This window comes from Pseudoalteromonas sp. SG43-3 (assembly GCF_014164385.1).
GTDB classification, from domain to species: Bacteria; Pseudomonadota; Gammaproteobacteria; order Enterobacterales; family Alteromonadaceae; genus Pseudoalteromonas; species Pseudoalteromonas distincta.
Genome location: NZ_JACJFC010000022.1, coordinates 1 through 47,965, shown reverse-complemented (window position 1 = coordinate 47,965; position 47,965 = coordinate 1). Strand labels below are relative to the sequence as shown.

Annotated in this window: 41 protein-coding genes; 26 read left to right on the top strand and 15 right to left on the bottom strand. The window is 39.7% G+C overall.

All coding sequences use genetic code 11. From position 1 onward, the window contains the following. Positions 1-1,004 precede the first annotated feature (1,004 nt). The 6 genes from H5157_RS17375 (at position 1,005) to cyoE (ending at position 6,570) form a co-directional block, all read left to right on the top strand. Complete coding sequence (locus H5157_RS17375; protein ID WP_002958097.1) at positions 1,005-1,424, top strand: hypothetical protein; 420 nt, start codon at positions 1,005-1,007, stop codon at positions 1,422-1,424. A gap of 322 nt (positions 1,425-1,746) precedes the next feature. Beyond that, entirely contained in the window at positions 1,747-2,706 is a 960-nt protein-coding gene (gene cyoA / locus H5157_RS17370) for a ubiquinol oxidase subunit II (protein ID WP_165723814.1), read from the top strand. Between the two features lie 2 nt (positions 2,707-2,708). Next, positions 2,709-4,697 (top strand): cytochrome o ubiquinol oxidase subunit I, encoded by a 1,989-nt coding sequence (gene cyoB / locus H5157_RS17365; protein WP_024596558.1) that lies wholly within the window; start codon positions 2,709-2,711, stop codon positions 4,695-4,697. Next, positions 4,694-5,320: a cytochrome o ubiquinol oxidase subunit III gene (cyoC, locus tag H5157_RS17360; protein ID WP_002958100.1), complete on the top strand. Its 627-nt coding sequence runs from the start codon at positions 4,694-4,696 to the stop codon at positions 5,318-5,320. Before cyoB ends, cyoC begins: the two co-directional genes overlap by 4 nt. Then, positions 5,320-5,676: a cytochrome o ubiquinol oxidase subunit IV gene (gene cyoD, locus H5157_RS17355; RefSeq protein ID WP_182725160.1), complete on the top strand. Its 357-nt coding sequence runs from the start codon at positions 5,320-5,322 to the stop codon at positions 5,674-5,676. The genes cyoC and cyoD overlap by 1 nt, the downstream gene beginning before the upstream one ends. A 9-nt stretch (positions 5,677-5,685) precedes the next feature. Continuing rightward, a complete protein-coding gene (gene cyoE / locus H5157_RS17350; RefSeq protein ID WP_002958102.1) occupies positions 5,686-6,570 on the top strand; it encodes a heme o synthase in 885 nt (294 codons plus the stop codon). 61 nt (positions 6,571-6,631) lie between these two features. Here cyoE and H5157_RS17345 read toward each other — a convergent pair whose 3' ends face one another. Both H5157_RS17345 and H5157_RS17340 read right to left on the bottom strand, forming a co-directional pair. Continuing rightward, entirely contained in the window at positions 6,632-7,219 is a 588-nt protein-coding gene (locus H5157_RS17345) for an FMN-binding negative transcriptional regulator (RefSeq protein ID WP_182695053.1), read from the bottom strand. Continuing rightward, positions 7,219-7,794: a GNAT family N-acetyltransferase gene (locus H5157_RS17340; protein WP_182725159.1), complete on the bottom strand. Its 576-nt coding sequence runs from the start codon at positions 7,792-7,794 to the stop codon at positions 7,219-7,221. Before H5157_RS17340 ends, H5157_RS17345 begins: the two co-directional genes overlap by 1 nt. A 106-nt stretch (positions 7,795-7,900) precedes the next feature. Here H5157_RS17340 and H5157_RS17335 point away from each other — a divergent pair, with 106 nt between their 5' ends. Beyond that, positions 7,901-9,358, top strand: a complete 1,458-nt coding sequence (locus H5157_RS17335) for a PLP-dependent aminotransferase family protein (RefSeq protein ID WP_182725158.1) — start codon at positions 7,901-7,903, stop codon at positions 9,356-9,358. Between the two features lie 14 nt (positions 9,359-9,372). On the opposite strand, the gene H5157_RS17330 is transcribed toward H5157_RS17335, so the two are convergent. The 3 genes from H5157_RS17330 to H5157_RS17320 form a co-directional block, all read right to left on the bottom strand. Further along, positions 9,373-10,038: a hypothetical protein gene (locus tag H5157_RS17330; protein WP_170072017.1), complete on the bottom strand. Its 666-nt coding sequence runs from the start codon at positions 10,036-10,038 to the stop codon at positions 9,373-9,375. A gap of 149 nt (positions 10,039-10,187) precedes the next feature. After that, positions 10,188-12,146 (bottom strand): phytase, encoded by a 1,959-nt coding sequence (locus H5157_RS17325; RefSeq protein ID WP_182725157.1) that lies wholly within the window; start codon positions 12,144-12,146, stop codon positions 10,188-10,190. A gap of 78 nt (positions 12,147-12,224) precedes the next feature. After that, positions 12,225-14,528 (bottom strand): TonB-dependent siderophore receptor, encoded by a 2,304-nt coding sequence (locus H5157_RS17320; protein WP_182725156.1) that lies wholly within the window; start codon positions 14,526-14,528, stop codon positions 12,225-12,227. Between the two features lie 297 nt (positions 14,529-14,825). Between H5157_RS17320 and H5157_RS17315 the strand changes: the two genes are divergently transcribed. Further along, positions 14,826-15,746, top strand: coding sequence for a GGDEF domain-containing protein (locus H5157_RS17315; protein ID WP_182725155.1), 921 nt, complete (start codon positions 14,826-14,828; stop codon positions 15,744-15,746). Next, a complete protein-coding gene (locus H5157_RS17310) occupies positions 15,730-16,731 on the top strand; it encodes an AraC family transcriptional regulator (protein ID WP_024596553.1) in 1,002 nt (333 codons plus the stop codon). Before H5157_RS17315 ends, H5157_RS17310 begins: the two co-directional genes overlap by 17 nt. 1 nt (position 16,732) lies before the next feature. Here H5157_RS17310 and H5157_RS17305 read toward each other — a convergent pair whose 3' ends face one another. The 4 genes from H5157_RS17305 to ettA form a co-directional block, all read right to left on the bottom strand. Then, the gene (locus H5157_RS17305; RefSeq protein WP_024596552.1) at positions 16,733-17,236 is read right to left on the bottom strand and encodes a TlpA disulfide reductase family protein; all 504 of its coding nucleotides are present in this window, start codon (positions 17,234-17,236) and stop codon (positions 16,733-16,735) included. Between the two features lie 62 nt (positions 17,237-17,298). Further along, a complete protein-coding gene (locus H5157_RS17300) occupies positions 17,299-18,207 on the bottom strand; it encodes a histone deacetylase (RefSeq protein ID WP_182725154.1) in 909 nt (302 codons plus the stop codon). A 53-nt stretch (positions 18,208-18,260) separates the two neighbouring features. Next, positions 18,261-18,626, bottom strand: coding sequence for a PilZ domain-containing protein (locus H5157_RS17295; protein ID WP_002958114.1), 366 nt, complete (start codon positions 18,624-18,626; stop codon positions 18,261-18,263). Between the two features lie 154 nt (positions 18,627-18,780). Further along, complete coding sequence (gene ettA / locus H5157_RS17290) at positions 18,781-20,454, bottom strand: energy-dependent translational throttle protein EttA (protein ID WP_024605363.1); 1,674 nt, start codon at positions 20,452-20,454, stop codon at positions 18,781-18,783. A 333-nt stretch (positions 20,455-20,787) separates the two neighbouring features. Here ettA and H5157_RS17285 point away from each other — a divergent pair, with 333 nt between their 5' ends. The 4 genes from H5157_RS17285 to metH all read left to right on the top strand — a co-directional run bounded on the left by H5157_RS17285 (position 20,788) and on the right by metH (position 26,296). Further along, the gene (locus H5157_RS17285; RefSeq protein WP_024596549.1) at positions 20,788-21,435 is read left to right on the top strand and encodes a porin family protein; all 648 of its coding nucleotides are present in this window, start codon (positions 20,788-20,790) and stop codon (positions 21,433-21,435) included. A gap of 210 nt (positions 21,436-21,645) precedes the next feature. Then, a complete protein-coding gene (gene metA, locus H5157_RS17280) occupies positions 21,646-22,593 on the top strand; it encodes a homoserine O-succinyltransferase (RefSeq protein WP_002958117.1) in 948 nt (315 codons plus the stop codon). After that, positions 22,583-23,656, top strand: a complete 1,074-nt coding sequence (locus H5157_RS17275) for a homocysteine S-methyltransferase family protein (protein ID WP_024605362.1) — start codon at positions 22,583-22,585, stop codon at positions 23,654-23,656. Before metA ends, H5157_RS17275 begins: the two co-directional genes overlap by 11 nt. A 9-nt stretch (positions 23,657-23,665) precedes the next feature. Further along, complete coding sequence (gene metH, locus H5157_RS17270; protein WP_002958120.1) at positions 23,666-26,296, top strand: methionine synthase; 2,631 nt, start codon at positions 23,666-23,668, stop codon at positions 26,294-26,296. A gap of 105 nt (positions 26,297-26,401) precedes the next feature. Here metH and H5157_RS17265 read toward each other — a convergent pair whose 3' ends face one another. Together H5157_RS17265 and H5157_RS17260 are read right to left on the bottom strand one after the other, a co-directional pair. After that, positions 26,402-26,956, bottom strand: coding sequence for a hypothetical protein (locus H5157_RS17265; RefSeq protein WP_139015404.1), 555 nt, complete (start codon positions 26,954-26,956; stop codon positions 26,402-26,404). A gap of 14 nt (positions 26,957-26,970) precedes the next feature. Beyond that, positions 26,971-27,882: a hypothetical protein gene (locus H5157_RS17260; RefSeq protein ID WP_024596762.1), complete on the bottom strand. Its 912-nt coding sequence runs from the start codon at positions 27,880-27,882 to the stop codon at positions 26,971-26,973. A 179-nt stretch (positions 27,883-28,061) separates the two neighbouring features. Here H5157_RS17260 and H5157_RS17255 point away from each other — a divergent pair, with 179 nt between their 5' ends. The 3 genes from H5157_RS17255 (at position 28,062) to H5157_RS17245 (ending at position 31,747) form a co-directional block, all read left to right on the top strand. Beyond that, positions 28,062-28,817 (top strand): hypothetical protein, encoded by a 756-nt coding sequence (locus H5157_RS17255; protein ID WP_182725153.1) that lies wholly within the window; start codon positions 28,062-28,064, stop codon positions 28,815-28,817. Between the two features lie 174 nt (positions 28,818-28,991). Further along, positions 28,992-29,489 (top strand): (2Fe-2S)-binding protein, encoded by a 498-nt coding sequence (locus H5157_RS17250; RefSeq protein WP_024598265.1) that lies wholly within the window; start codon positions 28,992-28,994, stop codon positions 29,487-29,489. Next, entirely contained in the window at positions 29,486-31,747 is a 2,262-nt protein-coding gene (locus H5157_RS17245; protein WP_182725152.1) for a xanthine dehydrogenase family protein molybdopterin-binding subunit, read from the top strand. The genes H5157_RS17250 and H5157_RS17245 overlap by 4 nt, the downstream gene beginning before the upstream one ends. A 63-nt stretch (positions 31,748-31,810) precedes the next feature. On the opposite strand, the gene H5157_RS17240 is transcribed toward H5157_RS17245, so the two are convergent. Continuing rightward, the gene (locus H5157_RS17240) at positions 31,811-32,008 is read right to left on the bottom strand and encodes a CsbD family protein (RefSeq protein WP_002958133.1); all 198 of its coding nucleotides are present in this window, start codon (positions 32,006-32,008) and stop codon (positions 31,811-31,813) included. Positions 32,009-32,293: 285 nt separating this feature from the next. On the opposite strand from H5157_RS17240, the gene hrpB reads away from it, so the two are divergent. The 4 genes from hrpB (at position 32,294) to H5157_RS17220 (ending at position 36,058) form a co-directional block, all read left to right on the top strand. Beyond that, positions 32,294-34,720, top strand: coding sequence for an ATP-dependent helicase HrpB (hrpB, locus tag H5157_RS17235; RefSeq protein ID WP_182725151.1), 2,427 nt, complete (start codon positions 32,294-32,296; stop codon positions 34,718-34,720). Positions 34,721-34,793: 73 nt separating this feature from the next. Beyond that, positions 34,794-35,222: a hypothetical protein gene (locus H5157_RS17230; protein WP_182725150.1), complete on the top strand. Its 429-nt coding sequence runs from the start codon at positions 34,794-34,796 to the stop codon at positions 35,220-35,222. 216 nt (positions 35,223-35,438) lie between these two features. Beyond that, positions 35,439-35,687 carry a hypothetical protein gene (locus H5157_RS20965; protein WP_259399119.1) on the top strand — a complete coding sequence of 83 codons (249 nt, stop codon included), beginning with the start codon at positions 35,439-35,441 and terminating at the stop codon, positions 35,685-35,687. Positions 35,688-35,713: 26 nt separating this feature from the next. Next, positions 35,714-36,058 (top strand): hypothetical protein, encoded by a 345-nt coding sequence (locus tag H5157_RS17220; RefSeq protein WP_182712553.1) that lies wholly within the window; start codon positions 35,714-35,716, stop codon positions 36,056-36,058. Positions 36,059-36,156: 98 nt separating this feature from the next. Here H5157_RS17220 and H5157_RS17215 read toward each other — a convergent pair whose 3' ends face one another. Then, a complete protein-coding gene (locus H5157_RS17215; protein ID WP_170072030.1) occupies positions 36,157-36,981 on the bottom strand; it encodes an alpha/beta hydrolase in 825 nt (274 codons plus the stop codon). 32 nt (positions 36,982-37,013) lie between these two features. Then, on the bottom strand, positions 37,014-37,229 hold the full coding sequence (locus H5157_RS17210) for a hypothetical protein (protein WP_010555169.1): 216 nt from the start codon (positions 37,227-37,229) through the stop codon (positions 37,014-37,016). A gap of 170 nt (positions 37,230-37,399) precedes the next feature. Between H5157_RS17210 and H5157_RS17205 the strand changes: the two genes are divergently transcribed. The 4 genes from H5157_RS17205 (at position 37,400) to H5157_RS17190 (ending at position 42,667) form a co-directional block, all read left to right on the top strand. Continuing rightward, on the top strand, positions 37,400-39,307 hold the full coding sequence (locus H5157_RS17205) for a DUF1800 family protein (protein WP_182725149.1): 1,908 nt from the start codon (positions 37,400-37,402) through the stop codon (positions 39,305-39,307). Positions 39,308-39,316: 9 nt separating this feature from the next. Continuing rightward, positions 39,317-40,657 (top strand): DUF1501 domain-containing protein, encoded by a 1,341-nt coding sequence (locus tag H5157_RS17200; protein ID WP_182725148.1) that lies wholly within the window; start codon positions 39,317-39,319, stop codon positions 40,655-40,657. A 107-nt stretch (positions 40,658-40,764) separates the two neighbouring features. Next, on the top strand, positions 40,765-41,478 hold the full coding sequence (locus tag H5157_RS17195) for a DUF1499 domain-containing protein (protein ID WP_076925126.1): 714 nt from the start codon (positions 40,765-40,767) through the stop codon (positions 41,476-41,478). A gap of 142 nt (positions 41,479-41,620) precedes the next feature. Next, positions 41,621-42,667, top strand: a complete 1,047-nt coding sequence (locus H5157_RS17190; RefSeq protein ID WP_182725147.1) for an NAD(P)-dependent alcohol dehydrogenase — start codon at positions 41,621-41,623, stop codon at positions 42,665-42,667. A 75-nt stretch (positions 42,668-42,742) separates the two neighbouring features. Here H5157_RS17190 and H5157_RS17185 read toward each other — a convergent pair whose 3' ends face one another. Further along, positions 42,743-43,948, bottom strand: coding sequence for an MFS transporter (locus H5157_RS17185; RefSeq protein WP_024598262.1), 1,206 nt, complete (start codon positions 43,946-43,948; stop codon positions 42,743-42,745). 361 nt (positions 43,949-44,309) lie between these two features. On the opposite strand from H5157_RS17185, the gene H5157_RS17180 reads away from it, so the two are divergent. Both H5157_RS17180 and H5157_RS17175 read left to right on the top strand, forming a co-directional pair. Further along, positions 44,310-45,608 (top strand): PAS domain-containing methyl-accepting chemotaxis protein, encoded by a 1,299-nt coding sequence (locus H5157_RS17180; protein ID WP_182725146.1) that lies wholly within the window; start codon positions 44,310-44,312, stop codon positions 45,606-45,608. 133 nt (positions 45,609-45,741) lie between these two features. Beyond that, a complete protein-coding gene (locus tag H5157_RS17175) occupies positions 45,742-47,877 on the top strand; it encodes a TonB-dependent siderophore receptor (protein ID WP_182725145.1) in 2,136 nt (711 codons plus the stop codon). Positions 47,878-47,965: the final 88 nt, after the last annotated feature.

The following is a 47,965-nucleotide window of genomic DNA, read 5'->3' as shown; positions in this document are numbered from 1 at the left end:
GCAACTCAAGTTTGGTGGTGACTGAGTTTGAGTTGTTTTTATTCCCTACAATTGCCACGCAGTGTAAGCCAAGAATCTTTATATTGTGTGTGAAGATGTTGTCAGTGTGAAAGGCAACTCAAGTTTGGTGGTGACTGAGTTTGAGTTGTTTTTATTCCCTACAATTGCCACGCAGTGTAAGCCAAGAATCTTTATATTGTGTGTGAAGATGTTGTCAGTGTGAAAGGCAACTCAAGTTCAGTGGTGACTGAGTTTGAGTTGTTTTTATTCCCTACAATTGCCACGCAGTGTAAACCAAAAATCTTTATATTGTGTGTGAAGATGTTGTCAGTGTGAAAGGCAACTCAAGTTCGGTGGATTCACTTCCATAAAGAACGAGTTTGAGTTGTTTTTATTCCCTACAATTGCCACGTAATGTAAACCAAAAATCTTTATATTGTGTGTGAAGATGTTGTCAGTGTGAAAGGCAGCTCAAGTTCGGTGGTGACTTAGCTTGAGTTGTTTTTATTCCCTACAATTGCCACGTAATGTAAACCAAGAATCTTTATATTGTGTGTGAAGATGTTGTCAGTGTGAAAGGCGGCTCAAGTTCGGTGGTGACTGAATTTGGGCTGTTTTTATTTGTGCCACACAATTATTACTCCCTCCTAAAAACCTATAATCCTATTAAATATTTCTCTTTAAATCGTTTTTTATTTTAGCTAACCGAATGTTTTTTATCGTGTTATTTTTTATTAACAAAATAGCTTCGAAAGCTTAACTCAAATTAATTGATTTTTAGTTGAACAGAAAATTCTCTTTGTTATACTCACGTTCGAACTTTCAGTAAGTTTTGAAAGTTTGGTTGATACGGATCAATTTTCGCTAGGTAAATATGTGCTAGCTGGATTTGATTGTATTTAGCACCTGGTTTTAGGGTTTACAACAGCAATGTTTTTTAAATTTTTCCATTGCAAACTGTATTACTCTAATTTTGTTATAGTCATTTTAGTAGGTTAATGTCTTTGAACACACTTTCTTTGCATCATACAGCTACGGAACTTGCCTCTGGCGAGCCGCAGACGTGTGAACGCTTGAATAAAGCAGGCAAGGGCGTGTGTGTAGCTATAACTTTATTAGTGTTTAATACTGTAATGTTGCTAAGCGGTGCACTAGAGGATGCCTTCAAGCTTGAAGCGCTATTAAGTGATGGGTTTATTGTAGAGCCACTGTTACTTAATCTTGCGCAATTTTTAGCTCATCCGATCATATCAAGTCAGTTACTTATTGGCCTTTGTTGGTTATTGTTCCATATTTGTCCAGCGCGTCGTGCTGGCATAATCCTCCGTAAAGCAGCCTTTGCTTTTAGCGAGGCTAAAGTTCTTCAGCCTGTGATCTCTTCACATGGTTGTCGTGCTCCACCTAGCTTTACAGGTTGCCTGTAACGCTGCATCTTGTTGCTGGTTTTAATTATTTGTTCTTGCTGTAAATAATTAAGGTTAGCTAAAACAAAGTAGCTTCGTGTTTCTTTAAACACATTTCAGCCAACCACCACTCACCCAAGTTAACTTTTATTACGTTATATAAATGCGTTTAGAAAGCTGGGTTTGTTGCTAGGTCATTAATGGCATGAGCTTTAGGTTTTTTTGAATAGCCCCCTTATTTTTATAATTTAATTCTAGTTAACTTGGGTTTTTATTGAAAAATCGTTGCTTTGGTTTTTATTTTAAGCAGCAAATTGAAACTCTAGGTTTGTAGGATACTCCCTTGTTAATTCGTAACCTTTGTAATATTGCTTTAGCTAGTACAGTGCTGGCGTTGTCAGGCTGTAAAGGCGGGATACTCGATCCAAAAGGGCAAATAGGCATTGATGAGAAAAATTTAATCATCATCGCAACCGTGCTTATGTTGCTTGTAGTCGTTCCCGTTATTGTGATGACTTTGTATTTCGCTTGGAAATATAGAGACACTCAAAACCAAGAAATTTATGCTCCAAAATGGGCTCATTCAAATAAAATTGAAGCCGTTGTTTGGGCTGTTCCTATTGTTATTGTAATCATTTTAGGTGTTATTACCTGGCAGTCTACCCAAGACTTAGACCCCTATAAACCCATTGAAGGTAAAGGTGAACATCTTACTGTTGAAGTGGTTTCACTAAACTGGAAGTGGCTATTTATATATCCTGAGCAAGGTATTGCTACGGTTAATGAATTAGTGTTCCCAGCAAATGTACCTGTTGAATATAAAATCACCTCAGAGAGCACAATGAATTCATTTTTTATTCCGCAATTGGGTAGTCAAATATACTCAATGGCTGGGATGGAAACCAAGCTTCACTTAATTGCAAATGAGCCAGGTACGTTTAAAGGCTTTTCAGCAAATTACAGCGGCGCAGGTTTCACTGGCATGAAATTTAATGCCATTGCTACACCTACTCAAGCAGACTTTGATAAGTGGGTGAGTGATGTGAAAGCGAATTCAAGCGCTAATAACCTGACTCATGCAAATTATGTTGAGCTTGCAAAAGCAAGTGAAAATAACCCAGTAGCATATTACGGAAAAGTTGATGACGGCTTATTTCATACCATTGTTATGAAGTATATGCAGGCGCATGGCGATATGAACAAAAAACACCATGCATTGGGCGAACATGGGCAAATGAGTAAAAAGCATCATGAAATGAGTGAGCACTCAATGCCTTCATCTCACAGCCAAGGCGAGGAATAATAATGTCGTTATTAGGTAATCTTTCACTCGACGCAATTCCGTTTCATGAGCCAATTCTTGTGTTCACGATGTCGGTTATTGCGATAGCTGGGCTTATTATTGCCGGGCTTATTACAAAGTATAAAAAATGGGGCGTGCTTTGGCGCGACTGGATCACGTCTGTTGATCACAAACGCTTAGGCGTAATGTATATTCTTTTAGCACTAATAATGCTGTTTCGTGGTTTTTCTGATGCAATAATGATGCGTGCGCAGTTGGCACTTGCTACCAGTGGTGCGCCAGGTTATTTACCACCAGAACACTACGACCAAATATTTACTGCCCACGGCGTAATCATGATCATATTTATGGCAATGCCATTTATGATTGGTCTAATGAACATTGTATTACCACTTCAAATTGGTGCTCGCGATGTTGCTTTTCCATTTTTAAATAATTTAAGTTTTTGGTTTACAGCCAGTGGTGCAATTTTAATTAACTTATCACTTGTATTTGGTGAATTTGCAAAAACAGGTTGGGTGGCATATCCGCCGCTTTCGGAGCTGACCTTTAGCCCTGGGGTGGGGGTCGATTATTATATTTGGGCCTTGCAAATATCCGGGCTCGGTACACTTCTAACAGCCGTAAACTTTTTAGCAACCGTGTTTAAAATGCGTGCACCAGGTATGACCCTAATGAAAATGCCAATTTTTACATGGGCATGTACATGGGCAAACATCTTAATTGCAGCATCATTCCCAATTTTAACTGCTGTACTTGCAATGCTAACGCTTGACCGTTATCTAGACTTCCACTTCTTTACCAATGAATTGGGCGGTAACGCCATGATGTACATCAACCTGTTTTGGGCATGGGGTCACCCTGAGGTATACATATTAGTATTACCAGCGTTTGGTATTTTTTCTGAAATTATTTCGACCTTTGCCGGTAAACGTTTGTTTGGTTACAAATCGATGGTTTATGCCAGCGGTGCAATCTCAATTTTAGGCTTTATTGTTTGGTTACATCACTTCTTTACTATGGGCTCAAGTGCTAACGTTAACGCGTTCTTTGGGGTAATGACTATGGTTATTGCCGTACCAACTGGGGTTAAGTTGTTTAATTGGTTATTTACTATTTACCGAGGTCGTTTACGTATAAGTGTACCGGTACTTTGGACTCTTGGCTTTATGGTTACCTTTACCGTAGGCGGTATGACCGGTGTATTACTTGCCATTCCTGGCGCCGATTATGTACTGCATAACAGCTTATTCTTAATTGCACATTTCCATAACACAATTATTGGTGGTGCTGTATTTGGTTACCTGGCCGGTTTTGTATTTTGGTTCCCTAAAGCAATGGGCTTTAAACTTAATGAAAAATGGGGCAAAGCATCATTTTGGTGTTGGATTATTGGTTTCTTCGTAGCATTTATGCCGCTGTACGTACTTGGTTTCTTAGGTATGACACGTCGCTTAAACCACACTAACAACCCAGATTGGAACATGTGGTTATACATTGCCGCAGGCGGTGCTGTAATTATTATGTTTGGTATTATCAGCCAAGTAATTCAATTATATGTGAGCTTTAGAGACCGTGAAGCGCTTGACGATACAACAGGCGATCCGTGGAACGGCCACACACTTGAGTGGGCTACAAGTTCACCTCCGCAAATTTATAACTTTGCAACAATTCCACATATTGATGATATTGATGCATGGACCGATATGAAAGAAAAAGGTCAAGCATATCAAGATAAAGCAAACTACAGCCCTATTCATATGCCTAAAAACACATCAGCTGGCGTGTTAATGGCAGCAAGTTTAACAGTATTTTGTTTTGCAATGATTTGGCATATTTGGTGGTTAGCTGTTGTTGGACTAGTAGGCGGAATTGCCATATTTATCAAACGTTGTTACACCAGCGATGTAGATTACTATATACAACCTGATGAAATTGCACGCATTGAAGCTGCATATAATTCAAGTGGCGTTAAGGAGTTAAAAGCGTGAGTACACTTTCTGCAAATTTAGACTCTGTATCACACGATGATCATGCCCACGCGCATGATCACCACGATACTTCGGGTGATACCGTATTTGGTTTTTGGTTATACCTAATGACCGATTGCCTACTGTTTGCCTCGTTTTTTGCCACTTACGCTGTGTTATTTATGAACACAGCCGGTGGCGTATCGGGTAAAGATATTTTTGAACTCGACTTTGTAGCAGTAGAAACTGCAGCACTACTGATTAGTAGTATTACTTTTGGTTTTGCCATGATTGCCGCTCAAGGGCAAAAAAAGGCACTAACACTGACTTGGTTATTTGTTACGTTTTGTTTAGGTGCTGTGTTTATTGGTATGGAAGTATACGAATTTCATCACCTAATTGTGCATGGCAATGGTCCACAACAAAGTGCCTTTTTAACATCGTTTTTCTCATTAGTTGGCTTACATGGTTTACATGTAACAGCGGGTCTAATTTGGATGACCATAATGATGATTGAAGTTGCTAAACGCGGCTTAGGTAAAGCAACCGTAACGCGTTTAAGCTGCTTAAGCCTATTTTGGCACTTCTTAGACATTGTCTGGATTTGTGTATTTACCGTTGTTTATTTAATGGGAGCAATGTAATGAGCCACAGCGAAACGCATACGTTAAAGCAAACGCAAAGTGATCATCATGATGAATCTCATGGCAGTGTTAAAACTTACTTAATTGGCTTTGTGCTATCGGTAATTTTAACTGCTATACCGTTTTACATGGTAATGGAAGGTGACTTCTCAAAAGCAACAACGCTTTGGAGCATTGTTACTTTAGCAATCGTACAAATTTGGGTGCATTTAAAATACTTTTTACACCTTAATTTTACCACCGAAGATGGCCGTGCAAGTACTTTTTCATTCCTATTCAGTGCTCTGATCATCGTAATGGTTGTTGGGTTATCTGTTTGGATCATTTATGAATCTAACGCAATGATGATGTACTAGGAGTTGAAGATGTTTCGTCGTTATTTATCAGTGACAAAGCCGGGTATTATTATGGGCAATTTGATCAGCGTAGCGGGCGGGTTTTTACTTGCCTCGCGCGGTGATATAGACCCATGGTTAATGATTGCCACATTAATTGGTTTGTCGCTAGTGGTTGCATCAGGTTGCGCTATCAATAATGTTATAGATAGAGACATAGATGTGGCCATGGCGCGTACTCGTACGCGGGTTACAGTAACGGGCGAAATGTCGGCCTTTGCTGCACTTAGTCACGGTATTTTATTGGGTGTTGTGGGCTTTGGTTTACTTATCGCCTACACCACTCAAGCCGCGGTATTTTTTGCAGCCTTTGGCTACGTAATTTATGTAGGGGTTTATAGCCTCTACATGAAACGCAACTCAGTATATGGCACTTTTGTAGGTAGTCTCTCTGGCGCTGTACCGCCAGTAGTTGGTTACTGCGCCGTAACAGGGCAGTTCGATATGGGCGCATTAATACTGCTAGTCATGTTTAGCTTGTGGCAAATGCCGCATTCATATGCCATTGCTATTTTTCGCTTTAAAGATTACCAAGCTGCAGGTATTCCTGTATTACCTGTAGCGCAAGGAATTGATAAAGCAAAGCGCCATATCGTACTTTACATTGCTGTATATGCATTGGTGGTGATGTTGCTACCAATTACTGGCTACACAGGTGCTGCCTTTATGGCTGTTGCTTGTATTACCAGCTTTTGGTGGTTGCTAATGGCGCTGCGCGGTTATCGTCGTAATATTGATATGAGTAGCTGGGCACGTAAAGTGTTCGCATTTTCAATTATTAATATTACAGCGTTAAGTATTGCTATGGCTGTTGATTATCATAGTGTTGCTCCACAGCTATTAACGCTTACCTAATTTAAAAATTTTTAACTATTCCAAAGTTAATCCAAAGGCTCGAAAGGGCCTTTTTTTATGCCTAAAATAGTTTTGCAATAGAGCGCTTATTGGCAAGTTCTAGGCTTTGTTTTATTCGTGCTCTTACCTCTGGTGATTTATTTTGGCTTAGCTTAAAGTTTCCACTCCAATGAGTGGGAGTGAATTCTATAAAGCTTAATTGTTGATACATTGCTTGGCGATTGCTTTTGGGCACGTCAGTAATCTTCCAAATTGGCGTAAAGCCTTGCTCAAAATGGCTCGTTAGTTGCCGCATTATTTTGTCTTTCTCATTATCGCTTTCAATAATATTCACATTTGCAGTTACTTGTACTGATGAATAAAGCCAGCTCGGCAGTGTTTTATTATTACTATACGAGGGAGATAGATAACAGTTATCGCCACTAAATAGTAATTTTACTGACTGTTTATCACATTGCGCTAGCGGGTTATGTTTTGCTACGTGTGCAATAAATACATTACGTGAGGGCTCATATAATACAGGCACTTGGCATATATTATTTAAGTCACTTTGCGAGCAAGGCATTAAAATACTCGCTAGAGGGAATTGCTCAACTAATGCTTGCAAACGTTCAATATTATGTTCTTGAAAATGTGTGGGTGGGTACATTAAAGCTTCTCCTCTAACTGCAACTTAATGCTCTGCCAATGTTCGTCAATAATGCTAAATTTTGCAGTGCTTCTGTAACTTCCATCACTTAGCAATCTATCTTTATGGGCTATACCTTCAAATTGGGCGCCTAGTCGAGTAATTGCATTTCGAGATTTTTGATTTTTTTCGTGGGTATTAAATGTTATTCGCACTAAATTCAACGCGTCAAAAGCGTAGCTAAGCAGTAAATATTTAGTGTGAGTATTAATATAAGTTTGCTGCCAGTGATGGCTTATAAATGTATGACCAATTTCAGCACTTAAGTTATGCGTATCTAATCTAAATAGTCGTGTAGTGCCTACAACCTCTTTGCTGGCTATGTCTACTATGGCAAATACAATTTGTTCTTTGTTATTAAATTGTGCACTGGTGGTAAACCATTCCTTTAACTGTTCGGGTGTTTTTGTATAGTTGCTTAATACCCATTCCCATATTTTTGGATGTTGCCCAGCTTTATATAAGCTTTTTAAATGCTCATAATTTAATGGCTCTAAAATTACCTTATTTGTTTTATGTATCTGTTGAGTAAACATGTTGCCTCTATGCTTTGCTATTTACGAGCAACAAATGTACGCTAATTTGGTTTGGTAAAAACAACCAGAATTGGCTTTTTAGCTATACCAGTTATAAAAGGATAACATGCAACCGCTTAATATTGAATTTAATGACTCAAACAAAGCTAAGTACATACAAGTTGCAGATGCTTTGCGTGGTTCTATCGTAAAGGGAGATATTGCACCTGGTATAAAACTCAGTTCTGCTCGAGTTATGGCGCAAACGTATCAGTTAAATCGCCATACAATAATGAACGCATTGCAGTTATTAGTAGCCGAAGGATGGCTAGAATCCCATGAACGCTCTGGGTATAGCGTCACTCAAACACTACCAATTCAAAGCAGTGCTAACTGTGATCACACGCCAGTTTTAACACCAAAACCTTATAAATTTGCTACAGAGTTAGCCGTGCCTATTCCGGCAATGAATTTAAAAGACTACGTATATAATTTCGCAGGTGGACTTCCTGATTTAAATAGCTTTCCCTATAAAGAATTTAAACGCTCTATGAGCCATGTATTTAATCATTTAGATATCAGTAAACTTCATTATGGTGATATAGGTGGAGTGAGTGAGCTAAAAACTCAGATAAGTGATTACTTACATAAAACTAGAAGTTTAAAAGTATCAGACTTACTTGTATGTAATGGCTCACAAGAAGCTTTGTTTTTAATTTCAAAGGCCTTTATAAGTAAAGATGACTTCTTAGCCGTTGAGACTTTAGGCTACCCACCAGCACGCAAAGCCTTTGCTGCTTGTGGCGCGCAATTAATAGATATAAAACAAGATGAATATGGTTTATGTGTTGAGGACTTAAAAGCGCAACTTAGACGATATCCAATAAAAATGCTGTACTTAACCCCGCTGCATCAATACCCAACTACCGTTACGCTTTCGCCCACACGGCGCATGCAAATTTATCAATTATGTTATGAGTATGGCGTAATGATTATTGAAGATGATTACGATCACGAGTTTCATTATCGCTGTCAGCCATTGCAACCTATGGCTGGGGACGATCCCGCTGGGATTATTATTTACTTATCTACATTTTCTAAAATCATGTTCTCAGGCGCTAGAATTGGCTACATTTGTGCAGCTCCTGAAGTATTAGCACAGTTAACCGCATGGAAGCAGTTAATGAATCATAAAAATGATGTGGTTATGCAGCTAGCCGTTGCGCACTTTATGCAAGAAGGTGGATTTGAGCGCCACTTGAAACGCATGACTAAACACTATAAACAACGTTATGAAGCAATGGACAACACGTTAGCGTTGCTGCAATCACAGGGGCTACCAATAGAGTATAAAAAGCCAGACGGCGGTATGGCAATGTGGGTTAACTTAAATAAAAATACGAGTAATATAAAACAAGCAATGCAAAGTAAAAGCGTATATTTACAAGCGGAATCTGAATTTTACTTTGCTGACTCAGTGAGGAGTTTAATGCCCAAGCAATATAGTTATGTTCGCTTAGGCTTTGCAGGGCAATCAACCGAGGCAATGAAGCAAGGGCTCAAACTAATCACTGAATATAAGTAACTAGATACCGTTAATTATTTCTTAAAATCATCCGCATTGTAATAAAGTGGTTTAAGCGTACCGCAATTAATAAATTTATAGGTAAGCTCATTTTCAGGTGGTACACGTTTAGATGTCCGAAACTTTTGCATACAGGCGTTAACTAAATCGACAAAAATAAGATGGTTATAGCTCGGCGCTTTTTGAATTTTATGAATATAAATACGCTCAGTACCGTTTAGTGTGATCATGTCGTAGTCTTGCCATTGTGATGATTCACTCAACTCTTTAAGCTCTCTAGCATATAATTGCTTATCCAAGACCAGTTCTTTTTTTGAATAAATTAAACTGCCACCTTGTTGATAATCACCCTCGTAAATATCGGCAGTAATTGTAATTTCCTCACCACGCATTAAATGCTGAATATTAAACGCTAGTGGCTTTACGGTGATTAGTTCTGCATTTCTAACAAAGCCTAAAAATGCAACATCGGGGTTCCCTATTTTATAAACTACTTGCACATTATTGGGTGAATTATAAGCAGGTAAATTCATTGCTATAATAGACGAACCTTGATTAACCAACACCATAGGGTGCTCAGCATTGTAAGCGGGGTCTACCGGTGGAAGTTCTGCTTTTTCTTCTTCAGCTGCGGCAAAGCCACTTAAAGTGATTAGTAATAAAGTAAGTAGTAGGCGCATTATAATCTCAATTAATTTATGAGCTTAAATTGTAGTATAAAAATATATATTACATTGAGCTAATTGTACTTAATATTCAAATGTTAGGCGTATTGTAAAAGGCTCAAATGAGCCTTTTACAATTGAGGGTAATCACAATTAAATAAACGTTACTTAATTGCTTTTTTCACTTCTCGCCAATCTATTATTTTAAAGTTTTGTGGTTGCTGCGGTAGTCGGTTATATCCATCTTGTACAACTAAAATACCTTCAGGATAACCCGGTAGCGCTTTCGATGTTACGGTTAACCCATCAGTTTCTGATGCGCCATCAATACCGTTAACCAAGTCACTTACTATATTAAACTTACCTGCAAACTCTAAACTGGGTGTTTTAACATCCTGAATATTATTACTTATTTTATACAGCACGTAGCTATCATCGCCTTGGCTAGAAACAACTAAGTAACGTGCGTTTGTGCCGTGGTAAATTTCCATACCCTCAACATCATCAACAAGTTGCTCATTTATGCCTTGTAGCATAACCGGTGTATTATCAGCTGTAGGCTCAGCGCCTATATACCAAATACCGGCGTCTTCCTCACCTGCAAAAAGTTCACCACGTGCATCATCTGCACTACAGCCTTCTGGTTGGCTAGGTAGATTAAATTCTCGAACTAATTTACCTGTTACTTTATCGCCACTTTCGTCGAGTTTATATTGCTGATAAAGACCTGACTTATCATTAACAAATACATAATTCCCTGTTGCTGATGAATACATACACATGCCGTATATTTCGCTGAGATTGGTTGCAATATCATTAAGGTGTTTTACCTCGTTATTATCAACTGTTAAAACACTTATGCTGTTATTTGTCCGATTACTCGCGGTTATTAAAGTATTCGTACTATTTTTAATACTAGGGTGTTGGCGAACATCTACATTATTTAAGCGACCAATCTCGATTGATTGTTCAAGCCAGCCTTGTAAGTTGTAAACCATTAAGCCTCGACGTTTATCTGTGCCTAAAATTAAGCTTTTTGCAGGGTTACTTGAGTTTACCCAAATAGCGGGATCATCTGCGGCATCACCAAATGCTTGTACAGGCGTTGTTTGTGCACTGGCATGTATATGTGTCAATTTTTTAACAGTGTTTTTACCCGCATTTTTAACTGGTGTTGCTGGTATTGTACTTTGTGTATATGCGCCTGTTTCATCGTTATATAACACCGCAATAGCCTTATTGTTTGCGGTGTATTTAACCGCAACAGACTCTAAAGCTAAATTGCCATTTAGTTGCCAATGATTAATGCTTTTAGTAACAGGGTTATAGGCATAAATTGTATTATCATGTGTACTTGTAAACCACAGCGTGCCGTCGGTTGATGTAAAAAGAGCGCCTATTTCGCTATTTAGTGAGCCAAAAGGAGCAACGAGTGCTATTGGTTTTTTATCAGCTTGCGACTCTGCATTGGCATTTATAGACCAAATACCCACTTCACCTTCACTTACAAAAAGTGTGTTGCTTTGCTCGCTCACAGCGCATCCTGCAGCTTCGCTTACTCCTGCAAATTCACGCATGCTTACATTTGTTGTTTCATTATTACTTGTGTCGTAAATAACAGTTTCGGTAATCAAACCTCGTACATCAGGCACAAATGCCGACACAGTATTATTGTTTTTATTATTAAATAAACACACCGTATCGGGCTGAGCTTGTGGTGGGCTAATACGAGTTAACTCTTTTATATTCCAGCTGCTATTGGCTTGCTGTAATTTAAAAATAACGACGTTATCTTGGTCATTATCAATGGTCGCTAATAAATAAGTGGAGTTATTAAGTGCACTTATAGAAAGCGCCTCAAAACTACCTTTAGCAATGTTTTTACTCTGCTGGTTTTGGCTGTTTACCATTACCAAGCCTTGGCTTTCGCTTGCTAGCAGCCAGTTGTTGTCATTAATCCATACGGCTTGCGAGCCTTGCATATTCTCGCTTGGGCCAAAAGCATTGCTCTCGATAGACTCAAATGCTTTTTTAGTTGATATGTTATAGCTACAAGCACTTAAGGTGCTTATTAGCAGGCTTGTAAGCACTAAACCTTTTACTTTATTTAATTTAAAATTCATTATAATTCCTTTGCTGATCAGAGCGTTTTGAGTAACGTATCGAAAGTCACTTCATTGTTACCACGCAAACACCATGATTTAAAATGCGTAACGCAGCATTAATTGATAAACCGGACCCGCTTCTTCAGATTCAATTTCGTACTCATCAAAGCTACGATCGAACTGATCTGATACGGTATCAAACTTATTAAAGGTTTCGTCTTTACTTGCATCAAGCAGGTTTGAGCCCACTAAACGCAGCGTTACGTTTTCCCAGCGTTTTTCTATAAACACTTCAAAATCGGCACTGTAAGATGTTGTTACTTCTTCACCTACAATACGCCCATAAGCATCACCTTGCTTACGGTAAGTTGCACCAAATGCAGCTTTGAGTTCGGGTAAGTCTTGAATAAACCCAACGTTATAAACGTAGTCTGATTGATCGTTAAATTTTCGAGACCCAAAAAAGTCGGTTACTTCACTATCAAGCCATGAGTAATTTAAAAATACTCCAGTATTAGGCATGCTAAATGCGCCAAGCGGAGTAGATAAATCAAGCTCAACTCCTTTTACATTGCCATCGCCTGTGTTACGAGGCTGCAATACAAATGTACCTTCTCCTTCAGAGCCTTCTTGTCCTGTATTTGCTATTTCTATTAGGTCGTTTACTTTGCGGTAAAATAAATTAATGCCTACAACGCCACTTTTACCTAAGCGGTATTCGTAGCCTAAATCCATACCCCAAGCTGATTCTGGTTTTAATTCTGGGTTACCTAGTTGGTCGTTATCGCCAAGTTCTTTTTCGATAAGTGCTGGTGTTAAAAAATCAAACTCGGGGCGTCGTAAACTACGCGCAACAGAGGCGCTAACGCGTCCATTCTCACTTACGTTATAACGAAAATGTGCAGAAGGTAGAACAAAGTCGTAATTGTTATCTTCGGTTACACCAATTGTTTTATCATTAATTTTTGAATCAGTAGACTCCCAGCGAATGCCCAATTCCCAGGCAAATAAATCATCTTGGTGTTTAATAAGGGCAAACACATCAAAGCGGTCTTCCTCTAGCGTGTTTACGCCACCAATAACCGGTTCAAATTCACTGGTAAATACAGCCAAAGATAAAGGTGTTCCCACATATTGATCCCAGCTTGTAAGTGCTAATTCAAGCTCGTCTTCGGCTTCAAAAATATTGCTATCGCGCTTTTTATTTTGTAAAAATGCACCAAACTGAATTTCTTTATTGTCACCCCAAGGTTGGCTATGTTGCCACTGCAGGGTCCATTCTTTATCGTCTATGTCACTTTGAGCTTGTTCTTCTTCAAATATTATTGGCAGCTCTGACGTATCAAGCTCTACTTCTTGCTCGTATACCGACTCGTCAAATTTGGCGATACCAAACTTTAATTTACTTGTGCCGTTTAGCAGTGGAAATTCATAGGCGGTATTGATGTTGTAATTAGTTTGGTCAATATATTTAACATTGGCATTATCGGTTTCTAGGTTTCCGCCATTTACAATATCATTGCTGGTTGCTGTGGTATCGTCGTACTCAAACGAACGTTCATCCTCAGTGCGCTCTGTATCAACCCACATGGCGCTAATATTAAATTGGCTATCGTTATCAAAAACAATTTCGTAACTGGCGTTTAGTGATGTGTCGTCGCCATCGCGAGTGTCAGATTGGTCTTCGCGGTTATCAAACTCTTCGGTTTGAAAATTTATATTGTTTTCAGGGCTATCGCCGTAGCGCAGGCTGGTTTTTTGTTTTGGGTTATATCTGCCTTGTAAATTTGCACCAAGTAATAATCGCCCTCCAGCAAATTCAGTACCGTACACTGCAGCCAAGCTTTCTTTAAACTCGCCATCATCATAAAGCAAGCCGCCAGCACGTAAGTAACCACCATCTAAGCTGTAACCATCGCGCAGTACAATATTTAATGTGCCCGCTATCGCATCGGCTGAGCGATTGGCACTTGATGAGCGAATAATTTCAACGCGTTCAATTAATTCAGCCGGAATTCGGTCAACAAAAAATGAACGGTCGGCACCTGCGCCAGGTACTTCTTCACCGTTTATAAGTACCTTTGTATAAGCAGGGCTCAAGCCCCGCATACGTGCACCATCCGATTCAAGCACATCCGATAAAAATGTAACACTGGGTACTCGTTTTAATGCATCGCCTGCGGTTAAAGGTTCAAAACGTTGAAAGTACTCTTGTGAGTATTCTAAGGTTGGCGCGAGTTCGTCAGAGCGATTTCTATAACCAATTTCACCGTATACAACAATTTTATCAGAAACTTCTATATCTTTTTTCGTGGTTTCTTTTGCATCATCTTCTGCATAAGCCGTTAAGTTACATAAAGCTAATGCGGCTACCAGTGCTTTTATTTTAAAGTGTTTCATTGTATTTGCTCTTGGTTATTACAGGGTTGTTTCTTGGTATGGCGAGCAAGCTAAAGATAATTGATTACGTAAATGTGACAGGGTTTATTTTAAATACATGTATTTAGAGGTACTTGAGCAATATGTAGAGCGTATTGAGCTTTTATCACTCCCTGTAAAGGCTGGTGTTATCTACTGTGCAGGGCTGTTTTTAAGGTATGTATCATCTAGTTGTCACATAGCTGAGCTAATATGACCCTGCTAACACAAGCTTGTATGAACTAACTTTAAAGCTCATTTATAAACGAGATACTGCACATGCGATTTAACCCTTTTATCAGCCACCGATTACTAATAAACGCTATTATTGCGATGTTTTTTAGCGCTGTGTTTTTAAGTAGTTATTTAGGAGTATTAAAAACTTACGCCAGTATTCAGTGGCTCGATATTATGGGAGAGGGTGGTATTGTATTAATGACACTTGTATGGATTATCGCGTTATTAATTTCAAGACCACCGAGTAAAGTAACCACTTACTTAGTGATAGGTGTTGGGCTATTTATGTTCTCGGCAACGCTCGATTTACTTGATGAATGGCTAATGCACCCCGCGCACCAATGGCTGAGTTGGATTGAATCTCTGCCCGCTCCGTTAGGCATGTTATTAACAAGTATAGGTTTGTATTATTGGCATCAAGAGCAGTATGTATTAAATCGTCAGCTACGCCGCCGTGAAGCGCATTTACGTGAGCACGATAAGGTGTGTTCAATAACGGGTCTTTATAAGGCGCAGTATCTAGATTCAGCAATTAATGAGCAACTTACGAGCAAACAACCACTCTGGCTTGGGGCTATTGATATTCGTGATTTTTCGCATTTTAATAGTGAGTTTGGCTTTAGTGAGGGCGACCGGTTACTGCGTGAAATTAGCGAGCTATTGTTAATGAATTGCCGACTAAGTGATGTAGTGTGCCGCTACGCAGGAGATTGCTTTATGGTATTGATGCCAGCCACCACAGAGCAGCAAGCTAAAGAGTTGATGGCACAAATTAAAGGAGCTCTAAAGCATTGTGCATTTAAAGTTGAAGCATCTAAAAAAGCAAAGTTTCAATATGTCACTACCGCCTTAATACAAGGTAATACGCATAGCAGTACAGGTAAACTAACAAGCCAACTGCATAGTCAATTACAACAAAAAAAGCATCAACTAAAAGTAGCGCACCGTGCACATGTTTGTTAGCCAAGACGACAAATATTTAAGCGCTCAAGGGCTTATTACGTCAGCTGTAGAGCTTGCTCAAAGCCGAAACATAAATTTACATAAGCTGCTACGCGGTACCGGTATTTTTGAACAAGACTTACTTAACTTTCAGCATACATTTAGTGTGTCTCAGCAGGTGCGTTTATTAGCTCAATTTAAGTTGTTGATGAAAAGTACTGACAGTGGTTTTTTACTCGGTAGCCAACTTATTAACGACACTCGAGCCGAAGCTCAGGCATTAAAATATAGCGATAATTTAGCTCAAGTATTAAAGCAATTATCACTTTTAAGAATGCAATTAGCGCCTTTGCTGTTTAGCCAAACGTATATTAAAAACGATAATGTTTATATTTATATTCAGCCAGCACATGGGTTTGATGAAAGCCTTTACCACTATGTGCTAGAGATATACAGCACTGCATTTTATAGTTTACTTAAACGAGTGAGCGAAAGTTACCCGCATTGTCAGTTCGACTTTGCTTTTAAACGCCCTCGGCATATTCAAGAATATGAGCAAAATTTAGGGCTAAAGGTAAGTTTTGATAAGCCATGTACTCGCTGGGTATTAAATAAAACCATGTTAAGGGCTAAAAACCCGCATGCGAGTCAATTACGATTTATGCAAGCGCAGTCGCAGCTACATAATAAAAGCGTAGTTAGCATGACTTTTATTGAAGCCGTCTGCAGATACTTATACTCTCACCCAAGTGCTAATTTAGAGTGCACCGCAAAGCACTTTGCTATGAGCTCAGCTACATTTAAGCGCAGACTCAAACTCAATGGGGTACGCTTTTCAGCGTTAATAGATGAGCAAAATAAGCACAAAGCTATTTACCTACTTACTCTGTGCGCTAAACATAACGAACAAGTCGCTGAACATTTAGCTTTTTACGATATACCTAACTTTCGGCGCGCCTTTAAACGCTGGACAGGCTTAACACCTAATCAGTTAAAAGCGCAATAAGTTACTCAGTTGCCATGTCTATGGAGTGCAACAATGTTCGTGCATTTAAATGAAGATTTGGATCTTCTGGGTTTGACGTATTAGTCAGCCAAATTACATTGCCTTCTTTATTTACAAATAATGTAGTAGGTGTGCCTCGTATACCTAATTGCTGTGCTATTGCATCGGCTTTTACAGCTGTTTTAAAAGTATAACCTCTTTCGCTAAGTGCTTTAGCGGGAGTAGCATCGTCATCTTCTTCAAAGCTCACGGCAATAACTTTTAATCCCATATCATCAATTTTTTGAAGTGCTGGCTGCAGCTTTTTACAGTACGGACACCATGTTGCCCAAAAGTGTAAAACGTAAGGTTGACCTAATAAATCTTGAGTATTGAGTGGCGACCCATCAGCCATTTGTAAATTTAATGTTGGCAATTTAGGATATGTTGCTTCTGAGCTTGTATCTTGTGCGTAAGCTGTAAAGCTTAATAAAATTAGCGTGATGGTAATAAATAGCTGTTTCATAATATGCTCTTTTTTATTTTACATATTAAACAAGAACGATAATTTAACATTTTTATTTCAAACTAAAAGCCAGCAGCTTGTTCAACAACAATAGCGTGGCGTTTAGCGAGGCGTAGGTGATCTCTATCGTAACCTCCACCTATCACAGTAGCTACAGGTGTATTGTGTTCAAGGCAGCGTTTTAGCACTAAATGGTCACGTTTAGCTATGCCATCCCAGCTAATATCTAACTTACCCAAGCCATCACCTTGCCAAATATCAACGCCAGCATCGTAAAGTACTAAGCTTGGGTTTAGCTCTTTAAGTAAATAACTTAGTGTTTCGTTAACTATGGCAAGGTATTCGTCGTCCTTCATATTATTTGCCAGGCCAATGTCTAAATCGCTAGCGGACTTTCTAAAGGGGAAGTTTTTTTCACAATGGATAGAGCAAGTATACGCATAGGGTTGATGCTTTAACATTGCAGCTGTGCCATCACCTTGGTGCACGTCTAAATCAAAAATAAGTACGTTAGTTACCTCACCCGATGTAATTAAAGTTTGCGTGGTAAAGGCCAAATCGTTAACCATACAAAAACCAGAACCAAAGTCATTATGTGCGTGATGTGTACCACCAGCAAGATGACACGCTATACCGTGTTTAAGTGCTAAGCGGGCTGTCTGTAGCGTTCCTTGAGGGGCTGTAAATGTACGTGCCATAAGCTCTTTTGACCAGGGTAGACCAATGCGACGCATGGCTTTTTCATCTAAGCGGTTGTGCCATAAATCTTGGATATAATTATCGCAATGCACAAGCTCAAGCGGCTCTGGCGTGCCTAATATTGGCTCAACTAGGTTACTGCCGATTAAACCAAGCTCTGCAACATGTTGATATAAATGTGCAAATTTACTCATTACAAAGCGATGTTTAGGATCAAAGCTAAACGAGTAGTTAGGATGGTATACCAAAGGCAAATGAGGATTTAAGCGCATATTTACAAGCTTTATAAAGTTTGCGCTATGGTAATCAACTTAAGAGAATGAGTCTATTGTGAGTCATTAATAAGTGACGCTAATTCGCGATGCAGTAGCTCATCATCGGCTAAGTTTAGCTCTATTAAACGCTTTAAATAAGTAATACTGTCTATATCAATGTGATGGCATTTTAAACCAATATGATCGGCTTCAATATGGCAAATCACTACTTCCATTTTTATTTCTATATCGCTTTGAGGTAATGTAAAACGCAGTATTGCTTGCGTATTGTGGCTGCCAATAAATGCATCACAATTAGTAACCAACGCGCCATGTAACGATAGATCGAGTAATTTACACGGATACTGTTGGCTATCAAAACATAACAGAGCGTTAGTTGAAAATAGCACACGAGAAAACTGTCGACGATTTTGCATAACCTAATTTAGCCTTACTGTTTTTATAATAAATTAAGCATAGCGGGTAATTCTCTACATGCTAGCAAGATGTGCTCCTGTAATGCTGGTGGCATAAAAAAGCCCTGCAAAGTGCAGGGCTTAAGTTATACAAACATAAAATTAACCAATATTTTTAGCCAATTTTTTTGTATTTAATACGTTTAGGTTGAGTTGCCTCAGCGCCTAGGGTCTTTTTAAGCCACTCTTCATATTCAGTGTAGTTACCATCAAAGAAGTTAATTTGACCTTCGTCGCGGTAATCTAAAATATGTGTAGCAATACGGTCAAGGAACCAACGGTCATGCGAGATACACATTACACAACCTGGGAACTCTAAAATAGCGTTCTCCAGTGCACGTAGTGTTTCAACGTCCAAGTCATTGGTTGGCTCATCGAGTAGTAACACATTGCCGCCAGCTTTTAATAACTTAGCAAGGTGTAAACGGTTACGCTCACCACCTGATAGGTCTTTAACAAACTTTTGCTGATCGTTACCTTTAAAGTTAAAGCGACTTACATATGCTCGGCTTGGGAACTCAAAGTTACCAATTTTCAGTACGTCTTGTCCGTCTGATATTTCTTGGAAAACAGTTTTGCTTTCGTCCATACCGTCGCGGAACTGATCAACAGTAGCTAGGTGTACTGTTTCGCCAACACTGATGCTACCGCTGTCTTGCGTTTGCTCACCGCTTATCATTTTAAACAGCGTTGATTTACCCGCGCCATTCGCGCCAATAATGCCCACAATGGCACCTTTTGGCATGCTAAAGCTTAAGTCATCAATTAAAACTCGATCGCCAAAACTCTTACGAAGATTAGTTACTTCAAGTACTTGGTCACCTAAACGCGGACCAGGTGGGATAAACATCTCGTTAGTTTCGTTACGTTTTTGGTAATCAGACTGCTGCATTTCAGTAAACTGAGCCATACGTGCTTTTGACTTAGCTTGACGACCTTTAGGGTTTGAACGAACCCATTCAAGTTCTTGCGCAATTGATTTTTGACGTGCTTTTTCAGATTTTTGTTCTTGCTGTAAGCGCGCATCTTTTTGTTCAAGCCAAGAAGAGTAGTTACCTTCCCATGGAATACCTTCACCACGGTCAAGCTCTAATATCCAACCAGCTACATTATCAAGGAAGTAACGGTCATGCGTTACAGCCACAACAGTGCCTTCGTAATCGTGCAAGAAGCGCTCTAACCATGCAACCGACTCAGCATCCAAGTGGTTAGTAGGTTCATCAAGGATAAGCATGTCTGGTTTTTCAAGTAATAATCGACATATAGCAACACGGCGACGCTCACCACCTGAAAGGTGCTCAATTTTAGCATCCCACTCTGGCAGGCGAAGTGCATCAGCTGCGCGTTCTAAAACGTTGTCGATGTTATGACCATCGTGCGCCTGAATAACAGCTTCAAGCTCGCCTTGCTCTTTTGCAAGTGCGTCAAAGTCAGCGTCTTCCATGGCGTATTCGTTATACACTTCGTCAAGACGTTTAAGTGCATGTTTAACTTCGCCAACAGCTTCTTCAACAGTTTCACGTACTGTTTTACTTTCGTCTAAAACAGGTTCTTGCGGTAAATAACCAATTTTAGTACCAGGCTGAGGATGTGCATCACCTTCAAAATCTTGGTCAACACCGGCCATAATACGCAGTAACGTAGATTTACCAGAACCGTTTAAACCAAGCACACCAATTTTAGCGCCAGGAAAAAAGTGCAACGAAATATCTTTTAAGATAGTGCGCTTAGGTGGCACAACCTTAGATACTCGACTCATCGAGAATATAAATTTATCAGGTAAAACCATGGAGGAAAGCCTTCAAATAATAATAAAAATTTCAATGTTGTATTGTAGTGGCTGACGGGTGAAACAGTCAACGAATGCTGTATAGAACAATACACTTACCTAAGCGGTACTTTGTTTTGATTGCTCGTTAAAAACACTACTATTACAGGATTTCTATTGTGTAAAATTCTGTAATCTATTGTTTTATATTGTTCAAATACATTTCATTTTTAACAAAAGTGGTACAGTATATTTACAAGCTGTAAAGTATAAGCAAGTTATATAGGCAGGCCACACTTAGTTTGTTGTTAAACATCACATTATTAAATATTACAAAGGTTTAAAGGAATGAACATGAAAATAGTTACAAGGTTAGGGGCATTACTTTTAGGTTTATACTCATTTTCGAGCCAAGCAGACATACTCCACGTAAATGGTTATTACCAAGGAATAGGGATAGGGTCTACGCAAATTGATGTATACGAGAGTGATAGCATACAGTTTACAACGCTTTACGGCCGGTTTGGATATCAGTTTTCGCGTTACTTTGCATTAGAAGGGCGTATAGGTTTTGGGTTAAATGATGAGTCAACGCCTCTAAACGGAATTGTTTACACTCAGAACCCACAGGACGGTTCGCTGAGTTCAGAATTCATTAAGAGCGAAATCGATTCAAGCCTTGATTTGCAAACAAGTATATTTGTAAAAGCTAATTATCCAATTTCATCTCGAGCTGATGTGTTTTTATTTGGTGGCTATGGTAGAAATAAATTAAGTTACAATGAAGGCGACTTAAAAAACCTTGCAGAATCAATAACTGGTACAGATACAAATTCTACGCTAATAACTGAGCAAAACTACGATGAAGGCGGCGTAACGTACGGAACCGGCATTGACTTTAGGCTAACTCAACGCTGGCAAGTAAGTGCTGAATACCAATATTTTGATACAAATGAAGGCGATATTTACGCTCTTAATTTATCTGTAAATTATCGTTTTTAATTATAATAGCGCTACTGATTTTAGTAGCGCTATTTCAATTCACTAAAACAAAGTACTTCAATATAAATGCATTCCCTCTCATCTATAACTTTTAGTAAATCTTAAAAAAATCATGAAAAAATTTCATTTGGACATCTATACATCTAGAGGTTGATATTTTTTACTTTCAGTTCATAATTAAGCCTCGGTTTTTATGAGCAGGAGTAAAGTATGCCAATTACAGTAAAAGACGAGTTGCCGGCAATTGCACGTTTACGTCAAGAAAACGTATTTGTAATGCCAAAAAGTCGTGCAAAAACGCAAGAAATACGCCCAATGCGTTTGGCTATTTTAAACTTAATGCCTAATAAAGTAGAAACCGAAGTTCAGTTTATTCGCTTACTTGCCAACTCACCTTTGCAAGTAAACGTAGAACTACTGCGCCTCGACACTCACCGCAGTAGCAGCAACTCAGAAGAGCACCTTGATACCTTTTACCGTTACTTTTCTGAGGTTAAAGACAACAATTACGATGCGTTAATAGTAACCGGTGCGCCACTTGCGCATTTAGAATACGACGATGTAGCGTATTGGGATGAGTTAAAGGTTATTATTGATTGGGCTGAGCAACACGTTACCTCTACGTTATTTTCGTGTTGGGCAGCGCATGCAGCGTTATATCACCGTTACAATTTAAAACGCGATTTAAAAGACGATAAACTGTGTGGCGTATTTACTCACCAGTGTTATTTTGATCACGGCGCACTGACTCGCGGATTCGACGATACCTTTTTGGTACCGCACTCACGCTACGGCCATATTGATATAAATAAAATAAACGCCTGTGAAGAACTCGTTGTACTGGCAGGTTCTGAGCGAGTAGGGGCTTACTTACTTAAAAATAAATCGGGTAGTCAAGTGTTTATAACCGGCCACCCAGAGTACGACGCCGACTCGCTAAAAGCAGAATACGAGCGCGATTGTAAAAAAAGCCCTAATGCACCAAAGCCCGAAAATTACTTTCCGGATGACGATGCAACCAAACAACCTTCAAAAACGTGGCAAAGCCATGCTTTTTTACTTTTTTCGAACTGGTTAAATTACTACGTGTACCAAACCACACCGTATGATATTAATTTAGTTAGCCAAGACGTGAGGACTAACAACTATGCCGAATAACGCGCCTACAAATAATAAGCAAGCCGAAATAAGTGCCGCATTAAAAGAACGCATTTTAATTTTAGATGGCGCAATGGGCACCATGATCCAAGATCATAAGCTAGAAGAAGAAGACTATCGCGGAGAGCGTTTTAAAGACTGGCATGTATTAATTAAAGGTAATAACGATTTATTAAGCCTAACCAAGCCCGACTTAATCACTGATATTCATCGTGGTTTTTTATCAGCGGGCGCCGATATTATCGAAACCAACACGTTTAACTCGACCACTATTTCGATGGAAGATTACGACATGGCAAACCTAAGCCGTGAAATAAACCTAGAGTCGGCTAAATTAGCACGCGCAATTTGCGATGAATTTACGGCTAAAACGCCAGAAAAACCGCGCTATGTAGCCGGTGTTTTAGGGCCGACATCTAAAACGTGTTCAATTTCGCCAGACGTAAACGATCCGGGTTACCGAAACGTTACTTTTGATAAGCTAGTTACTGCGTATGTAGAGTCTACCCTTGCATTAATGGAAGGCGGCGCCGATTTAATACTAATCGAAACTATATTCGACACGCTTAATGCAAAAGCCGCCTCGTTTGGTGTAGAAGAAGCCTTTGAACAAGCAGGGCGCACATTACCAGTTATGATCTCGGGCACTATTACTGACGCTTCTGGCCGTACGCTTTCAGGGCAAACAACCGAGGCATTTTATAACTCTATTCGCCATATTAAGCCTATTTCGATTGGTTTAAACTGCGCGCTTGGCCCTGATTTACTGCGCCAATATGTAGAAGAGCTTTCGCGCGTGTGCGAAACCTTTACATCGGTACACCCTAATGCGGGCTTGCCTAATGAGTTTGGTGAATACGACTTAGAAGCGCCTGAAATGGCAGCCGAAATTATCGATTGGGGTAAATCGGGCTTTATTAATATAGTAGGTGGATGTTGTGGCACCACGCCTGCGCATATTCGTGCTTTTGCAAAAGGTCTAGCGGGCGTTAAACCACGCCAATTGCCAGAGCTTGAAGTACGCATGCGTTTATCAGGCCTTGAAGCCTGTAACTTAAATTAAGGAGCCAACATGACCCAACAAATAGCAGTATTTACTAATGTCGGCGAACGTACCAATGTAACCGGTTCTGCCATGTTTAAACGTTTAATCATGGAAGAAGACTTTGAAGCCGCGCTAACAGTGGCCCGCGAACAAGTAGAAAATGGCGCACAGGTTATTGATATAAACATGGACGAAGCCATGTTGGACTCAAAAGCCGCGATGGTTAAGTTTTTAAACTTAATAGCCTCAGAGCCTGATATTTCACGCGTACCCATTATGGTCGACTCCTCTAAATGGGAAGTAATAGAAGCAGGCCTAAAGTGTATTCAAGGTAAGGCCATTGTTAACTCTATATCGCTAAAAGAGGGCGAAGAGCCGTTTATTCGCCAAGCTAAAATAATAAAACGTTTTGGTGCAGCTGCCGTTGTAATGGCGTTTGATACTGACGGGCAAGCTGATACAGCAGACCGCAAATATGAAATATGTGCCCGCAGCTACAAAATATTAGTAGAAGACATTGGTTTTCCACCAGAAGATATTATATTCGACCCTAATATATTTGCCGTAGCCACCGGTATAGAAGAGCACGACAACTACGCAGTAGAATTTATTGAAGGCACACGCCGCATTAAACAAAACTTACCGCACTGTAAAGTGTCGGGCGGGGTGTCAAATGTATCGTTTTCATTTAGGGGTAATAACCCAGTACGTGAAGCTATTCACTCGGTATTTTTATACCACGCCATAAAAGCGGGTATGGATATGGGCATTGTAAATGCAGGGCAACTCGCCGTTTACGACGACATCCCAGAAGAGCTTCGTAAAGCCGTTGAAGACGTAATACTTAACACAGACCCAGGTGCAGGCGAGCGTTTAGTAGAGCTTGCACCAAAATACTCTGGTATGGCACAAGCCGAGCGAGTAGAAGATTTAGAATGGCGCACATGGCCTGTTGAAAAACGCCTTGAGCACGCGCTTGTAAAAGGCATTACTACCTTTATAGATGAAGATACCGAAGAGTGCCGCGCTGCTGCCGATAAACCTATTCACGTAATTGAAGGGCCGTTAATGGATGGCATGAACGTAGTAGGGGATTTATTTGGCGCAGGTAAAATGTTTTTACCACAAGTGGTTAAATCGGCGCGCGTAATGAAACGAGCCGTAGCCTACTTAGACCCATTTATTGAAGCCGAAAAAGAAGAAGGTTCAACCAATGGTAAAATAGTGATGGCGACCGTAAAAGGCGACGTACACGACATAGGTAAAAACATTGTAGGCGTGGTACTACAGTGTAATAACTACGAAGTTATTGATTTAGGCGTAATGGTACCTGCCGATAAAATACTGCAAACCGCCATCGACGAAAAAGCCGATATTATTGGTTTATCGGGCTTAATTACCCCATCGCTTGACGAAATGGTACACGTAGCAAAAGAAATGAAACGCCGTGGTTTTGAACTGCCGCTACTCATTGGTGGTGCAACTACCTCTAAAGCGCACACCGCAGTAAAAATTGAGCCGCAATATGATAAAGGCGTTGTGTATGTAAATAACGCAAGCCGTGCAGTTGGTGTGGTTTCAAACTTATTATCAAAAGACATTAAACCTGACTTTTTAGCTAAAACTAAAGCTGAATATGTAAAAGTACGCGAGCAACAAGCGCGTAAAAAACCACGCTCTAAGCCTGTTACAATCCAGCGCGCACGCGATAACGCAGCAAAGCTTGATTGGGATAACTACACGCCACCAGTGCCTAAAAAGCTGGGCGTGACTGAATTTAAAAATGTATCAATTGCTACTTTGCGTAAATACATAGATTGGACGCCATACTTTATGACGTGGTCAATTGCCGGTAAATACCCGCGCATAATGGACGATGAAGTAGTAGGCGAGCAAGCGCAAAGCTTATTTAAAGACGCTAACGATATGTTAGACGACCTTGAAAAAGCAGGCAGTTTGCAACCACTTGGTGTAATTGGTTTATTCCCGGCTAACCGCGTGGGTGATGACATAGAAATATACACCGACGAAACACGCAAAGAAGTATTAACTACTTCATGCCATTTACGCCAGCAAACCGAAAAAACCGACTTTGCTAATTATTGCCTAGCCGACTACATAGCACCAAAAGGCACGCCTGATTACTTTGGCGCGTTTGCAGTAACGGGCGGCCTAGAAGAAGACGACTTAGCAAATGCGTTTGACGCACAGCAAGACGACTACAACAAAATAATGGTTAAAGCGGTTGCCGACAGGCTCGCCGAAGCGTTTGCAGAATACCTGCACGAAAAAGTACGTAAAGAGTATTGGGGTTTTGCACCAGACGAAAACCTAGCAAACGATGAGTTAATACGCGAAAACTACCAAGGTATTCGTCCAGCGCCAGGTTACCCTGCGTGCCCAGAGCACACTGAGAAAAAGAAAATTTGGCAGTTGCTCGACACCGAAAAACGCATTGGCATGCAGCTAACCAGCTCGTACGCCATGTGGCCAGGTGCTGCGGTTTCGGGCTGGTATTTCTCACACCCAGAGGCAAAATACTACGCCGTAGCAGCTGTGCAAAAGGATCAGGTAGAAGACTACGCTAAACGAACCAATATGACGCTTGAAGAGGCTGAAAGATGGCTATCGCCTAACTTGGGGTATGATCCGGAATAAAAGCGAAAAGGTTAAATAGCGAAGCGGTCAAAGGTTAAAGCGGTCAGTTTTTAGCTTTCAGCTATCAGTAAAACAAAAACGAGCCAAATTGGGCTCGTTTTTGTTTTAAAGTTTATTAGTGAGCAACTCATTTATTTTATTCGTAACATCTTTTGGAGTTGGTTTAGTCGTTTGGTGTTTTAACCAATCTATTAGCTCCACTCTGACTTTAAAGCCTTCTTTAATGCAATAGCTTTGGGAGCTTACCCAAATATCAGGTGCACCAATTGAGCCTCGGCCATACCAATTACAAATACTATAACCTTCACTCTCAATTTTATTTTCAATAATGTTAGTGTAAACGGGTATGGTAACAACCATAACTAATAAAGTTATTCCACACAGTTTGAACCACTTATTCAGTAGGCTTGGGCTAATTTCAGTGTTCTTAATTTTTAGCCAGAGTAAGCCTGTTAGCGTCCCAAACATTGGAACGCACAAAATTAAACTTGGGCTAAAGCTGCGTTCTTTAAAAATGAGGGCGTTGTTGTTTAAAGCTTCAATTACTGACGATACTTCAACCCATGCCGCAAAAGGTGAGGCTATGGTAAAAATTAAAAACAGTATAAATAAAAAAGCATGTTTAATATTTTCGCTTAAAGTTAATTTTTCAGATGTCATTAAATTATCGTAATTCATTTTAAGAAAGGTAAACCGAAAATTCGGTGCATAAATTCTATGGGGCTTTCTTCATACAAGCGTTGAGCATCATGCAATTGATTTTGTGCTCTTTGTATATTACTTTTTAAGTTTTTTTCCGCTACTCTTAAGCTTGAAGCAATTTTTTCAGATAACTCATCACTATCGATAAAAGTATAAGCAAAAAAAGTTAATGCAGTACCAATCACTATTACAGCTATCATCGGACCTACAGCAACAACAGCAGCTGTGCCTACAATAGAAGAGACAGCATACCATGCAATGCTAGATGATGTAGCGGCAATAGCAACATCAACAGAGAAACCACCTATAAAGTCGTGCCACAGCTTCTCATCATTAACTAATTGTTCTACTGTATGAAATCCTGCAGATATAAGAATGCTAACCAAAAAGCCTGTTTTAATTGATTTTTTTGCGCCGAGTTTACCTATACCAAATGATACAAGTTGTGGGTTGTTCGCTAAATAGCGAGTTCCAGTGAGGTGCCGTCTTAGACCTGGATAACCTTTGAAAATTATATAGTTTTTCCCTGAATAACTTTTTACTTTAAAAGTATCAAAAGCTTTTCCGCTTCTTTTCATTTCTGTTGCTATAGCCGTAACTGCAACTATATCCATCCCAATTGGAATAAGGCCTGAACTATTTTTTATCCAGTCTCTATAAAGTGGCCATAAGTCAGATGAAATATTATTTTTCTCAAATACAGTCTCAAACCAATTAATAATTTTACCAGGACTTTGCCCAGCAAGCTTTTTTAGGCTAACAATATAATCAACAAATTCAGATGCATTCATGTGAACTAGATTATACTGGTTTGACTTTAAGGTTGCAGATAACTGCTTTTCTTTTTGGCGGCTTCTAAGATCTTCCCTGGCGGATATTAACATTTTATTTCCCTATAAATAGTATGTACCTATAATGCATCTATATTATACAATTTGTATGTATAGTCAAAGTTTAAAGTCGGGATTTAGATTTTTAACTCAAAATTATAAATGTCTTAAACATTTAACTTTAAACGATAACACTCAAAACTTTTTATTTGTTACATATTAATAGGCTATTAATGAAGTATCTAAATTACATCTTACTTTGCATATATCTATTTTTCACATCGAACACATTTGCGCTTGAGCAGAAATATCACGAGAGTGTTTTACCTGTTATTGCTGCTTTTAAAACGCAGGATAAAACTGCGATTGCTGCGCATATTCGCTACCCTCTAAAAAGGCAATATCCATTGCCTGACATTAAAAATGAAGCTGAGTTTATTAAACGCTTTGATGAAGTGTTTGACGATGAACTTGTTGCCGTTATTGCCAGTTCAAACATTAATACTGATTGGGAGAAAGTAGGTTGGCGCGGTATTATGCTATATAACGGTGTTTTGTGGGTAGATACAGACGGCAAAATTATAACTGTAAATACTCAAAATGTTAAAGAGCAAGCATTTGCTGAACGATTAATTGAACACGATAAGCAATCTCTGCATTCAAGTGTTAATACTTTTAAAAAACCAATACTCAATTGGAAAACGGCTAACTACCATATTCGCGTTGATGATCTAGACGATGGGAATTACCGTTATGCTGTATGGAGTATTGATAAAAAAATTAGCGAAAAGCCCGACATGATTTTATTAAACGGTGATATTACCTTTGAGGGTAGTGGCGGGAATCATCACTATACGTTTAAAAATGGACGTTACAGTTATGTGTTACAAGTAACCATTATTGGTTGTGATACATCACCGCCAGGCTGGCTTGAAGTTTACAAAGACGAACAACGGGTTTTATCTGAAGATGTTATAAGCGCTATTTAATTTAGTATTAGCAACTTACTTAATAATGAGTAATGTTTTTTAGTACCAAACGTTCTAGTAATTAGTATTTTAATAAAATAGTTCTAAGTGGTAGGCTAAAAAGTAGTAAGTAAATTAAAACCGTCCACGCGCTGTAGGGAGTCGTCCTGTAAAGCGCTTTGCAAGGAGTCTAGTATGATCACCCTTACCATTAATGGTAATAAACATGAGTTTTCTGGCGACCCGTCAACGCCAGTATTATGGTACCTGCGAGATGAATTGAATTTAACGGGCCCTAAATTTGGCTGTGGTATGGCACAGTGCGGTGCGTGTACTGTGCATATTGATGGGGTAGCGCAGCGCTCATGTGTATTACCGGTATCGGCTGTAGTGGGGCGCAATATTACCTCTATTGAAGGGCTAAGCGAGCAGGGCGATCATCCAGTGCAAAAAGCGTGGGTTGAGCATAAAGTGCCGCAATGTGGATTTTGTCAGTGCGGACAAATTATGCAAGCGGCAAGCTTATTAGCAGCTAACCCCAACCCAACTGATGATGAAATAGTGAGTAATATGTCGGGCAATATTTGTCGTTGTGGTACATACCCACGTATTCATAAAGCGATTAAGTCGGCGGCTAAAACCATGGCGGGGGTTGAATATTTTGACCCTAATGAACAAGGGGAAGAGGTATGAAAAACGACAATACGTACTTTGACCTAAACCGCCGCCAATTTTTAAAAACTAGCGCAATAGGCGCATTGGTATTAGGCACATATTTTGTAGGCAGTGCGCCAAAAGCATTTGCTGGCGTGTTAGAGCAACCGTCTGAGCAAGCAAAACGTGCTAACTTATTTATAGCTCTGCGCCCCGATGGCATGGTTGAAATAACCTGCCATCGCTCTGAAATGGGTCAGCAAATTCGCACCGCGATTGCACAAATAGTTGCCGATGAAATGGAAGCCGCGTGGGATAAGGTTATTGTTATTCAGGGTAAGGGCGACCCTAAATACGGCGATCAAAATACCGATGGCTCGCGCAGTATTCGCTACAACATGAAGCGCCTGCGTGAAATGGGCGCAAGTGTGCGTTACATGATGCAGCACGCTGCCGCTAAGTATTGGAAAGTTGACCCGCAGACCTGTACAGCCAATCAACACGTTGTTACACACAGCTCAGGTAAATCGCTTACTTATAAAGATTTAATCGACTTAGCGCTTACAATAACGCCACCAGAAGCTGACAAACTAACACTTAAAACACGCAAAGAATGGCGCTACATTAATACTGGCATGGCGCACATAGATTTAGCCGATTTAGTAACAGGTAAAGCAATATTTGCAGCCGATGTACGCGAACCACAAGCGCTAGTGGCTATAATTGAACGCCCGCCGGTAGTAGGCGGTGTTGTTAAGTCATTTGATGCCAGTGCTACAAAAGCGATAAACGGCGTTGTAGATGTTATTGAAATTCCTGCACCAAAAGGCGCACCGCAGTTTCAGCCAAAAGGCGGTATTGCGATTATAGCTAAAAACACATGGGCTGCATGGCAAGGGCGTAAAGCATTAAAAGTCGTATGGGATGATGGCAAAAATGGCGATTACAATTCAGAAGAATTTAAAAAGTCATTACTAAAAACAGTACAAACTCCACAGGCAAACATACGTGATAAAGGCGATGCCATGGGCGTGTTGGCTAAATCGAGCAATAAACTCGTAGCTGATTATTACGCGCCGCATCTTGCTCAAGCACCAATGGAGCCGCCGTGTGCAACAGCTATGTACAACAAAGATAGTGTTGATATATGGGCTGCTACGCAAAATCCACAAGCCGATATGAAAACAGTGGCGGCAATGCTTGGCATGGATGAGAGCAAAATTAATGTTCACGTTACCATGTTAGGAGGCGGCTTTGGGCGTAAGTCAAAACCTGACTTTTCAGCAGAAGCAGCTTACCTTTCAATGAAAGTAGGCAAACCTATTCGTGTGCAATGGACGCGTGAAGATGACTTACAACATGGTTTTTACCATGCGGTTTCGGCTCAGCACATTGAAGCATCGCTAGATAAAAATGGCGCAATAGAATCTTATTTACACCGCACCGCGTTTTCACCAATTACGTCTACCTTTTCAGAAGGGGCGACTACGCCAGGAAGCTTTGAACTGCGTTTAGGGTTTACCGATAACCCAATTAACACACCTAACATGAAGTTAGAAAACGGTGATGCGCAAGCCAAAGCACGAATTGGTTGGATGCGCTCTGTATCAAATATTTTTCATGCCTTTGCTATTCAGTCATTTATTGGCGAAGCGGCGCACAAAGCCGGTCGCGACCAAAAAGACTATTTACTAGACACCATAGGTCCGAGTCGTATTGTTGATGTAACTGAGCAAAATGCCACATACGATAATTACGGTGGCGATAAAGAGGTTTACCCTTTAGATATTGGCAGACTGCGCCATGTTATTGAAAAAGTAGCTGACATGAGTAAATGGGGGCGAGAACTTCCTAAAGGGCGAGGTTTAGGCATAGCAGCACACAGAAGCTTTTTAACTTACGTAGCTACGGTAGTTGAAGTAGAAGTGTCGGATGCTGGCGATTTAAACGTAATTAAATCGTGGGTTGCCATTGATGCGGGTACGGTTGTAAACACCGATACCGTTAAAAACCAAACCCAAGGTGGCTCTATTTATGGGATTACAACTGCAATCAGCGATGGTATTACCTTTGATAAAGGCCGCGTGCAGCAAAGTAACTTTCATGATTATCGCGTACCGCGTATGAGCGACTCACCTCTTGAAGTTGAAGTTGAAATAGTACAAAGTGATGCACCACCAGCAGGGGTAGGCGAGCCATCTACACCAGTTTATGCGCCAGCATTATGTAATGCTATTTTTGCAGCGTGCGGAAAGCGTATTAGGCAGTTACCGATTGGTAACCAATTAAAAGCGTAGCTAAATAACCTACAGCTTAAACAAAAAAACCGCCAAAATGGCGGTTTTTTTAGAAGTTAGCGATTAGTGAGTTTTTTCAAACTCATCAACTTCACGCTCTGCTTCTTCTTTAGATTTACCATACTGCTGCTGGATTTTACCCACAAGCTCTGTACGGCTACCTTCAATTTTGTCTAAATCGTCGTCAGTAAGATCGCCCCATTTTTGTTGAGCCTTACCTTTAAGTTCGTTCCAATTACCTTTCATACGATCGCTGTTCATAAGTTTCTCCTTACTTAGATTTAATTAACGTTCAGTATAAAAGGAGCAAGGCGTGTACCAACAAGTTAAATATTTATTTTATATTAATAATCAGTGTTTTATGTTTTTGTTGAGGCAGTAATGATTAATGTTGTGAGCACATCCTTAAAAAATGTACAGAGCGGTCTGTAATTATTTCCGATTATGTAACCCTTAATTAAATCCTTTATAACCACACAGCTTTAGCGGCGCGTATATTTTTGGTTTTTGTTACAATGCACACAAAGCAATTTTGGGTAAATAGCTGTGCTGCCGGTTCAAGACATATATCAACAACTCGTTACTACATTACAAAGTAATCCTATTACGTTATTACAAGCGCCGCCTGGCGCGGGTAAATCTACGTGGTTGCCGCTGCAACTCATGCGTGACGGGCATTTTAAACGTATTGTAATGCTAGAGCCTCGCCGTTTAGCTGCACGTAATATTGCCAGTTATTTAGCAAAGTGCCAAAACGAGAGTGTTGGGCAAAGTGTGGGCTTGCGGATTAGGGGCGAGGGTAAAGTAAGCGCTAATACGCGCCTCGAAATAGTTACCGAGGGCATGCTAACGCGCATGCTGCAAAACGATCCCGAATTAAGCGATATAGATTTACTGATATTTGATGAATTTCATGAGCGTTCAATTGCAGCCGATACCTCACTTGCCTTTGCGCTTGAAACTCAAAGTGCGCTGCGTGACGATTTAACCATTATGCTTATGTCGGCAACGCTAGATACTGAGCGTTACACTGCGTTTTTTGATTGCCCGGTTATACAATCAAGCGGTCGCAGCTATCCAATAGACGAAATATACATACCCATAAAAGATGAAAGTCGCTGGCTTGATGCAATTCCTAACATAATAAAACAAGCACTTAATGAGCAAACAGGCAGCGCATTGGTATTTTTACCTGGGCAATTTGAAATACTACGCGTGCAACAAGCACTGAGCGATTTACCCAGTAACTGCCAAGTTGCAACGCTATTTGGCGAGCAAGATAAAGCTAATCAGCAAACTGCTATTGCCCCTGCACCTAACGGCATGCGCAAAGTAGTGCTTACCACCAATGTAGTCGAAACTAGTTTAACTATTGAGGGCATACGCATTGTAATTGACAGCGGCAAGCGCCGTGCAGCCACCTTTAATTTAAAAACAGGGGTTACTGAGCTCACAACACAAAGTATATCGCGCTCGTCTGCTGTGCAGCGCGCTGGGCGTGCAGGGCGAATAGAGCCGGGTATTGTTTATCGAATTGGCTCAAAGCAAACCTTTGAGCGACGTAATAGCCACGACAATCCCGAAATACTCACATCAGACATAAGCCAACTTATGCTTGAGGCAAAGCAATGGGGAGCCAGTATTGATGAGCTAACCTTGCTCGATAAGCCCACTGAGCAGCAATGCGGGCAAGCAAGTAATCTGCTTAACATGCTAGAAGCTATTGATAGCAAAGGTAAGCTCACACCGCTTGGCAGTAAAATGTTAGGTTTTGGTGCTGATATTCGTTTGGCGCATATGCTATTAAAAGCACAAATACTGGATGACCAACTCCCTGGTATTTTTAGGCTCGCTATTTATTTAGTGGCATTACTTGAGAGCCGAGTAAATAGTGCAAACGAGTTGAGTTTAGCGCTGCATAGCCAGCAGCAACGTCCGCATCCGGTATTTAAACAACAGTTAAAATATTGGCAAAGCCGCTTAAAAGTAAAAGACGAAAACAGCGAATTAAATACGCATTATATTAGTTTGCTAGTGGCATTGGCATACCCCGATCGCATCGCTAAAAAACGCGGTAATGGTTATTTACTTGCCAATGGTGCTGGTGCTGAGTTAAATGTCGATTACTGGCACAACGACGATTACTTAGCCATAGCAACCATGGGCGGGCACAAAGGTGGGCGTATATTTGCAGCCACCGCACTTAACCCATTTGAGTTACAAGAATTTTTACCGCATTTATTTAGTGAACTTACTCGTTGTGAGTTTGATGAAAAATCAGCGCGCTTTATTCATCAAGATGAAGTAAAGCTCGGGGCTATAACGCTCAGCAGCCAGCCTAGTAAACAAAAACTAGATAAGAGTGAGCGTGCTAAAGCGTGGCTTAGCTTATTTGCTAAACACGGTTTTGCTTTATTTAACGAGCAACCTGATGCGCAACAATTGCTGATACGTATGAGCCTAGCAAGTAATTTAATGCCCGATAAATTCCCGCAAATAAACGAGCAACAACTTATTCAAAATGCAGCGCAGTGGCTAGGCGTGTTTTTAGAAGATATTAAAACGCTCACGCAGCTTAAAAAGTTTAACTACTTTGAAGCATTACAAAACTGCTTTGATTGGCAACAACAAACCACGTTAAAAGCTTTGTTACCTCTGCGCTTAACGGTGCCCAGTGGCTCAAATATAAAAATAGAATACCAACTTGATGGCCCCGCAAAGCTAAGCGTGCGTATGCAAGAAGTTTACGGCTTGACCAGTACGCCTATGCTTGCCAACGGTAGATTGCCATTGCTTATGGAGCTGCTATCGCCAGGTAAACGTTCATTGCAACTTACTCAAGATTTAGCCCACTTTTGGGCTAGCAGTTACCGCGATGTGCAAAAGGAAATGAAAGGCCGCTACCCTAAACATTTTTGGCCAGACGACCCAGCCAACAGCGTTGCAACAAATAGAGTAAAGAGCAAAATGTAATTTGCCGTATTTTATAACTTTATTTACTTTAAATAGTGTGTTTTTATATTAGAAACAATAAGGAATGTTAAAAATGAAAATAATATTTGCTGCTTTACTTCTACTCTCATCGGGTGTCAGTGCTAACAATTACCAAGAAGAAGTTGATAAATTTTTTGAATTGTACTCTGATGAAAAAATAAGCGATGCTGTTGATTCCATTTACGCAAGTAATAAATATGTATCGTCGATACCTGACCAGGTAAAACAGATAAAAGCACAGCTATCCTCACTTGATGATCTTGTTGGTGAAATTAATTTCATTAATAAGGTTTCTGATTATAAAGTTGGGGAGCTTTTTGTTCATGTAACCTACCTAGTAACCTACGATAGGCAGCCTATTCGTTTTGAATTTCAATTTTTTAAAGTGAAAGAAGGTTGGAGAATTTATTCAATGTCTTTTGATGACAATATCGATGAAGATATAAAAGAACTAGCAAGAAAAGCTGCGCTAAAAAATTAATGTATTAATAAATTTAGTCGTTTTAGTAAAAATACTTTTTTAAAAAGAGTCGTTATGAAGTGCAAGCTAAGCTTTCTATAAATTATATTTCTTAGCTTTTCAGCCCGTGCCGATGAGCCGTTAGACCTAAAGCTGTTTGCACTGAATTATTACAACGCCATGACCGCCACATAAGCACCTAACGCAGGTGCTAAAGAGCTTGAGGCTTACCTTGCATTGTTAACCGATGATATTGGCAATCAACATATTCCGTATCAACCGGATGACTCACGTACTCCAGATGGTAAAAAGCAGATGCGCAAAGGTATAAGTTTTTACTTAGGTGCGCACACATTGTTTGAAAGCACACTGCTTCATACATTTGTGTTTAACGATACAGGCTTTGCTATTCGTTATAAAAACTATGTAAAAGGTATTCATCCGCAAAATGGCGATGATCCGCAAGTATCACGAATAAACGAATAACTAATAAAACAAATAAGGATATATTTATGAAACGTTTACTTATCGCACTATCAATATTAATGCTCAGTGCATGTGCTAGTACAAAAAGTGATTTTAGGTTTGATGGATCTACGCCTGAATCAACTCAGGCAGGAGTTAATAAAGTTTTAAAGGCATTAAAAACTCAAGATTCAATGCGCTTTTTAGGCGCTTTAATCGCAATTCAGTTTTCTGACGTGCAAAGCGCAGAAGATATAATAGGCGACCCTACCATGATGAATGAAGTGAATTACTTTATTATTGGTAAAAAAATTGATGGCTTAAATTATTATGAAGTACTGGATCTTGCGAGTTCGTCTCCATCAAAAGTTGAATTTTCTGTAGAAGAGTAATTTTATTTTGTTAGTTACAATATAATTTTACGACAATGATGCAGTGCATTATTGGCGTTTTTATATGAAATTATTTATATTTAACTATTTATACTTTACTATTCGGGATGATAGTTCATTTTTTTAAAAGCGTCGTATACAGCTAAATGTAGTGTTTCAGTGTGATCTAGGTTTTCAAAATAGCCAAATTGCACTTGGCTTTTACTACTCAGAATAGGCGCTACTTTTTTATGTAATTGCTTTGCTAAACCTTCCATTAATTCGCCTTCTTTACCTACTCCAATATAAACCGATTGAGGAAAGGCAGTTGGCTCAAAAGGGCCATTCAGTAATTCATTATCGGCCCACCATAAGCTGGGGCTAATTATTACGTAATGATTAAACATTGCAGGGTGATTAAACAAAATTTCGGTGGCTAGTAAACCACCTAACGATTGACCAATTAAAGTACTTGTTGAGTTGGTACGGTATGTTTTATTGATCAGTGGCCGTAGTTCGTCGTTTATAAAACTAATAAACTTTTTTGAGCCACCGTGCGTTGGCAAGTCTTTTAAATCGAGGGCATTATTACTCGGTGATGTAAAATCGTGTTTACGATCGATATTTGCTATACCCACAACAATGGCTTCGGGTATATGGTTTATCCACGGAAAAGAAGCAAATTGTACAAGTCCTGCAATATGAATAAAGTCTTCATCTTTTGAGCCATCGAGTAAGTAAATAACAGGGTAATGCTTATCGCTTGATTGCTCATAACTATTAGGCATGTAAACGTTTATAGTGCGTTGCTGCTCAAGCGTGGTTGATTTAAAGGTAAAGGTTTCACCAATACTAAAAGGTTTTGTTTTAATCGGTTCTGCATGGCTTAATAAGCTAAAAGCTAAACATATTATTGTAAATAAACTTAACACTTTATTTTTCATTAGATTGCCTTTAGTTATTGTTATCACTTAATTTAAACTTCTTTACCGCCATGCTTTTCTGCTAGGTCGTCGAGCTCTGCTGAGGTGTAATCAAAACCACTTTCGTCGTATTCGTATGTCACTTTTACACTATCGCCGCCATTAAAAAGTCGTGTTTTTACATCGTTAACCGGCCAGTCTTTGAGCTCGTGTAAAAATCGGTTAGCAACTTGTGAAGATTCAAAACAATAGCGAATTTCTGTTTTCATAAATAATAAAGCTCTGGCTGTTTACCCCAGCTGCTAGCGCATTATTAATGGGGCGTTCATGATTCGGTTACAAAAAATAAAGAGTTAAATTGTAAATTTTGTGTTTCAATAAATGCATTAAACTCGGTACACACTAACGTACTTTAATTAACAAATGATGACGACTTTACATGCATTATAAATTTGCTCTTATCGCAAGCTCGGTTTTTATACTAAGCGCTTGCGGTGGTTCAGGCTCCGATGATACGCCAACCGTTAACGGAAATAAAATCCCCATTTTGTCAGTCGCTGATATTCCTAGTGAATTAAGTAAAGGCCAAACAATTGAGCTAACAGCAACAGCCAGTGATAAAGACGGCACTATTACATCTGTTGTGTGGCAACAAACGCAAGGGCCTGAACTAATTAGTGGGACTTTAGAGGCAACAACTACTTCAGTAACACTGCTAAATGCGCAAAGTTATAAGCCTGTTGATTATGCTTTTTCGGTAACAGCAACCGATAACGAAGGGGCAAGCAGTGTAAAAACGCTAAGCTTTACTGCACGTAATAATATGGATGACATTAGCGCCGCACGGTTACTACACCAAGCAACAATGGGACCTAAGCTTAGTGAAATACAAAACGCACAAGGTTTAAGCGAGCAGCAATGGCTTGATAAACAAATAGCGCTACCTATTAATTATCACCGTGATTATTTAGTAAAGTTAAATGACGATGATGACTTTAAATACATAAGCCGCATAGACGCATGGTGGAAGGCAGTAATGCAAAGTGACGATCAACTTCGTCAACGTGTTGCATTTGCGTTAAGTGAAATATTAGTAGTGTCGGATGAAAACAGTGCCTTAAGAGGCCAACCTGAGGGCATGATCACTTATTACGATTTGCTACTAAAGCATGCCTTTGGTAATTATCGTGACTTACTCGAAGATGTCACGCTTTCGCCTATTATGGGAACTTACTTAAGCCATTTGGGTAACGAAAAAGCAGACGATGCACTTAATATTCGCCCAGATGAAAATTACGCACGTGAAGTAATGCAGTTATTTACTATTGGCCTTGAAGAGCTAAATCTAGATGGCAGCGCCAAGCTTGATGCACAAGGTAATACTATTGCTACTTACGGACAGGTCGAAATAGAGGGTTTTGCACGCGTATTTACTGGTTGGACGTTTGCCGATAGTGAAACATTTAAGCGTAAAAGTCGTGACTATATTAAACCAATGGAAGCATTTGACGAGTACCATTCTAGTAAACAAAAAACCTTACTAAATGGCGAGGTTATACCACAAGGTTATACAGCAGAAGAGTCATTGCAAATAGCGCTCGATAATTTATTTAACCATCAAAATGTTGCGCCATTTATTACTAAGCAACTTATTCAGCGATTAATTACGTCAAATCCAACCCCCCAATACGTTGAACGAGTAGCTAATGTGTTTGTTGATAATGGCGCCGGTGTACGCGGCGATTTAGCGGCTGTAGTAAAGGCTATATATTTAGATGATGAAGCACGGCATTTTGGCTCAGTGCTTAACTATCAAGGTAAAATTAAAGAGCCTATTTTAAAAACCGTACAGTTTTGGCGAAATCTCGATGCTAAATCTTTGGCTGGTTACTATAAAACATGGAATTTAATAAATAGCTACGGGCAAGGACCCATGCAGTCGGCTTCGGTATTTAACTTTTTTAGGCCTGATTATCAAACCGCAGCTTTGCGAAATGAAGGTATTGTTGCGCCAGAGTTACAAATAGCAAACGATGCGACACTGATTGGCACCATGAACGCGCTTTACGCAAGTTTAGTGTGGAGTACCGCTGAAGCACACAGTGATTTAAATTCAAATGGTATTTATGTTTATATTCAAGACGACATGAATGTTTTAGAGAAAAACGGTGTTAGCGCGCTATTAACTCAGTACAACACGTTATATTTTGCAGGCGCAATGAGCAGTGGCACACGCCAAGCATTACTTGATTTAGATGCCTACTTTAATGAAGATCAATACCGTGAACGGGTTTCGTATTTATTATATATGATTGCTATTTCACCTGAATTTAACGTGCAGTATTAGGAGCGCATAATGAGCACTAATAGAAGAGAGTTTTTGTCGTTATGTGTAAAAGGCAGCGTATCGGCTGCCGCGTTAACGAGCCTGCAATTACAAGCATTAACTGGAGCGACTAATGCCGTTGAGCTAGGTGATTATAAAGCATTAGTGTGTGTGTATTTATACGGGGGGAATGATTCGTTAAATATGCTCGTTCCGCTTGAAGGCGAGCAACGGAGTTTGTACAAGCAAAGCAGGCAAAACCTAGCGGTAGAGAGCCCACTTGAGCTAAGCATTAAAAGCCAGTTTGCAGGTGGCGTAGGTATTCATCCTTCACTTGAACCGATACAAAATGTGTTTGAATCTCAAAATTTAGCATTTATAGGCGGGGTAGGTACTTTACTCGCTCCCACAACATTGAATGACTATAAAAATAAAACAATAGGTTTGCCTAAGCATTTGTTTTCGCATAACGATCAGCAAGCTGCGTGGATGTATGGTCGAGAAAAACAATCACTTAATAGCGGGTGGGGCGCACGACTTTTAGAGCGTTTAGAGTTACAAGATGAGTTTGCAGCTAATGTATCACTCGACGGTACTAATTTATGGCAAACGGGAAGTGCTAGCAATGCATTTGCGCTTAACAAAAGCGGCATTAGTAGTATTAACGCGTTTGGAGGGTATCAACCTCGTAGCGAGCACGTAACCGCTATTATGAACCGCTTACTAGGCAATACGAGCCATCCGTTAAGTACAGCTTATGCCAATGGCTTAACAAGTGCGATAAATAACACTCAAGCAATGAACAGCGCGTTAGAAAGCGCGCCTGCACTTATTACCCCATTTAGCGATAATAGCCTTAGTGAGCAATTTGCCGCAGTCGCTAAAACAATTAGCGTACAGGCAAAGTTGAGTACTCAACGCCAAGTGTTTTTTGTTTCTATGGGGGGGTATGATACCCACGACAACCAATTAACAACGCACCCTGCTTTATTAAATACGTTAGCTCAAGGGTTAAGTGAATTTGATAGTGCGATGAAAGAGCTTGATATGGCTGATAAAGTGACTACGTTTACTATGTCTGATTTTGGTCGCACGTTGACCTCAAATGGCGATGGCACTGACCATGGTTGGGCAGGGAACCAAATAGTAATGGGCGGCGCAGTAAAAGGCGGCAATATATATGGCGAGCTATTAACTCAACATTTGGATGGCGCACAAGATACCGGTGGCGGGCGTTTAATTCCAAGTGTTGCTAATGAGCAGTACTTTGCCACATTGGCTCAGTGGTTTGGTGTGCCAAGCTCTGAGCTTGTTGATATTTTTCCAAACTTGAGTAACTTTGATCACACAACATTGGACTTTTTTGTGTAATTAGTCGCTAATAGTAATCTAAAAGCGCTTGTTAGTAGTATAAGCTACTGTTTAATAGTGCTTAATTGTTTTAATAATAAAAAATCACACAATATAGGAATCATAAAATGAAAGTTTTAGTGAGCTTAGTTAGTCTAATCGCCTTTTTACTCGTCATACTGCCGGGGCCTTTGTATAAATTTGGTATTGTAGAGCTAGGAACTGCGTTTGCTGGTTTTAAATTTGGTGTTTACGCTGGTGGCGCTGCATTGGTGCTACTTATAGTACAAGCGTTATTTATGCGTAAAACGTTAACGCTAAGCAGTGGTGTTATTGCGCTTGTGTTTTCGGTTGTGGCTATTGCTATGCCACTTAACATGATGAACAAAGCTAAAAGCGTACCGGCAATTCATGATATTTCAACAGATTTAGTTAACCCACCAAAATTTGTAGCAATTGCGCCACTGCGTGTTGAAGCACCAAATCCAGTAGAGTACGCAGGTGAAGAAACGGCAGTACAGCAACGCAAAGCATACCCTGAACTGGCAACGTTAAGCTTTGCACAATCTAAAGCCGATTTGATGGCAGCAAGCGAACAAGCAGTTAAAAATCTTGGTTTTGCAGTGGTAAGTGCAAACACGGCTACAGGTATTGTAGAAGCTACTGATACAACCACATGGTTTGGTTTTAAAGACGATGTGGTAATTCGTATTAAAGATGAAGGCAGCCAGCGTTTTGTTGATATTCGTAGTAAATCGCGAGTAGGGCGTAGTGATTTAGGAAAAAATGCAGAGCGCATTCATTCAATTATTAATGAACTAAACAGCTTACTTGCAAAATAATTAAATTTAGCGCCCTAGTACTAACGATTGAGCCCAAACACTGTTTGGGCTTTTTTGTGCCTATTTTATATTGTCAGGTTCTATTCACGGGCTATGGACTATGCTGTTGATGATTTAAATTTTTAACCACTATGGAGTTATTATGAAAACAGTAGGATATGCAGCAAAAAGCCAAGGTTCTGAATTGACAGAGTTTTCTTTTGAGCGCCGCGATTTGCGAAATAACGATGTAGAAATTGAAATTTTATACTGTGGTGTGTGCCATTCAGATTTACACGCCGTACGAAATGATTGGGGTGGCAGTGACTACCCGCTAGTACCTGGGCACGAAATTGTTGGTAAAGTTATGTCGGTAGGTAGCGACGTTAAAAAATATAAGCAAGGCGACACAGTTGCTGTGGGTTGTATGGTTGATTCGTGCCAAAGTTGCGATCAATGTGATAACGACGAAGAGCAATTTTGCCGCGAAGGCATGGTTGGTACGTACGCAGGCAAAGACCGCGTTAGTGGTGAAATGACCCAAGGTGGATATTCTAAGCATGTTGTTGTACGCGAAGAATTTGTACTTTCTGTACCAGAAAATTTAGACCTTTCACGCGTTGCACCGCTACTTTGTGCCGGTATTACTACGTATTCGCCACTTTATAAGTGGGGAGTACAAAAAGGTAGCCGTGTTGGTGTTGTTGGTCTAGGTGGGCTTGGTCACATGGCCGTTAAAAATGCAGTTGCAATGGGCGCAAGCGTTACGGTAATTGGCCGTAGTGAGTCTAAAAAAGATGATGCGGTTAAATTAGGCGCTCAGCACTATTTAGTGTCATCTAATGATGACGAAATGAAAGACTCGCAATCTGCCTTTGACGTCATTATAGATACAGTCCCTGTAAAACATGATTTATCTATTTACACACCGCTACTTGATGTAGATGGTACATTAGTTATTGTAGGCCAAGTTGGTCCTGTAGATGAGCTAAGCACGGTGCCATTATTAATGGGTCGCCGTCGTATTGCAGGCTCACTTATTGGTGGTATTGCACAGACGCAACAAATGCTCGACTTTTGTGGTGAAAATAACGTGCTACCTGAGTGCGAAATGATCAACATTGACGAAATTAACACGGCATACGAGCGTATGGAAAAATCTGACGTACGATACCGCTTTGTTATTGATATGGCATCGTTAAACGCTTAATTTACTAGGTAAATTAAAAATAAAAGAGCCGCTAATTAGCGGCTCTTTTTGTATTTTAAATTAACTCGAACTCAGTTAATTAGTAGCTTGCGCTGTTGGTTGCTGTTTGTTTAGTTGTAAGTAACTTAATAGCCACATACCCAAACCACCTAAAAACAATGCAGCTGCTACGTAACCTGTTTGATTAGGTGCAGCACCTTGCGCTATTGCTATTCCGCCAACCCAAGGACCTATAGCATTGGCAGTATTAAATGCGCACTGTACTAAGGCACCAATCATAGCGTGGCCTTCGGGCGCAACGTCCATTAAAAGCGTTTGAATCAGCGTAGCCAAGCCCACACTGCAACCAATAAAGAAGATCACCGCGTAAAGAGCCCAAATATTATGGCTTGCCGTTACATATGCAAAGGCAAATACAATAGTACATACAAGCGCAAGGCCAGTCGTTTTAATTGCTGATTTATCGGCAGCTTTACCCAGTACATAGTTACCGAGTGTACAACCGATACCAAACATTACCATTGCGATAGAAATAGTATACGGAGCTGTTTTTGTTACCACTAATATGGTGTCGGCAATGTAAGTATAAATACAAAACACTCCGCCAAAGCCAATAATTACAATACCCAAAATGGACCAAACCAGTTTATTTTTAAGTACGCCAAACTCGTTTAGTAAGTTAGAAGGCTTAGCGTTATCGATACTAGGCACTACTTTATAAACAAAAACAAAAGCAATAAAGGCCAGTACTGCAGCGCCAGCTAAACAATAACGCCAACTTAAATTTTGACCTACAAGTGTAACTATAGGCACGCCAACAATAGTAGCCACAGTTAAACCCATAAACACCTTAGACATAAAGCTTGCACGCTTACCTTTTGGGGCAATATCTGATGCTAATAAAATAGCAGCACCAAAATATGCACCATGAGGTAAGCCACTTAAAAATCTAAATATTACAAGCTGCTCAAGCGATGTTGCCATCGCGCTTAACCCGTTTGAGATAAACATTAAGCTTATAAAAATGAGCAATGCTTTGCGCTTTCTCATATTAGCAGTAGTGAGCATTAAAATAGGGGCGCCAACTACAACACCAATGGCGTAAGCACTAATTGCGTAACCACTTTGTGAGGGCGTTGATCCAAATGTTTCGCTAATTAGTGGCAGCATAGGCATCATCGAAAACTCAGATAATCCTAAAATAAATGTGCCAAGTGCTAATACGAGTAAAATAGCGGTTCTGTTAAGTTGACTAGATGCCGACGTTACATCTGATGTCATAGATGATCCCTTAAGATTTAATTTTAAAAGTGAAACAGCACAATAAATTCTGAATAGAAAATATTATATGTATGCTTAAATTTTGGTGTGAGAGGGTAGTCTGTGAGAGTGCTATTTTAAGTTAAAAAAAGTACAGAGTCATGCATAAATTAGTGTTTTTGTTAGGTTTTTTTAAATGTTAATTAGAAGTAAATACTACTTGAAATTTATAAAATAAAAAAACTATTTATAAAGCATGCATCTATAAGGTGTTAAATATTCGCCGAAAGGTTATTTAGAGCTTATATTTACAGTACAGTTACATGTTGATATCACATTAATTTGCTAATGTTTTTACTAATTTACTCCTTAAGGTTTTTATATGTTTGGTATTTCTAAAAGAAACGCAAAAATTGAAGAAATGGAGCTTCAATTAATTCAAAAACAGTCTATCTTGTCGGCAATTAACAAGCATGTGGCTTATATAGAGTTTACACCTGAAGGAATAATATTAGACGCAAATCAGTTATTTCTAGCTACTGTAGGCTACAGCAAAGAGCAAATAATTGGCAAACATCATCGCATGTTTTGCGAACCTGAATATGCAAAGTCAGACGAATATAGCCAATTTTGGCAAGCATTAAAAACCGGAGATTCTAAATCAGGATCGTTTTTAAGATACAAAGCTAATGGCGATAAGCTTTGGCTTGAGGCAACTTACTTTCCTGTAGAAGAGCATGGCGTAGTCACTAAAGTGATTAAAATAGCCTCTGATATTACGACTAGTTATATACAACGAAAGGCACAAGAAGCCATAGCTAGTGCACTCGATAAAGCATTGGCTACAATAGAGTTTACCCCACAAGGTAATATTTTAAGTGCAAATCAAAACTTTTTAGCAACAGTAGGCTACAGATTAAAAGATATTGTAGGTAAACATCATAAAATGTTTTGTACTGAAGTGTTTTATGAGAAAAACCCACACTTTTGGAATGAATTAGCGCAGGGGCAGTTTAAGTCAGGAAAATTTAAACGTATTGCCGCCGACGGTTCAGAAATTTGGCTAGAAGCTACTTATAACCCAATATTAGATAACAAAGGTAATGTAATTAAAATAATTAAGTTTGCATCAAATATTACTGATCGTATACACAATAATAATGCAGTGACTGAAGCCGCTGCAATCGCGTATGAATCGGCGGTAGCTACAGCGCAAACCGCTAAAAAAGGTTCTGAGATACTACAAAGTTCTGTTGCAAACTCAGATGCCATTGTAAGCCAAGTTCTTAAGTCAGTTGATTTAATTAAAAATCTTAATGAACAATCAGCTGTAATAGGCTCCATTGTTTCTACAATCAGCAGCATTGCTGATCAAACTAATTTACTTGCACTCAATGCTGCTATTGAAGCTGCACGTGCTGGTGAATACGGTCGAGGTTTTGCTGTAGTAGCTGACGAAGTAAGGCAACTTGCAGCCAGTACGAGTAGTTCAACTAATGAAATAGCGACCGTTGTTAAAAATAACCAAGAGCTCACTAATGATATATCAAGGCAAATTACGTCGGTTTCAGACTCTTCAGAGCAAGGCCGAGAGCTTATTGCGAATGTATCTGAGGTTATTAAAGAGATTGAGCGAGGGGCTGATATTGTTTCTCAAACAGTCGCTGAGTTAAATACTTAATTTATTATATGACCTTTTAGATTAAACACGCCTAACAACATTCAAAATTGATAAAGTGCGACAATATGTCGCGCTTTTGCTTTTGCAGTTCACACTATAATTACGCCAATTATTACAGTGGCATAAATTAACAATGGTTTATAAAAGCAAAACTCAAAAAACTTACTTACTTTCCCCTGTCGCACTTTTTATTAGCTGTGTGCTATCTACTTTTGCATTTGCCGACGATACGTCTTTAGAAGTAATTGAAGTACACGGACATGCTCAAAATAAGCACTTAGCTCTTGGTTCGTCAGAATCGTTATTAAGTGATTTAGGTGTCGACTTTTCAGCTGCGGGCGGCGTATCTAACCTCCCTATTTTAAATGGTTTAATGGGCGACAGAGTTAAAGTGTTAATTGATGGCGCAGATGTAACCGCTGCATGCGCTAATCATATGAACCCGCCACTTTCGTATATCTCGGCTAATCAAATTACGTCTTATAATGTGGTTGCAGGCGTGTCGCCAGTGAGTGCGGGCGGCGATAATATTGCTGGCGTAATAAGCGTTAATTCTATTTCACCACAGTATAGCGATAGCAATGAATTAGGTTGGCACTCAGGTTATGTGTCAGCAAAGTACAGTAGCGTTGATAACGGACGTAAACTTGGCGTTGGTGCACGTTTAGCAAGTGACACGCTTAGCCTTAATTATCAGGGTTCGTTTAGTGACGCAGATAGTTATGAAGACGGTAACGGCGATGTAGTATTAGATACATTGTACCGAGCACAAAATCATAGTTTAACCGCAGCTATGCGCGATGATAAACAGCAATTAGTTATAAAGCTAACGCATCAAAAAATCCCATATCAGGGATTTGCAAATCAGTATATGGATATGACCGATAACACCAGCTACGGTGCAATAGCTCAATACAAACGCTCCTTTGAAAACAGCGAGCTTGAAGGGCAAGTCAACTGGCATAGCGTAAAGCACGAAATGGGTTTTTTCAGTGAAGAAAAAACAGGCATGATGCCAATGAAAACTGATGCACAAGATATAAGTACGCAGTTAAAATGGCGTATTGCGCTAGATAAAAACAGCAGTATTTTACTCGGCCAAGAATATTACAATTACAGCGTTGATGATTGGTGGCCAGGTATTGAAGGCTCAACCATGATGGGCCCCAACGATTACGTAAATATAAACAACGGTAAACGAGAGCGGATAGCGGCATTTGCAGAATTTGAGAGCCAAGTAAATACAAAGTTATGGTTAAACGCAGGCGTACGCATTGAAAGTATTAATACCCACGTTGGAGAGGTTCAATCATACAACGATGGTATGAGTATGATGAGCATGGGCGGTATGGTTATGGATACTTCTATAAATAATGCTGTTGCAGCTAAGACATTTAATGCTGGAGACAGAGATAAAACCGACACCATAGTTGATGCTAACTTATTAATTAACTACCAAATAACAAATTATGATGAGCTGCAATTTGGTCTTGCCCGTAAAAACCGCGCGCCCAATTTATACGAGCGATACAGTTGGGGTGTAAGCACCATGGCAACCACCATGATTGGTTGGTATGGCGATGGTAGTGGCTATATTGGTAACCCTGATTTAGACGTTGAAACTGCGCATACAATAAGTGCTACTTATATTAAATCGGCTAAAGATGATGGTTGGCGATTAAGTACCAATGTGTGGTATACCGATGTGAGCGACTATATTGATGCTGATATTGTAAGAAGCTTCAATAGTTATAACTTGGACAATACAACGCGTAACATTTTTCAGTTCACTAATGTAGATGCCATTTTGTATGGTGCAAAAATAGATTTAACAGCCAACATTTATGAATCTAAGGACTTAGGTAACTGGCAGTTACACGCTAATGTTACTAATACGAGAGGCAAGCGCGACGATACTAACCAGCCGCTTTATCAAATTAAACCACTGCAAACCCAGCTAGGTATTAGCCAGCAAATAGGTCGATTTGAAAATGCATTATCTTGGCAGTGGGTAGATACTAAAAGCCGTGTAGATAATAATCGTTTTGAAAACCAAACAGACAGCTACAGCTTGGTTAATTTAAGCTCTAAAGCCACATGGGATGCATTAACGCTAAGCGCAGAAGTGAGTAATGTGTTTGATGGGTATTACCAGCTCCCACTAGGTGGTGTAAGTATTGCGGCACTTAAACAAGATAGTAGCAACGGGTTTGAACAACTTGCAGGGCAGGGGCGTTCATTTAATTTAAGTGTTAGTTACGCGTTTTAATTAACGTCATATTCAAATTTAAAATAAAGCAAAAGCCATAACCACGTTATGGCTTTTTTTGCGCTTTAATAACTAATAACTAATAACT

Excerpts from the sequence above, each read along its gene's own strand:
- H5157_RS17265 (WP_139015404.1), bottom strand. The coding sequence starts at position 26,956 with ATGACATCTGAAAAATTAACTTTAAGCGAAAATATTAAACATGCTTTT.
- H5157_RS17315 (WP_182725155.1), top strand. The coding sequence starts at position 14,826 with ATGCGATTTAACCCTTTTATCAGCCACCGATTACTAATAAACGCTATT.
- H5157_RS17205 (WP_182725149.1), top strand. The coding sequence starts at position 37,400 with ATGCATTATAAATTTGCTCTTATCGCAAGCTCGGTTTTTATACTAAGC.
- H5157_RS17275 (WP_024605362.1), top strand. The coding sequence starts at position 22,583 with ATGCCGAATAACGCGCCTACAAATAATAAGCAAGCCGAAATAAGTGCC.
- metA (WP_002958117.1), top strand. The coding sequence starts at position 21,646 with ATGCCAATTACAGTAAAAGACGAGTTGCCGGCAATTGCACGTTTACGT.
- H5157_RS17305 (WP_024596552.1), bottom strand. The coding sequence starts at position 17,236 with ATGAAACAGCTATTTATTACCATCACGCTAATTTTATTAAGCTTTACA.
- H5157_RS17340 (WP_182725159.1), bottom strand. The coding sequence starts at position 7,794 with ATGTTTACTCAACAGATACATAAAACAAATAAGGTAATTTTAGAGCCA.
- H5157_RS17320 (WP_182725156.1), bottom strand. The coding sequence starts at position 14,528 with ATGAAACACTTTAAAATAAAAGCACTGGTAGCCGCATTAGCTTTATGT.
- H5157_RS17335 (WP_182725158.1), top strand. The coding sequence starts at position 7,901 with ATGCAACCGCTTAATATTGAATTTAATGACTCAAACAAAGCTAAGTAC.
- metH (WP_002958120.1), top strand. The coding sequence starts at position 23,666 with ATGACCCAACAAATAGCAGTATTTACTAATGTCGGCGAACGTACCAAT.
- H5157_RS17180 (WP_182725146.1), top strand. The coding sequence starts at position 44,310 with ATGTTTGGTATTTCTAAAAGAAACGCAAAAATTGAAGAAATGGAGCTT.
- H5157_RS17210 (WP_010555169.1), bottom strand. The coding sequence starts at position 37,229 with ATGAAAACAGAAATTCGCTATTGTTTTGAATCTTCACAAGTTGCTAAC.
- H5157_RS17245 (WP_182725152.1), top strand. The coding sequence starts at position 29,486 with ATGAAAAACGACAATACGTACTTTGACCTAAACCGCCGCCAATTTTTA.
- H5157_RS17230 (WP_182725150.1), top strand. The coding sequence starts at position 34,794 with ATGAAAATAATATTTGCTGCTTTACTTCTACTCTCATCGGGTGTCAGT.
- H5157_RS17255 (WP_182725153.1), top strand. The coding sequence starts at position 28,062 with ATGAAGTATCTAAATTACATCTTACTTTGCATATATCTATTTTTCACA.
- H5157_RS17215 (WP_170072030.1), bottom strand. The coding sequence starts at position 36,981 with ATGAAAAATAAAGTGTTAAGTTTATTTACAATAATATGTTTAGCTTTT.
- H5157_RS17200 (WP_182725148.1), top strand. The coding sequence starts at position 39,317 with ATGAGCACTAATAGAAGAGAGTTTTTGTCGTTATGTGTAAAAGGCAGC.
- cyoE (WP_002958102.1), top strand. The coding sequence starts at position 5,686 with ATGTTTCGTCGTTATTTATCAGTGACAAAGCCGGGTATTATTATGGGC.
- H5157_RS17260 (WP_024596762.1), bottom strand. The coding sequence starts at position 27,882 with ATGTTAATATCCGCCAGGGAAGATCTTAGAAGCCGCCAAAAAGAAAAG.
- H5157_RS17330 (WP_170072017.1), bottom strand. The coding sequence starts at position 10,038 with ATGCGCCTACTACTTACTTTATTACTAATCACTTTAAGTGGCTTTGCC.
- H5157_RS17285 (WP_024596549.1), top strand. The coding sequence starts at position 20,788 with ATGAAAATAGTTACAAGGTTAGGGGCATTACTTTTAGGTTTATACTCA.
- H5157_RS17295 (WP_002958114.1), bottom strand. The coding sequence starts at position 18,626 with ATGCAAAATCGTCGACAGTTTTCTCGTGTGCTATTTTCAACTAACGCT.
- H5157_RS17300 (WP_182725154.1), bottom strand. The coding sequence starts at position 18,207 with ATGCGCTTAAATCCTCATTTGCCTTTGGTATACCATCCTAACTACTCG.
- H5157_RS17250 (WP_024598265.1), top strand. The coding sequence starts at position 28,992 with ATGATCACCCTTACCATTAATGGTAATAAACATGAGTTTTCTGGCGAC.
- H5157_RS17325 (WP_182725157.1), bottom strand. The coding sequence starts at position 12,146 with ATGAATTTTAAATTAAATAAAGTAAAAGGTTTAGTGCTTACAAGCCTG.
- H5157_RS17345 (WP_182695053.1), bottom strand. The coding sequence starts at position 7,219 with ATGTACCCACCCACACATTTTCAAGAACATAATATTGAACGTTTGCAA.
- ettA (WP_024605363.1), bottom strand. The coding sequence starts at position 20,454 with ATGGTTTTACCTGATAAATTTATATTCTCGATGAGTCGAGTATCTAAG.
- H5157_RS17240 (WP_002958133.1), bottom strand. The coding sequence starts at position 32,008 with ATGAACAGCGATCGTATGAAAGGTAATTGGAACGAACTTAAAGGTAAG.
- H5157_RS17175 (WP_182725145.1), top strand. The coding sequence starts at position 45,742 with ATGGTTTATAAAAGCAAAACTCAAAAAACTTACTTACTTTCCCCTGTC.
- H5157_RS17220 (WP_182712553.1), top strand. The coding sequence starts at position 35,714 with ATGAAACGTTTACTTATCGCACTATCAATATTAATGCTCAGTGCATGT.
- cyoB (WP_024596558.1), top strand. The coding sequence starts at position 2,709 with ATGTCGTTATTAGGTAATCTTTCACTCGACGCAATTCCGTTTCATGAG.
- H5157_RS17195 (WP_076925126.1), top strand. The coding sequence starts at position 40,765 with ATGAAAGTTTTAGTGAGCTTAGTTAGTCTAATCGCCTTTTTACTCGTC.
- cyoD (WP_182725160.1), top strand. The coding sequence starts at position 5,320 with ATGAGCCACAGCGAAACGCATACGTTAAAGCAAACGCAAAGTGATCAT.
- H5157_RS17185 (WP_024598262.1), bottom strand. The coding sequence starts at position 43,948 with ATGACATCAGATGTAACGTCGGCATCTAGTCAACTTAACAGAACCGCT.
- H5157_RS17190 (WP_182725147.1), top strand. The coding sequence starts at position 41,621 with ATGAAAACAGTAGGATATGCAGCAAAAAGCCAAGGTTCTGAATTGACA.